The organism is Chryseobacterium subflavum (assembly GCF_055762745.1).
This window is the reverse complement of sequence record NZ_JBVTMR010000001.1, coordinates 1,960,345-2,018,015: the sequence shown is the minus strand read 5'-3', so window position 1 is coordinate 2,018,015 and position 57,671 is coordinate 1,960,345. Positions and strand designations below refer to the sequence as shown.

Sequence of the window (57,671 nt, the reverse complement as noted above, 5' to 3'; positions counted from 1 at the left end):
CCATTATGGATGTTAATATGCCTAATGGTACTGTTCAGGAAGCAATAGATTACATAAAGATTCACCAGCCTGAATTAAAAACTCTGATATTTTCTTCACAGGATGAAGAGCTGTATGGGATGCGCTATCTAAAAATGGGGGCAGGAGGCTATCTAAGCAAGCTGAGCTCCGCTGAAGTAATTGAGACTGCTTTAACGGCGATGATCAGTAAGGGCCGATATATCAGTGATAATATAAAAGAAGCGATTTTTTTTGAATCATTAACCGGTTCAGGAAAAAATTCTCCCCTTGAAGCACTATCAGACCGGGAATTGCAAATTGCCAATAAACTTGCAGAAGGCCTTCCCCTTAAAGAAATTTCTAATCAGTTGAATCTCCATTCATCAACGATCAGTACTTATAAAAACAGGTTGTTTGAGAAGCTGAAGATACGATCCATACCTGAATTGGTGGAAATTCTCAGGCTATATAATCAGTAAATATTCTATCATAAATTGATTTTGATTCAATGAAATGATGCAATATGCTGCTTTTCTTTCTCCTTATCTGCTTCTTCGTGCAAAGCAGCAGTCAGATCGGGAGAATGACGCATCAATTCTCATACAGAACTGAAATTTTTCGGAATTGATAATAAGCATTTTAATATAGAGTTTCTCTCCGGAATATAGACTCATTATGATCTGTACTCATTTCCAATATTTTCCGACAAATTTCTAAATTAATTTGCTACTAATATAAAATGACCTATTTTTATTACAAAATACTATTCCATGCCGAAAAAAATTATAAGAAATCTTAAAATTGGTGTAGTGATTTCTTTGGTACTTCTGATTGCTAGTTCTATAGCATCTTATATCAGCATACATAAGCAGATGGAGAATAGGGAAAACCTCATAAAAAGTAAAGAATCTATAAGCTTAGCAAAAGATATATTAAATACTCTTTTAAATGCTGAAACGGGAAATAGAGGATATCAGCTTACCGGCCGGGAAAATTTTCTTGAACCTTTCAATAAAAGCAAAGATGAATATCCGTTGCTCGTTTCGAATAAAGATAGGCTTAATCTTAAAAATAAAGATCAGATTAAGGTCTTAAATGAACTGCTAGACGCTTCACAAATGATGATGAAGGAATATGCCTTACTTATTAATAATCGTCAACAAGGAATATTAATGAGTCCGGAAGAACTTGTACAAAACAAGGAGGCTATGGACAGATGTCGCAGACTCGTTCAGAAATTTGTAAAACACGAGGAGGTTCAACTTGCTATAAAAAATGAAGATCTGAAAAAATCTTCCCAGTGGACGGTTTTGTTCATCATTTTTTCAGCTATTGCAGCCATTGGTGTAACCGTTTTTGTTTATATACAACTAAAATCTGACCTTATTCGTCGTGGTAAGTTAGAAAAAGATCTGTTTGATACTAAGGAAATGCTTGAGGAAACAAGTTCAGTAGCCCAGGTTGGAGGTTGGGAGGTCAATATGAAGACCGGAAAGATCTTTTGGTCTCAAAGTACAAGAGAAATTCACAAACTGAAAGATGATCTCCAGCCTACTTTTGAAAATGCCTTAGGATTTTATAAAGGAGAAAGTGGAGAAAGAATAAAATATTTGTTTAACAGGGCAATACAACAAGGAATTCCTTTTGATGAAGAGCTTCAGCTTTTACGTAATGATGGAGTTACGACTTGGGTAAGAGTAAAAGGTATTCCTGAATTTGAAGATGATATTTGTAAAAGGGTTTTCGGAATCATTCAGGACATTGATGCATTCAAAAAAATGTTTCTCGAGGTTTCCCGGAAAGAGGCAATAATGCAATCTTTTGCCACTGATGTTCCTGTTCCTTTGGCCATGTTTGATAAAGACCTTAACTATATTGCTGTAAGCAGCAGATGGAGAGAGGAATTCCGTATGAATAATGTAGATCTTATCGGCAATAATCTATTCACGATATCACCTAATATTACCGAAAAAGGAAAAGAGATCTATGAAAATGCACTATTGGGGAAAACGTATATTAACGGTGATTTTACGCTAAAAGTAGAAGGAAAAGAAGAAATCCAGCATTACGACCTTAAAGTTGGACCCTGGTATCTTACAAAAGATGAAATAGGTGGTGTAATTATTTCCATACAGAATATTACAAATGCTGTAAAGATAAATGAAGAATTGAAAAATGCCAAAGAAACAGCAGATATAGCCAGCAAAGCAAAATCCGAATTTCTGGCCAATATGAGTCATGAGATTAGGACTCCTTTAAACGGAGTTATTGGTTTTTCAGACCTTCTCCTTACGACACCGCTGAATGAAACACAGATGCAATATCTGAATTACATCAATGAGTCAGGAGAAAACCTGCTTAGCATCATCAATGATATATTGGATTTTTCTAAGATAGAATCCGGAAAAATGGAGCTTTTGATTGAAAAATGTGATGTTTATGATATGTTAAGCCAGGTAATAAATGTGATCATTTATCAATCCCAGAAAAAAGATATCGAACTACTTCTCAATATTGAGCCGGGCCTTCCAAAAATACTTTTTATGGATGAAGCAAGGTTAAAACAGATCTTGATCAATCTTCTGGGGAATGCTGTGAAGTTTACAGAAAAGGGAGAGATTGAGCTAAAAGTAGAGAAGTTGCACATGAATGATCGTACAATCGCCTTGCGCTTCTCGGTACGAGATACAGGAATTGGCATCCCTGTTGAGAAACAGAAATATATTTTTAATGCCTTTACTCAGGAAAACAGTTCCATCAGTAAACGATATGGTGGCACGGGTCTGGGGCTTACGATTTCTAACACTATCCTGGGATATATGGGAAGTCATTTGTCGCTGAACAGCGTAAGGGAAAAAGGGTCTGTATTTTTCTTTGACATTGAGATTCCTTACGAGATTCCTCAAGTGAGAGAGGAGGAGGAAATAACTATTAAAACGGCCTTAGTGGTTGATGATAATGAAACCAACAGGATTATTCTTGAGCACATGCTTACCTATAAAAATATCAAGTCTACCTTGGCTTCTAATGGGATGAAAGCCTTAGAGATCTTGTTGAAAGGTGAGAGATTTGATGTTATCCTGATGGATTATCATATGCCTATTATGTCCGGATTGGAAACAATAAATAAAATAACAGAGCTGTTCAATCAGCGAAAAGAGACTTCACCATTTATAGTACTTTCTTCTTCTTCTGAAGAACTGAGCATACTTAATTCAGTTAGAAAAATTGATAATGCACATTTACTTTTGAAACCCATCAAATCACATGATTTATACAAAACTTTAAAAAAAGTAGACCAAAGTTATTCAGTAGAAATTACTAAGGATTATTCTGAGAAAGTTACGCATGTATTTACCTCGGAATTAGAAGTGCTTTTGGTTGATGATAACGTAGTAAATATGGTCCTGAATAATAGGATAATGAAATCTTTTGCTCCCAATATACATCTGACGGAAGCAGTCAATGGACTGCAGGCTTTGGAAGAATGCAGGAAAAAACACTTTTCCATTATCATGATGGATGTACAGATGCCAATAATGGACGGTATAGAGGCAACACGCAATATCAGAATGCTGCCGGGATATGAACATATACCTATCATAGGCATTACGGCAGGAAATGTGTTGGGTGAAAAAGAAAAGTGCCTTGAGGCCGGAATGAATGATTTTCTTCCCAAACCTGTAAAGCAGGCAGATCTTCTTGAAGTACTCAAAAAGTATATTAGTGTTTAGAATCTATGAAAAAAGGAATCAATTTTTTGTTAATATTAGGGGACAATATATTTAATATACGAAATGTATAACGGATTAGGATATAAAAAAAACCGACATCCAAGAGTGAAATCTTCAAATGTCGGTCTTGTGACCTTGACGAGCAAATCTTCAAACACTTTTATCGATGATTTAGTTCGTTTGAGCCAAATTAAACAAGAATTGGCTATTGCGAATTAGCATTTGATTTCTTATAGTTATAGAGTTTTTATAATATAATCTTAAGCATATAAAAAAATCGAAGTTGATATAATTTGACTTGGTTTTACTTCGATTGTCTTTCACATTTTGACTGAGATTTTAAAAAATATGATAAATATTTATAATGAATTTCTATAATTGAAATAGGTTATCTGTCTCATGAAACATTACATAAACCATTCTATTTGCAAAATAAAGAAAGTTTGAAAGTGATAGAATGTAAATTTATAGATGAGTAAAGAAATACATCATATTTTATTTTTTATAAATCTTTGAAAGAAAATCAAACCAAATTCACAAAATTGTCGTATCTTATAGAAGAAATTGCAGAATGAAAATTAATTTTCGTGTGAATAGTGGCTAATCAATAAAGCATAATTTTTTCTTTGCCTTCCGTAATACTTCTACGATAATTATTCACTTTAATTTAAAACTTATGGCAATATTCATTTTTATACTCATTCATTGGTATGCATCTCTTTTTTTTCAGTCGGTTTTTCACCATCGTTATGCTGCACACAATCTTTTCACAATGTCAAAATTTTGGGAAAAGATGTTTTACCTGGGCTGTTTTTTTACTCAGGGTTCCTCTTACATCAGCGCTTACACGTATGGTCTAATGCACCGTTTGCATCATGCACATACAGATAAAACCGAAGATCCACATTCACCTCACAACGATCCTAATCCTTTTGTGATGATGTGGACGACACGAAATAACTATTTTAACCTTTATATAGGAAAAACAGATGCCGCAGAAAAATACAAAAAGAATCTTCCGGAATGGGAGAGGTTTGATAAAATAGCACACAATTATATTACAAGATTTTGTTGGATTGCTGCATATATAATTATTTATGCTTTATTGGCAACGGCTTGGTGGCAATGGCTTTTTTTACCAGTGACTGTAATAATGGGTTCTCTACAGGGAATGGCAGTAAATTGGTGGGCACACAAATTTGGTTATGAAAACTATAAGTTAACAAATACTTCAAAGAATATTTTGCCATTTGATTTTATTTTCTGGGGCGAAGCCTATCACAATAATCATCATAAGCATCCGCATAGACCTAATAATGCAACTAAGTGGTTTGAGTGGGACATGGGATTTCAGACAATGGTTTTTTTGCAGAAACTTAAGATAATCAAAATAAAATATCAATAAACAGATTTTATTTAACCATAATATTCGATTAAATTTTTCTCTATCTATTCTTGCTTAAAAGGATATTTAAAAGGAAGTTTAACGATACTGAAAGAAAGATTTTTAATATTAATTATTGGGAAATCTATTGCGGAAGAGGTATACAGGGGTGATAAATTTATAAAGATAGGAATCTATGAAAGGAACGAGTATCCTAATTTATATGCAGGATTTTTTGATAAAATAAGAAAGCTCTTCACAGGTTTCGGAGGAATGATTGAAATTTCTAAAATTCAGTGGAAAAGGTTGGCGGATGCACTATTGGAAATAATAAAAGCTTCTTATTTCAGGTTGTAGATAGAATTTTGTAATTCAGAAATATTATATCAGATCATAGTCATTGTTGTTTTTAATAAAATAATGTTCTATAGTTTGTTTTGCAGAACTGCATAGGTGTATCAATTCTTTGTACGACAGATCTTCATAAATAAAAGCGCTGGAGATATTAATTACATATTCCGTAACAATTTGAATTTCTACCATTGTAATTTGCCTCGGATCATCTAAAATATCCAAATTAGATTCCTTATTCAAAAAAGGTATTTTCCTGGTGATTGAATCTTTAAATTTATATAAGCGTATAGTATTCATAGGTTTATTTTATAATTAGGGATTTGAAGAATAATAATTCTGATGAATCTTTCATTAATGCGGTGGCTAATCACCTTATTTGAAAATTTGAGAAGGATAGAAGTAACGGTATAGAAATAACCTAAAGACTGTTTATCAAGGCAATTTTAGGTGAACAGTTTCATGCTATTAATTTATGAGGTTAAAATTGTTTTTAAATGGTATTAATCTTTCTTCTATCCTTACCATCAATCCATCTACCTAGCATTGTATGTTCTGAGGGAGATTTATCTTTATTCATGGTCAAAGCTTTTAATATGATATTCCAAAAACTATGCTTTTCAATAAATTCTTCTTTATAGTTTTTTAAGGCCTCAATATATATTCGTTCATACCTTTTAAGTTTATCACTATTTTTGATTTTTGGAATATTTATAATAATGTTCTGCATGATCTCTGATAGATTATGAGGAGAATGGGTTTTGATAAAGTTTAGCTCTATTTTGCAAATATTTAAAAGTGAAATCATGATATGAAAAAACTCATCATACATATTACACATGTTTGCTCTCCAATATAGTAATTCTTCGTTGGGGAGAATTTGATGTCCTAATAGCTCCAGTTTTTCGTAATTGTCTTCAATGGTTTTTACGAAAATTTTATTCTGCTGCCAAAACAAAGAAAAATTAAAGTGGTTTGCTTGTACAGTATTTTCCTTTATGAATTCAATTTGGAGTTTGATATACATAAGATTTTGATATATCTCATTGATAATAGTTTCCCAAAGAATATGTTGAGTCAATGTACAGTTGGTCTTAAAAACCAATCGGGATTTTTTATTTATTTTTTGCAGCTCTTTTAGTATACGAAGAATTTCTTCCAAGTCTTTATTTAAGGCGATATTGGTATTTCTGATATAAAGCAATGAGGCAAATTCAACGTGAGAGATTTTATTCAAGCTGTTTTTTTTATTGAGTAGACGGAATTTAGTTTTTCTTTTATTAAGTTTATGTTTCATTGTAATCATTAAAGGAAGTTATTTATTCTATTGAAATTCCAGACTAAGCCTTGCCATCAGATAACTGACGGTAGATTCTGCACCCTGATTGAGATTTACATTTTTTTCCTCAAGCCCATCATAGCAACCTCCTGTTGCAGGGTTATAAACGATCTGATTCAAATGATTTTTTCCCAAAAACCAGTTGAATGAGTTGTTCATCATTTGTAAATATTTTTCATCATTAAAAATTTTGTAAAAGGCAGATAATGTCAAAACAGTATAAGCAACATCAATAGGCTGTTCTCCACCAATTGGAGTGTCCTTTTCAGTGTTTTCTTTTTGCATCCAGCCTTTATTGGAAATCACTTTTATATTATCATCAATCATAATTTTAGATAACAAAAACTGGAAAGATTCTTCCGCAATTTGTTTGTAAAGCGTGTCTTTGGTTGAAATCCACGCACACAGTAAAGCTTCCGGCAATACGCTGTTTCCGTAGGTCAGATAATTCTCAAACCAATGCCAATCGTCTTTTGCTTCATGTTGATACATTTTCACTAGACGATTTGCTAATTCTTTTAATAAGGGAAGATTTTTTTCTGAGTTTTGATAATGCAATCCTTTAATAATAAAAGCCATTGCTCTTGTAGAATGGATTTTTTCTGCCCAGACAAGATTTTTCTGAATGATTTCCTCTGCATTCTCAGACAATTTCTGTGGCAAAATTTCTTTTAATGAAATTAAATAACCTAAAGCCCAGATTGCTCTTCCGTTGGAGTCGTCCAGATTAGTTTCATAGTTTTGATTAGTGAATTGTTTTTGTTCATTTACATAGTTTAGGAAACTCCCGTCATTATGCTGGCAAAATTTAATAAAGTTTAAATAAATTGAAATCAATTGCAGATCTGCTTTGTCTTTACTGATTTGAAAATGCTTGCAAATAGCAATCATCGCCCGTGCGTTATCATCCAGCGTATATCCTGAATTAATATCCGGTCTACTGATCTTTGAAAACTGAATCATACCGAAATCTGTTGTCATATTTTGAATATGCCCAAGATTGATTTCCGGTAGAGTATAATTGAGTTCTGTTCTATTATTTCTGAATTTCTGAAATAATAAAGCGTGTAAAATAGATGAATTTTCCCAAGCTGTCGGAGCCATTTTTTCCAATGCTTTCTGACGTAGCTCCTCTCGTTTGCTTTCATTTTCTAATAATGTATTTACAGCGACAGACAACTGATTTGGAGCTTCAAAATCAATAATAATTCCGGTATCTTCCTTTAGAACTTCCAGAGCGTGTGGAATTGGAGTGGAAACAATAGCGCATCCGCAGCTGATTGCATAGGAAAATGTTCCGCTCACTGCCTGGTTTCTGTCTTTTGACGTGAAAAGATAAACATCGGTAAGCTGAAGATATTCTAGTAATTCCGGGAGTGGCAGATAATCATTGATAAAGCGGATGTTGTTTTCCAAATGAAGTTTACAAGTGAGATCTTCCAAAAAATCACGATATTTTTCGCCTTCGTGCCTTACTATTGCAGGATGTGTTTTGCCAAGAATTAAAAAAATTACATCAGGATTTTTAGCAATTATTTCCGGTAAGGCTTTCAGTGTCGTTTCAATATTTTTTCCGGAACTTAATAATCCGAAAGTTGAAAGAACCTTTTTGTTTTTAAGATTATACTTTTCTTTCAACGCAATTTTATCTGTGAATGGCAAAAGGTGTGTTCCATGGGGTATTACCGTAATTTTATCGAAAGGAATTTCATAATCATTCGAAAGAATTTCCGCAGAAATACTAGTCATTACGACAAGAGATTTTGCAAAATGGGCAATTTCTTTCACCTTTTCCTTTAGCTCTTTATCCGGTTTTGGCAAAACAGTGTGAAAAGTTATGATAACATCTTTTTTTAAGTTCTTGAGAAAAAGATACAAACCATTTCGGGTTTCATTAAAAAAGCCGAATTCGTGCTGAAGCATCACCAACTCAACTGTATCGTTTTTATTGATCTTTGCAGCCAATTCCAAATAAGAAACAGCATCTGAGATATTTAATTTATACTCGGTATATTCATTATATTCATAGTTTTCCTCTTCTGTTTCTATCGGGCAAATTATCGTATTGAAAGATTCTCCGAATTTCGAACGAAGAGATTTTATAAGATCCTGTGTATAAGTAGCAATTCCGCATACTTTTGGAGGAAAAGTGCTTACAAAGACAATGTTGGTTATATTATTGGTTTTGTGCTTTTTGTCATTATAAGATTGTCTAATTGCTTTATCCTCCACGTCTGAATTGATATTTTTATTCATAATTTACTTTAATTTTAATCGGATAATTCTTAATGGATTATCTTTATACCGCGTACATCATCAACTCTTTCAATAATTTTGAAATACTAACTGATGCAACAGCTATCCTTTCGTCGGCAGCTCCATAATAGATATGCAGTCTGTCATTTTCTACAATGGTTCCTGTCGGGAAACATACATTGTTAACTTCACCCTTCAGTTCCCATTCTTCTTCGGGTTTGAAAAGCGGATAAGGAAGTCGGGAAATTTCTTTTTCCGGATTTTCAAGGTCCAATAAAGCTGCACAGGCGTTGTAAACATAACCGTTAACGGTATCATAAACACCGTGATAAATCATCAGCCAGCCATATTCTGTTTCTATTGGTGGACAACCTCCTCCGATATAACTTGATTCGTGATCGTATTTAGGTGATAAAAGAATATGGTCTTTCAAATGTGAAAAGTAATCCTGCCAGAAATCAGAATTCAGATCTTCTATATTTTTTATGCTGACAATCTGAATTTCAGGTCTTATCCTGTGAAGGAAATAAAATTTATCGTTTATTTTTCTGGGGAAGAAAATCAGATTTTTATCCCATAAAAAAATAGGATCACTGTCAGTATGACTAATTTGAAATTCGTTGTATCTTCTATATTTATCAGGTATTAAACCCTCTGATTCTGATAAAAGCTTAAACTCTTCATAAGAAATTTTAGGAACAATGATTCCTTCATTCTTCCAGAATTTAAAGTCTTTTGAAGTCGTTAATGTTCCTAAAGCATTGATGCCGTCATAACTGGTGTAAGTAAGATAAAATAAATCATCTATTTTTACAATTCGAGGATCTTCCACACCGTGTTTTTCGTACTCAAATTCAGGGACAATGATGGGTGAATCTGACCGTTTTTCTACCGTAAGCGGATCTGACAATACACAATGCCCGACAGTTGAAAAATTACCCTTAGCCACGGCACGGTAAAACAAATGTATCTTTCCGTTTACTTTAATAACGGCAGGATTTAGAACGCCTTCGTTCTCAAAATTCAAGTTGGTTTTCCTGAGTATAATTCCTTCTTTTTTTATTTCTACCATTTAGGTTGTTGCGTTGCGACTTTCATTTTCTTTTTCTTTCCTTTTGTTTTGTTTGTCTTCCCGCTTCTCTTTTAATGATTTTGCCGCAGGTGTTTTATCTGTTTTTTTCTTTGTATCTTTTTCTTTTGACATTTTAAAATATTTTTATTATATGTAAAGGTCATCTATTAAAAAAAGAAAGGTTTGTAATAGTCTTTCAATTTGTTGCATAAATCATAGTTATTAAAATTTAAAGGACTAACTTTGAAAGAGTGGTTGTCAATATATAGATTGACAAACTCGAAATACGGTAAGGATTATGAAGTTATATATAAAATATATGGTAAGCCTGCGCTGCAAAATGGTGGTTCATCAGGAGCTTGAAAAACTGAATATCAGAAATGCCGTAGTAGATCTAGGACTTATAGAAATATTGGATGATATTACGGATGAACAACGACAGCTGTTAAAAGAAAATCTCCTTAAAACCGGACTTGAGTTATTAGATGATAAAAAAAGCATTCTGATCGAAAAAATAAAAAATGCAGTCACAGAAATGATCCATTATTCCGAATCTCTTCCTAAAGAAAATTTCTCAGATTATATAAGTGAAAAGCTTGGTTATGATTACACTTACCTTGCCAACACATTTTCTGAAGTGAAAGGTATGACTTTGCAGCACTTTATCATTATCAATAAAGTGGAAAGGGTAAAAGAGCTCCTTTTATATGATGAACTCAATCTTACTGAAATCTCTTATAAACTCAATTACAGCAGTGTTGCGCATCTTTCCAACCAGTTTAAAAAAATAACCGGACTTTCTCCTTCTTTCTATAAGCAACTGAAGCAAAAACGGCTGAAAAATTTAGAAGACTTATAAAATGTATGATATATGCAAATCTACTTTAGAAATGTATAACAGGATAAGATTAAAATAGATCATCTTTGGATTGTAATAATTCTGTTACATATAAATTCGAATTATGAATACAAGTCACAATAAAGCTAATGAGGCTTTTAAAATTACAGGAGATTGGAAAGAACAATCGAAACAATTAAAAGAAAAATTTTCACAGCTTAAAGATTCAGATTTAGTGCTTGAAAAAGGAAAAGAAAATGAATTGCTGGGAAGATTAGAAAATAAACTAAGCAAAAGCCGTGAAGAGGTTATTAAGATTCTTAATAATACTCAACTTTCATAATGAGCATATTAAATCCTGAGAAATAGTACATATGTTTTGATGGATTTAATAGAAAAAGGGGCAGGTGCTTTTAAAGCCCCTGTCCTTTTTTATTTGAAAATATCCTACTATGTTATGCTTCATTTAAATAAAAAAATATGAGACCACCGGATAATTTACAGAATCTTACAAGAAAGATTTTTAAAGTGACGGGTAAAATTCAGTCTTCACATCCAGAATTGTATTTCCTGTTGAATGAAACGCCTCTGTTTATGTCTATAAATAAGTAAGATATTACGGTTCAGGATCTAAAGCAATATCTTTCGTCTATTAGAATGCAGCTTGTTACCTTCGAGAAAGAAAAAATAAAAAAATGAAAACAATTATATTATATAAATTTAAAAACTCTATCACGCGGAAAATGCCTCTTCTGAAAGAAAAAAGTATGCTTAGTTCATTTAATGATCTGATGGCAATCGATCTTCTGGATACAGAAATAATAACGGAATATACAATTGATGTTCCTGACGATTTTAATTTTGAATACCACAATGATGAAGAATTGTTGGAATTGTGCAAGGCTTCACAAAGATTTATTGATTATCATTTTATAACAACTTTGAACGACTATTATGTTATCTGATTTTACCCACCAAAGTTTTCAATCATCGGATAATTAAAATATATGAAAAAAAAGATCTATCTTTTAGGCTGGACGATAATTGTCCCAATATTGGCTTGGATAGCTTATTTGCTGCATTATTCGCTAACGGGACATTTATATTCTTTGATCCTCACTTTCTTTCTTATAGGAGCCGTTTTAGCAGCGGTTTATCATTCGGAAATCATTGCTTATCGGGTAGGTGAACCTTATGGAACCTTACTTTTGGCTTTTGCAATAACCGTGATAGAAGTTTCTCTTATTATTTCGATAATGCTGAGTGCAAAAGGTTTGGAAACAATCAGCCTTGCAAGAGATACGGTCTTTGCTGCTGTGATGATTATTCTTACAGGGATTATTGGTATTTGTATTGTTGTTGGATCAATCCGTTATAAACAACAGGTTTTTACACTGCAGGGTGTGAGTACTGCAATGATTACACTTGTTGTGATTGTTGTATTTATTCTTATTTTACCCAATTACACGACAAGTCACAGTGAAGGAGAATATACATCTTTGCAGCTTATCTTTATATCTGTTATCTGTCTATTACTGTATATAGGTTTTACAATGGTTCAGACGATTAGACACCGTGCTTTTTTCATTGCGCCTATTCCTAAAAATAGTGATGATGAGAATGAAGAGAATGAAATCCTTCCTGAAAAGCCCACTCGAAAGATGATGTTTTACAGTATTATATTTTTGATTTTATGTCTGGGAATTGTCGTTCTATTAGCTAAATATCTTTCAAAAGATGTTGATAATCTTGTATTCAAAGTAGGAGCCCCAAAATCTATCGTTGGAATTATTATAGCCGGAATTGTTTTATTACCGGAAGGAGTTGCCGCAATCCGTGCTGCATATAATAATCGTCTACAAACGAGCCTTAATTTGGCTTTTGGATCTGCATTGGCAAGTATTGGTCTCAGTATTCCGGCTGTAGCTGTGTCTTCAGTGATAGGTGATTTCAGGATGACATTAGGTGTAGATTTAAAATCGATGCTTTTGTTAGGATTATCTTTATTTATCATTACGATTTCGCTGGCAACAGGACGTACAAATATTATGCAGGGATTAGTTTTGATTTCGATTTTTCTCCTTTATCTTTTTACGACACTTGTTCCTTAAAAATTTAGATAACTATATTTTTTGATGTGTCAAATAAAAAAAATGCAAGTGGTTATTATTTTAAAATCAATGCTGTTATCAGCATACAATATATATTTCTATTCTAAAGTAAAAGTGCGATCTGATTATTCATTATATGCCAAACTAAAAAATATCAAAATGGCGCCAACTATCTTTAGTTGGCGCCATTTGGCTGTTTGTGACCAAGACGAGCGTATCTTCAAACACTTTTATCGATGATTTACTTCGTTTGAGCCAAATCAAAAAGGAATTAGTAACCCCGATTTTAATATTTAATCACTTGTAGTTGTAGAGTTTTTGCAAATTAATTTTTTAGTAAATGTAATAATCCAATATAAACAAAGAAGATGTTATTGATATGATTGTTGTATTTAAATATCGTACGGTACTTTTAATCAATTTATTACGTTCCGGCTGCTTGAAAATTCTTTGTAAGTATACACATTGTAAGGATAGATTTTCTTTGCCAGAATTTTAGAAATAACACTACTGATGAACAAAGGAAACAGCAATAGATATCCAGACGGTACTATACTGGAAATAATAAACATGGCAGTAAGAGGGGCGTGAATAGCTGCGGAAAGCATGGCAGCTGCTCCAAATAACGCAAAATTAATAATCACAAGATTGGTACCTAAATAATGGTTGCAGAATTGGGCAAAAAATACCCCTAAAAACGCTCCTGTAACAATACTAGGGGCAAATACACCGCCGTCACCGCCTGCACCGAGAGTGAGGGAAGCCGCCAATGGCTTTATGAAGATAAGCAAAACCAGAGGAATTAAATATGCGAGATTAACGATGTCGTACGAACTACATTCGAGGATTTTACCAAGTCCGTGATAACTATCACCATATAAAGCCGGAAGAAAAAAGATAAATACCCCAACAGTTATAGCACCTAAATTTACACGGATGAAATTGTTGTTAATCCCACCAAAAAATGTTTTTGCGTAGATGACAATTTTCGTAAAATAAAGCGCAAATATACCTCCGATTAAACTTAGTATCATAGCAAAAGGTATGGATTGCCAACGCCAGTCCTGTACCTTAAATGTAAATAGTGGATTTGAGTCATAAAAATGTACAAATAGATGAGCTACAATCATCGAACTAATTCCACTGATCAGTAAGGTTTTATTGTATTTACGTGCAATAACTTCAAATGCAAATAAAAAACCGCCCAGCGCACTTCCAAAGAGTACGGTTACACCCGCTATAATACCTGCACATATCAGTTCCGTCTTGTAGGCCCAAGCACTATGCAAATGTTTGTAGGCCTGATTACCAACTGTTGCGGTGGCAACTACTGTTGACACTTCTACTCCTGTAGATCCTCCGAAAATCACTGTTAAAAAGCCATTAACACAATGAGAAGGTATTTTAAAAAAAGGAAGATGATCTTTTCTTGTTTCCAGGGTAGTATATATTTCTTTAATTCCTTTATTTTTTCTGTTCTGAAAGAAATATTTACGTAGGAAGTAGATTGTTGTAATACCTACACTTGGTAAAAAGATTAACAATTTGTTTTCCGTGGCTATAATTTGTTCAAAGAGGTATTCTTGTACCTGTCCTGTTAAATGTTTTAAAGTATAAGATATAAGACAACAGATAATACTAACGATAATAGATATCCCGGTTAATTTGACATAGCTGGATCTGATTATTTTCTTTCTGTACGCTGTATTGCCTTGCATAACTATTTTAGTTTTAAAGAAGATGTAAAGGTAACAGTTATTTTTTGAAATAGTAAAAGTTGCTTGTTACTTTATACTACCTGTTTTTATTTAAACAATTCAAATGAAGTTTAAATAATTCATTGATTCATAAACTGAAAGTCCAACTGATAAAAGGCAACGATATACTTAATTTTTTTGTTTTACTTATAAATTCTGTCTTTTTGCAACGTTGGAATTTTAGATAACTGTTAAAAATAGATGTTTTTTAATTTTGTGACGGATGAAAAAATTGCAGATTTCGTCAGCTTCTTTAATTTTAGTATTGAATAATATACACTATTAAATAAAGAAAAACTAAATTAGTTGTGCAAAGAAATTGTTATGCCTAAAAACGATTCAATTACATTAAATAGAATGGATTACAGCAGTGGGATTGCTGTTGGTATTTGGAACGGATCTACACCAGGTATTATAAAAGCACTTTCACCCCACAGGCACGACCATTATACTTGCATGCTAATTGAAGCTGATCAGCTTGAAGTTGTATTTGATTTTAAGCATTTAACAATGCCGGTGGGGACACTTTTTATCTCTCCTCCTGGACAAGTTCATCAGATTCTAGAGACTCTTAGCGCAACCGGTTGTTATCTGTCTTTTGAAAGCCGTCATATCGGTAGAACGGCACAAACCAGTTTGGATAATTTGTTAGAGGAAACCTTGATTATCGCTCTCTCTAATAATGAGCGGGATTGGTTTAGAACAATCTTTGATTCAATGATGAAATTACAAGATCTGAACGATATCGCTTACAGGCAAGTTGAAGAACCATTGCTTTCAGCTTTTATTGAACAGGCAGTTTTGTGCTACGAACGTCAATTATTCATTAATCCCGAAAGTATCAGTCTACGTTCTATCAGTCTCACAAAGGAATTCAGGAATCTTGTAAAATCACATTTCCGGAGTATTAAGCGTCCATTTGAATATGCAGAAAAGCTTAATATTACTGTTGGACATCTAAGCGATACAGTAAAAAAAGTGACTGGATCATCAGCTTCGGAACTGATTCAAAAGGAAGTGATGAACGAAGCGTTAAGATTGCTATACTATACGGAGGTAAGTATCAAGGAAATTTCCTATCAGCTGGGATATCAAGACACAAAATATTTCATTAGACTGTTCAGTAAAAAAGCAGGTTGTTCGCCAAGTGAATATCGGAAGAAATACGCTAAAAACTCAGACCAAATCTTAGATCATTAAAATTGTTCCTTATTTTGTCCACCTTTTACCTTAATTTGTGAGTGGCGTTGCATATGCCAATTGCTCAATTTTGTAAGACAAAAAAATTACTTCTAAAGAAAATTTAAGTCTTATGATTGGACAGAATTTTGTTGAAAGCTCAGTATTCTCATTGTCAAAAACTCCCGAGGGAATAGTCGACTCTTTTCTTGCTCATATGAATTCTTTCCATTCGGAGACTATGCTTCGTTTCTATGAGGAGGATGCAATCTTTATTAGTGATAACGGTGAGCCTCGGAGAGGAAGATTGGAGATTGCGCGAGAATTGGACTGCTTCTTTAAATTCGGATTGCCAATCAAAATTACAACAAGGAATGTTTATGTAGATGGCAATCTAGCATCACTAATCTTGGACTGGAGTATAGCGGGTATTGCGAATAATGGTGAAAAAATATGTATGCGAGGAACATCTAATGATTATGCTAAAAGAGGAGCCGATGGATATTGGAGATATTGGTTTGAAAATCCCTTTGGTGTTCAAGTGCGCAGTTTATTTTAAAAAACTTTACAATATTAAATAAATCAGATATGAAAATTTTAGTAGTAGGAGGTACAGGTCTAACAGGGAGGCTTGTAACTAACAAATTGGAAAAACTTGGTCATAAAGTGGTGATTGGCTCGCCATCACAAGGTGTTGATATCCTTACTGGTGAAGGGCTTCAGGAAGCCTTGACCGGAACTGAAATAGTAATAGATCTATCAAATTCATCTTCTCCCGAAGGAGAAAATGCATTTCGATTTTTTGAGACTGCGGGAAAGAATCTTGTCAAAGCAGAATTGAATGCTAGTGTTAAGCATCATATCGTTCTATCAATTGTAGGAACAGATGATGCATTGGAAATCGGTTATCTTAGAGCAAAAAAACTTCAAGAGGATACTATTAAAAACTCAGGTATACCTTACACTATAATTAGGTCAACACAATTTCACGAACATGTGGAAGCCATCATCCAAGTTCAGGGAGAAGGGGATAAAGTTTTTGTTTCGAACTTAGACTATCAACCAATTGCACTTGATGATGTTGCCGAGTTCATAGTACAATTTTCTTTGGAAGAACCTAAAAATAACACCATTGAAATTGCAGGACCAAGACGTGGCAAAATGGAGGCTTTTGTCTCTGAGTATATTCAAATTACCGGTCAGGATAAAAAAGTGATTATAGACAATGAAAATAAGTATATGCATTTTGTTGTTCCTACTTCACTTTTAGTTCCCACTGGGCAATACAATACAGGCAAAATACTTTTTGAGAACTGGGCACTTGAAACACATAAAATTTAATCTTCTAAATTTATCCTTTCGCTTAAAGCAGTTCTAAAATTTGAGTGCAGTTAAGTACTTCTTTATCACTATTTATGTTCTTTTTTTCAACTTATTAAGAAGATGGAAATTAATAATGAATTGATTTTTAATATGGAAAGGGAAAAAATTATTTATTGTGAAAAGCAGTAAAAACGTTTTAATTGAAGATGATAATTTCTTTTAATTTAATTAATTTTCTTATCAAGAATAATAATTTTTCTGTGTTCTCTTCCCCAATTAATCATTTCATTGATAATTTTGCCGAAAGTTGGGCAGCATTCTGTCGGTTCATATTCGATTAAAACAGGTGTTTCGGGACAAACGATGCATTTTACCAATTTATTCAGCTCCATATCTTTTAGTTCTTTGAAAGCATTCTAGTGGTAATTTTACTTTCCGATGTAATCCTACTGCCAAATAGATGGTTTTGTTAATGACCTTGGAGTTTTCACGAACATCGAATACGATTCCGATTAAATACAAATCTTCTAAGGGGCGGTTTTGGCAGCTCACCATTTCGGTAGCAACGGCATTGGTAATTATGGAAATAGCAGAGGAAGATATTTCAAAGTCGTATAGTTCTTTAACCTTCTCATCGATATCGCTCACAATCATACCTTTGGCGTATAATGAGATAATAATATTCTCCAAACATTTAATGATGTTGTGCGTTTTTTGTTCCGGTATTAACATTTTTTATTTCCTCTTCCAAAAATTTCTGATCACTCATACAAGTTAATTTTCGACAATATAGGAAACCTAAAATAGGTAAATAATGAGCTATATTTTGTAATGAATTGCCACATTAAGAATTTTTAAATAGGTCAGTTACAGCTTTAAACAAATATTATTCTGGATTATTCTGAAATTAAGAACAAAAAAATGGCTCAATTTGGATTAAATTAGAGCCATTTGGGCGTTTGTGACCTCGACAGGATTCAAACCTGTAACCTTCTGAGCCGTAATCAGATGCGCTATTCAGTTGCGCCACGAGGCCATTGTTTCCTTATTGTTTAAAGGTTTGCAAATATAGCACTTTTTTCTTTTCTTTGAAACATGAAACTAAGAATTTTACTACTATTTGCGTTTTGTACTCTAATTTCCTGTAAAAGAGAGCAAAAAATTTCATCCGATGATTGGACGGTTATCTCAAAAAAGCTTCAATACAAGGATGAAGCTAATATTTTACACATCAAGTCGGGGAATTATACCTATGATTTCAAAAATACTCAGGTTCCATTTAAAAAAGTGGTTCTTCTCAACGCCAGTTTGATGGGATATGTTTCAGCTTTGGATGCGGAAAATCTGGTCGTAGGGATTTCAAGTCCCGAATATATTTATTCGGAAAAAATTCAGGGATTGCTTAAGGAAGGGAAGATCCAGAATGTAGGAAGTGATCAGAAATACGATGTGGAGAAGATTATTTCCTTACAACCGGATGCCGTTTTCACCAACTATATTGCAAGCTTCGAAAATACCTATCAGTTATTAAAAAATAACGGAATTCAGGTTGTTTTTTTTGATGAGTACCTTGAGCAAAAAGCACTTGAAAAAACAGCATATCTCAAAGTGTTCGGAAAACTTTTTGGAAAAGAAAAAGAAGCAGAAGCCAAATACGCTGAAATTGAAAAGAACTATAACGAATTAAAAAAGCTTGCCTTAACCGCTAAGGATAAGCCGGTAGTCCTTGCCAATGAGATGTACGGGGATGTTTGGTATTTACCCGGAGGAAAAACGTCTGTAGCGAACTTTATTTCAGATGCCAATGCAGAATATATCCTGAAAAATAACAATGAGGAGAAAGCTGTGACCATGAGTTTTGAGGAAGTTTTCTCAAAGTCTGATAAAGTTCAGTACTGGATCAATGCAGGAAACCATACTTCAAAAAAAGAAATGCTGAATATAAATCCTTTTTACAGTAAGCTGGGGGTATTTTCGAAAGGGAAAATATACAGTATTTCGGGAAGGGAAATTAAAAAAGCGAATGACTTTTTTGAAAGTGGTGTGGTAAGATCGGATTGGGTTCTGAAAGACTATATTAAGATTTTCCATCCCGAACTTTTGCCGGGATATCAGCTTGTCTATATGAAAGAATTGCAATAACTCGGAGGATTTGTTTATTTTTGTAGTGCTTTTTTTAAAGGTATGTGGAAAAAAATAAAACAACTGTTGTTTATCATTCTGATTTTGAATGTGGTGTTCATTATATGGGGCAGATTCTTTAATCCACCCATTACAATTACTCAGATCGGAGGCCTGTTCCAGTATGGAAAATTACAAAGGGATTACATTTCCTATGATGAAATGGGTAATAATGTGAAGAAAGCGGTCATTGCTTCTGAGGATCAGAAATTTTTTACACACAACGGCTTCGATTATGTGGCTATTGAAAAAGCGATGAAACATAATGAAAAAGGAAAAAAAGTAAGAGGCGGAAGCACCATTTCCCAGCAGACGGCTAAAAATATTTTCCTCTGGCAGGGAAGAAGCTGGATCAGGAAAGGATTAGAGGCTGTCTACACCTTTATCATTGAAAAAGTATGGGGTAAGGACATTATTCTGGAAAGATACCTTAATTCCATTGAAATGGGACGTGGGGTATTTGGAGTAGAAGCTGCATCCGAATATTATTTCGGGAAGTCGTCTAAAGACCTAACAAGTTCGGAAGCGGCCTGGATAGCGGCTGTTTTGCCAAACCCTAAAGAGTATGACCCTAAAAATCCTTCAGCCTACCTGACAAGGAAACACAACTGGATTTTAAGACAAATGAGAAATGTAAGTTTGAAATAGTATCTTTGTACTAATGAAATTTTTCAATTCCAGCACAAATTTTGAAACCGTTCTTAAAAAATATTTTTCTTTTAAGAACGAAACTCTTTCCTTAGAACCGTTTGCCGAGTTTTTGGAAAGCATTAAGAGAGCTGATTTTACAGATGTCCTCAATTTTTTTAAAAGTAATCCGGATTTTACAGCCAATTTTAAACATTATATCTACAATATTTTTGAGGGGAGGCCTTTTAACCTTTCGCTTACAGAGGCAAATATCCTTTCTGAAAATGCCTTTTTACCGGAACTGAAAAAAAGAATCCTTAATAAAGTCCTTCCTCCTGTAGAAAAGGAGAAAACGGTATGGTATCTTATCGATAATATCAGCCTGAGACCAAAGAAAGATCTTGAATATCTTCACAATCTTCCTGAAAATGAAGTCAATGAGTTCCTCACTATTTTAGGGATTTCTGATTTTATTATAAAAAATAATGTTAAAAGAGAGCTTATTTTCTCTATGAATATCCTTTCCTGGCGTGTTACAGGAATGGCTATGGAGGTGGAAGTGGTGAGAATGGCTCCCGAATACAGGAATTTTGACAATCCTTTTCTAGCTTTACAAAACGAGCTGGAAAGCCTTGCTGCAGAACTGGAAGCCGAGCCCGGATTGCAGCTTCACTCAAAAGACAGCAGCTACAAGCAGATCAAGATCTACATCCAGCAATGTCATGAGTTTGTTAATATAGCTTTTAAAAACTCTTCCAAATATGGAATTTCAGGGAAGATCAATCAGTCACTTCTGAAAATCCGTCAGCAGATTGAAAGAATTAATGAAATCATCAAGCTTCTGGTCATCAATGGTGATGAAGATGTGATTATCAAATCCAAACAGCTGATGTTTAATATTCTCCGGTATAAATCCCATAAGAATAATATCGCAGAGCTTATTAATGACAGTACAAGACTGATTTCCCATCTTATTACAAATCATACGGCAGAAGCCGGATCACATTATATTACCTCCACCAGGAAAGAATATATGAAAATGTTCTATAAAGCCAGTGGTGGTGGAATTATCGTAGGAGCACTCTGTGTGTTGAAAATGTTGTATGGATATATTCCGGGAAGTGACTTTTCCCACGCATTTTTATATTCTATGAATTATGCCATGGGATTCGTTATGATCTACCTGATGGGATTTACTTTAGCAACCAAGCAGCCGGCAATGACTGCTGCAACTATGACTAAAGTACTTGCCGAAGAAGGAAACAGCAAAAGAAATAACACGGAATTTGCACATCTTGTCTCTAAACTATTCAGAAGTCAGTTTATTGCTTTTGTGGGAAATGTAGCGTTATCATTTCCGATAGCTCTGGCTATTATTTATGGGCTGGATGTTTTTTTCTCCCAAAACCTGGCTGTCGACAGATCCGACAAGCTGCTTAAAGACCTGGATCCTTTTCAGTCAAAAGCTATTTTGCATGCAAGTATTGCAGGTTTCTATCTTTTCATCTCAGGAATTATTTCGGGAAATATAGGAAACAACTCCGTATTTTACCAGATCCCTGAAAGGATCGCAAAAAATATATCCATCAGAAAATTATTCGGGGTTAAATTTGCCAAAAACCTTTCTAAATACTATGCTAAGAACTGGCCGGGAATTATATCTAATTTTTGGTTCGGGGTTTTCCTCGGTGCTACTGCTCCGGTAGGTTTATTTTTTGGTTTGGATCTGGATATCCGGCACATTACCTTTGCTGCAGGAAATCTGGCACTTGGATTATATGGAAAAGATTTCTCTGTGGATGCCTACACATTCTGGATTTCCTTCTTTACGGTATTCTTAATCGGATTCTTTAACTTCCTGGTAAGCTTCGGGCTGTCTATGTTTTTAGCGTTCCGTTCCAGAAAGCTGAATTTCGGACAGGTAAGTGAGATTTATAAAGAAATATTCAGGTATTTTTTAAGTCATCCGTTTAAGTTCTTTTTCCCTTTAAGTTCAAGGCTGGATAAACATGCGGATGACCTGATGAACAATACCATATCTACAAAATCTGAAGATCATTAAACTTCTCTTGACCAAATTTATCCTGGAATTTCTTCAGGTAAAAACTTCTCCGCATCTTAAAATCATTTTTTAAAAGAGGGGAATCTATTTTGATCACAATACATTGGTCATGAATCCCTACACTTCTGATTTCCTGAAAAAGACTTTCATCAAGATAATCTTCCAGAAAATCCTTGATTTCAAATGCGATCAATTTATCCTCAAAACCGTGTATTCTGGCAAAGGATTTAACAAGGTCAGATGATTGAAATTCTCTTTTTTTTCGTTTCATTGTTTTAGATCCGAGGTTCGGATTATGTATTAGAAATTGTGGATTAAATTTTTATTTTTTGCAGGTAATGTATGGTATATTTTCGTTTCTGTTTTCTCTAATACGTTCATGCTTGATAAAGAAAAGTGAGTTTTTATGTGTTTTTAAAAGGAGATCAAAAGCAATTTTATTCTAACCCGCATTCTGAACTTCCTACTTTGTTTCCCACATCAGATTTCAAAAATTATACTTTCCTCATTTATTTTCTTAACTACACTTTCCGTTCTTTCTCTATGGGTGTCTGTAATAAAAATCTGCCCGAAATTTTCTTTATTGACCAACTCAATAAGTTGTGCCACGCGATGGTCGTCCAGCTTATCAAAAATATCATCCAGTAAAAGAATAGGCGTTTTACCGGTAAGCTCTTTTACGAGACTCATTTGGGCAAGTTTGAGCGAAATAAGAAAGGATTTTTGCTGGCCCTGGGATCCTATTTTTTTAATCAGTGCGGCATCCATTTCGAAAAGCAGGTCATCTTTATGAATTCCTCTGGAAGTATACGTCAGCATTCTGTCTCTTTCCAGGCTTTCCTTAAGTAAATTTTCGAATGAAGATTCCAATAGATGAGATTCGTAGATTACGGATACCATTTCCTTACCTCCGGAAATAATCTGATAAAAGTTTTGAACAATAGGATTGAGTTGGGAAACGAATTCTTTTCTTTTCTCAAAAATTTTAGTTCCGTGATTATGGATAGGAGCATCATAAATCTCGAGGGAATCTTTATCGAATACTCTGTTCTTGGCAAAATACTTTAATAAGGCATTTCTTTGCTGGATGATTTTCTGATACTGGATGAGGTCAAAAAGATATCCCGAATCAGTCTGGCAGATCATAGAATCTAAAAACTTCCGGCGGCTTTCCCCTGAATCCGAAATCAGATTAGAATCATAGGGAGAGATCATTACACTTGGCAGGTAACCGATATGGTCAGACATCCGGTCATAGCTTTTATCATTTTTTTTAATGATCTTTTTAGCCTCTTTGGGCTGCGATATTTTTAAAGTATCCTCACTATCATCATTCTGAACTTCGGCATCAATGGTGAAAAAGTCTTCCTCCTTTTTTATGTTATTAAGATCGGTGTTCCCTAAGAAACTTTTTCCCACGGATAAATAGTGGAGGGCATCCAGGATGTTGGTTTTTCCCACACCATTGTTACCTACAAAACAGTTGATTTGAGGGGAGAATTCAAATTTTTTCTCAGCATGGTTCTTGAAATTGTACAGAGAAAGTTTCTTAATAATCATTTGTCAAAAATACTTCATTATTCCCAAAAATAAAAAGGGAAGTGCAGAACAGGTTTCTACCCCAAAAGAAAAATAAGCCTCATCTCTTTTGTTTTCAGAATAGTAGATCAGGATATAGGTGATTACACTGGCCAGAAAAAAAGAAACTGCGTAGGGCGGATCCAGATAAAAAGAAGCCAGCAGGCTACTTATAAAAACCAAAAGATACGCTATGTATTTTGTATTCTGGGTACCGATCAGTTTGGGAAAGGTTTGCACCCTGTCACTTTTCATATCCCGGATGTCAAAAGGAAGGACAAGCGCCGTAATAAAAAAGAAGCTGATCAGAAATATGGAAAGGCTGAATTCCGGTAATGTAAGCCAGCAATTTACCAGTGCCCACACCAGTCCCACATAAAAGACCTTCAGTAAGGGGATTTTTCTTATGTAAACGTCCAGAAAAAAGCTATTATATAACAATCCGAGGACGACTATGATAAACCATTTGATTAATCTTATTTCATTGTGATTATGGATGATGAGAAATGCACAAATTACGCCGGCTATAGCATTTAAAATTAATATTTTAAAGAAATGCTTAGTGTATTGATACTTAGTATAAAGATAACCACTGAAATACGTGATAAAAATTAAGAAAACGGAAGGGAAACGGAATGTGTTTTGCTCTTTCATGAAAAATACTGCAAAAAGAGTTCCCATTACGGAGACATAAATTTGACTGTCTATGACATATTTTTTCAGTATTTTTAAGAAATTCATTTATCAAAAATAACATTTATGAAAAGATTTTCCAAGGTTTTTATGCTTTTGCTTTTAATGCTGAATTTCTCAGCAGTTTTTGCACAGAAATACTACGACGATCAGTGGAAAAAAATTGCTGACAACAGCCAGAAAGGAGCGTACAAATCGAATCTTCCCATTGTTTTAGACATACAAAAACAAGCTATGAAAGAAAATAATACACTGCAGCTGATCAGATCCCTCAAAGCAGAATTTAGTATTGTAAATCAAACGACTGACGATGATCAGAATAATTCCGCTTCTAAATTCTTCGGTAAGCTTCAGGATACACAAAAGCAGCTGAAAGGTGATGAAAGGGTGGTGTATGATGTACTCTTAAGTAGTTTTTTTCAGGATTATTATAAACGGCATTCCTGGGAAATTAATGGACGGACGAACCTGAACTCTCAGGACGTTTCTCAGATTGAAACCTGGAGCAAGCTGGATTTTAAAAATTATCTGACGAAAAACTTCAAAGATCTTGACCAACAGAAAGAGCAAATGAAAAAAATCTCTTTGGATAAATATAAAAGTGCATTTTCAAATACTAAGGATATTATCTATTTTCCAACATTGTGGGATTGGTATTCTCTGAGGAAAATCAACTTTCTGGGGGATAACGAAATTTTCACAAAAAATGAGCTTGCCGAAAACAGGGTTCAGATCAATACAATTTTTGATGAATTAATTGCACAGAATAAAGGAAATGCAAAGTTGTATTTTATGCACCAGACGCTTTCTGAAAACTGTGACGCCAATCAGTGCAAAGATAAACTGGTGCAACTTCAGAATCTTTTGAAGACTGATACCGAAGGAGATTATAAGGTATTGATCATGGAAGGGATCATGAATGAATACCTGATAAAAAAGCAAGCAAAAGAAGCTTTAGCAGTTGCTGCCCAGGCAAAAAGCCAGTATCCAAAATCTCCATTTCTTGAGAATATAAAAAATAAAGAAGATCAGATTCTTAATCCGAATCTTACTCTCAAATATGAAGAGCAAACCCAGGCCAATCTTCCTATCCACCTGGTTGCTGAATATAAAAACGTTTCAGAATTTTCATTGAATATTTACGAAGTAAAAGATGATTTTACTTCTTTCATGCAATATATCAGGAACTCATATGGAAATACATTTGGACAGGTGAAAAAAAGCCTGGTAAGAAAAGAAAGCTATCAGCTTCCGGATCCTAAAGATTACCAGATGCATAAAACCTCAGTGGAAATTCAGCCTTTACCTTCCGGTATATACGTTGCTGAGTATCTTGTTGCAGGGGCTGGCGCCAGTGATAATGATGCCAAACAGAATTTTTACTTTCTGGTTTCAAACAACAAGGTGATCTACCAGTCGAAAACAGACAGAAATCAACTTTCAAACGAATTGAAACTGGTAAACAGCGAAAACGGAAAACCTGTAGCTAATGAAAATCTTACATTCTACGAATTTGTAGCCAATAAAACTTTAAATAAAGTTGATGGAAAAACCAATGATAAAGGTGTTTTCAAATTTCCTTCAACATCAAGTAAGGATTACTACAGGACATTTTTGATACAGCAGCCAAAAACCAAAGATTATCAAATCATGCAGGTGTATGGGAATGATGATTATTCCAATTATGATCCTAATAAGCAGGTCCGTTCGAAAGCTCAGATCTTTACAGACCGTGCAATTTATAGACCCGGTCAGACAGTCTATTTTAAAGTGATCAATACAAAGGTTGATAAAGAAACGGAAGGGGTGGTATCAGGCCTGAAACAAAAAATAACGCTTGTGGATACCAATGGTCAAGAAGTCTCTGCACAAAATTTTACAACCAATGAATTCGGATCATATCATGGAAGCTTTATTTTACCGAAAGGACAACTCAATGGGGTGTTCTATTTGAATACCGACGGCAATACGCAGGGATATAAAGATATAAGGGTAGAAGAATATAAGAGACCAAAATTTGAGGTAACCTTCGATCCTGTAAAGGATGAGTATAAATACGGCCAGACTATAGAACTCAAAGGAAAGGCAGCGATGTTTTCCGGTGTTGCTTTAAGCAATACTACGGTGAGTTATGAAATCAAAAAACGCAACATCCGTTGGAGATATTTCTGGTGGTATCCGGAAGGGGATGATAATGAAAATTCAATCCTGGGTGAAGCAAAAACAAATGAAAAAGGAGAGTTTGTTATCCGCCTTGACCTTAAAAAAGATGAAAAACTGGAAGGTATCCAGATCGATAATTATGAGATCAATGCTTCTGTAACGGATATTAACGGAGAAACGCAGACGGCGAATACACAATTGAAGGTAGCTTCCGTATCCCATTATATCAAGGCAGATGAGATTAATAATGCTTTTACGGATGAGAATGTAAAAGTGAAAGTAGAGACAAGAAACTATAACGAGCAGGATCTTAAAAAATCGTATCAGGTAAAGCTTTCTAAACTGGAGTCTCCGGACAGGATCTTCAGGGATAATTTCCTGAGAGAAGTTCAGAATCAGCCCAAATTGAGCAAAGAGGAATTCATTAAGAAATTTCCACATGATTTATTTGACAAAAATGATGAATTAAAGAATTGGAAAGTCGGAAAAGTGGTTCTTACCAAAACACAGGAACCATCTGGAGATCAGAAACAATTGGCAACCAATCTGGAACTGGGTAAACTGGAAACAGGGGATTACCAGCTGGAATTGTATAATATAGAAGGAAAAGATACCATAAAATCCGTACAGAATTTCAGTGTTTGGGATAAAGGAGCGTTAAAGCCCGGTCAGAAAACATTCCTAAAGGTTATCGGACCTAAAAATGAAGGGGGAAGAGGTGAAAAAGCAAAGATCTATGTGTACTCGGCTGTTCCTGATGCCATAGTCAATGTATTTGTTCAGAATGGGTCAGGAAGCACTCTTTCTGAAAGCTATAAGCTGAAAAACGGAATGCTGGAGTATTCAGCAGATATTCCTAAAGATAAAAGTGTATCTGTTTTAAATGTTCAATTTCAGATTGTTGCATTTAATGATGTGCAGACTGAATCTGTCAATTTAAAAATTAAGGACTCTGAAAAGCCTCTTAAAATAGAGACGGTGACTTTCAGAGATAAACTGGAGCCTAATGTAAAGGAGAAATGGTCTGTAAAAGTTTCAGGAAATGATAAGGAGAAGATCAATGCTGAGGTTCTGGCCAATATGTATGATATGTCTCTTGATCAGTTTGCAGCCAACAGCTTCGATTGGGAAAAATTATATATTCCGTATACCATCATAACCTCTTACGATATCAGGGAGAATCTTCTGCAAAAATATTATCAGAAGAGACTGAAATATATGAATGGTAAATATGTGGAAGTACCGGTATTTAACTGGTTTGACAATTCGCTTTATTATGATGGTGCTGTTCTTCAGAGTCTTGAAGGAAGAGCAAGTGGAATAAGAATTAGGGGTAATGCTGCTTACAGTAAAGCGTTACCAGCCCCGGCTGTTGCTGCTAAGGAAGTTGCAGCAGATGCGATGGCTGAAATAAATGAAGTCGTTGTTGTTCGTAAAGGAACAAGTAATCAAGAAGGTGGACAGTCAAAAGAATCTCTGGAAAAAGTTCCGGTTCGACAAAATTTGAATGAAACAGCGTTTTTCTATCCGGATCTGAAAACGGATGCAGAAGGCAATGTGAATTTTGAATTTACTTCTCCGGAAGCGCTTACGAAATGGAAGCTTATGTTCCTGGCTCACACAAAAGATGCCAGGTCGGCGACATTGGAGAAAGAAGTAGTTACACAGAAAGAATTTTCCGTAACTCCAAATTATCCAAGGTTTTTAAGAGAAGGTGATGAATTAAACCTTCAGACAAAACTTTCTAATTTAACGGATAAGCGATTAAATGGTTCTGCTGTTTTACAAATCCTGGATGCATTTACTAATGAAGACATTTCTTCAAAATTCGGATTGAATGCGGGAACCCAGAACTTTGATGTAAGTGAAAACGGAAATTCGGTTGCAACATGGAAAGTAAAGGTTCCGGATAATGTTTCATCTATTATCCTTAAAGTAGTGGCTAAAGCAGGTTCTTTCTCAGACGGGGAGCAGCAGGCAATTGCTGTTTTACCGAACAGAATGCTGGTAACAGATGCAGTCCCTGTTTTTGTAAAAGAAGGAGAGACTAAAACTTTTGTTCTGGATCATCTTAAAGATGCGAATTCAGCAACAATAACGAATGTTTCAAATACACTGGAGCTCACAACCAATCCGATCTGGGAAATTATGTTTGCCCTTCCAAGCCTGAAAAATGATCAGAACAGTTCAGCTGATGTAATCTTTAATAAATGGTTTGCTGATGTTTTGGCATCTGAAATTTTCAAAGCAAACCCAAAGATGAAAACCATTTTTGAAGAATATCAGAACAAAGGATTATTGAATTCTAACCTTGAAAAAAATCAGGAATTAAAGCAGTTACTATTAGAGGAAACTCCATGGGTACTGGAAAGTAAAAATGAGCAGGAGCAGATGCAAAAGCTTGCATTATTGTTTGATGCCAACACAATGAAAAATTCAATCAATCAGGATTGGGATGATTTCAAAAAACTGCAAAATCCGGATGGAGGCTTTTCATGGTATTCAGGGTATCCTAGCTCTTACGGAGTGTCATTGTATATTCTTAAAAATCTGGGTAAAATTAATTTATGGTTAAAAGGTAATGCCAAGGATTATCAAAGTTCAACACAAAATGAAATGGTAACCCAATTGATAAAGTATGTAGATAACGAGATCAATAAATATGTGGATACGAAAGAAAATGTTTGGAACAACTGGATCCTGGATTATCTGGACACTCGTAACTATTGGGAGAAACAATATCCTCTGAAAGGAAAAGGGGCAACTTTAAAATCATTGGTCAAACAAAAAGCAAAAACTGCAAAAATCACTGATTTTACATTCTTCGGACTTCACCGGGCAGCTTTATTGATGAACGATTATGGAATGAAGGAAACTTCTGATAAGCTTATGACCTATCTTAAAGAAACTTCCACAGATACCAAAACCCAGGGAGTGTACTGGAAGCAGAATCTTAATGAGTGGGGCTGGTTCAGTTCAAAAGTTGTGAACCATGCCGGTGCATTAGAAGCTTTTAATACCTTAAAACCGAACGATCAGAAGTTCATTGAAGATATGAAGATCTGGCTGGTAACACAGAAGGAAGTTAATTCATGGGGAAGCTCAAGGGGTACTTCAGAAGTGATTTTCACGATATTAAATTCAGGAAAATCATGGACCGGTGCTGAAAGTGATAAAGCAACCATTATTTGGGGCGGAAAAGAACTGGCACCGCAAACACAGGCAACGGGGTATGTAAAGTCAACCGTGAAAACGGATGCAGTAGACAAAAGCCTGAGTACGGTTACCGTTACCAAGCCGGGTCCCGGAATTGTGCAGGGAGGATTGTTCTGGCAATATTATGAAGATCTGGATAAAATAAAATCATCAGAAAATTATATCTCCGTTACCAAAGAGCTTTATAAAAAAGTGAAAACAGTAAATGGTGAAGAGCTACAGAAAATAGCTGTGGGAACACCACTGAAAGTAGGGGATAAAGTAACAGTAAGAATGATTTTAAATACCGACCGTGCGATGGAGTATATTCATATAAAAGATATGAGAGCAGCCGGATTTGAGCCTCTTAATGTATTATCCGGATATCAGTGGAAAAATAATTTAGGATATTATCAATCTACTAAAGATGCGTCCACAAATTTTTATATTCAATATATGCCCAAAGGGAAATATGTATTTGAGTATGATTATGTTGCCAATGCATCCGGAAAGTTCTCAAATGGTACTACAACGATGCAGAATTACTATGCTCCGCAGATGAATGCTCATACAAAAGGAGACAATGTTCAAATTTTGGAATGATTTTTGGCTTTAGAGAATCAGTAAAAAATAAATACAAAAAATATGAAATTTTCAAAGACGCTAGTTGCGGGATTAGTCATGATGGTTGGAGTAAATGCTTTTGCTCAAAAGAAAGCTGAAAAGTTTGAAAAATTGGAAATTGAAATGTTCCCAAAGGCTAAAGACGGATACAAGCAGGTATACATTCAGCTGCCTGTCGCTAAAAATGAAAAAGATCTGAAAGTTGAATATTTTGTGGGTAAGGAGAAAATGGTTGATTGTAATAACTATTTTATGATGGGGAGCGTAAAATCTCAGGATCTTCAGGGATGGGGCTACAACTATTATGAAGTAGAATCCAATGGAGAGACGGCCGGAACTTTAAAGGGATGTTTAAATAAAAAGGAAACAAAAAAGTTTATTTATATCAAACCGGAAATTGTAGGCTATAACAGTAAATTACCTTTGGTATTTTATGTACCTAAAGACCTGGAAGTACGTTACAGGGTTTTACGTCCGGACGCTGGAATGAAGAAAGCAGTTCAAAAGTAATTTCCAACTTCTAAATATAAAACTCCTCAGTTTTCTGAGGAGTTTTTTTGTGAAGCACTAAAAAGAATGGATTATAGGAAGGATCTTGAGACAGGTTATAGAAAATTATTTTACCCTTAAACTATATTTAAACAATTGTTTAATAAATACTGTTGGAGGCCGATTACCATTGAACATCTTTTAAATTCACTGTACCGGAGAATTATTCTACGGGTTTTAACATTTTTTTGCATTATATTTGTTGTAAACATGAACCATGAAAAACAATTTATTGATTTTTGCCCTTGGTTTTTTTGTACTTCCAGCTTTTGGTTGGGCACAATTGGCGCCGGACTTTAAAGAACTTTTAGATAGTGCAATGGTTCGGGATTCGGATCTTAAAATGCAGATCACCCAAAATAAACTTACCGATCTTGACGGTCATAAACTGAAAGATATCTTCCTTCCGACGTTGGAATTAAGCGGGCAAGCCGGCTATCTGAACGCAACAGCAAGATTAACTTCTCCTGAAATTAATCTACAACCTTTTTTAACAATTCCTGAAGGAAGGTATAATAACAACCTTAATATTTCCGGTTTCTCGGGTATTGCAAAGGCAGATGCCAAAATGTTGGTGTACTCAGGAGGTAAAGTGAAATATCTTAAAAAGGCGATTGAAGAGAAAAAAGCATCGGAGGATATCCTTCTTGAAAAGACCAGGGATGACGTGGTAGCTGCTGTTTCTAAAGCATACGACCAGCTCGCCCTGATTCATCAGTCTAAAAATGTGTTGGATGAAAGTAAAAAGAGGCTGGACATCAACAGGAAAACAGCCGATAAAGCCCTAGGATACGGATTGATCACACCTTACGATCATAAAAAGATAGAGCTTGCCCAAGCAACCCTGGATGCTAAGATTGTAGAGTATGAAGGAAAAAAAGAGCTGCTTCTTACCCAGCTTTACATTTTAACCGGTATCAATAAAGAACGGCTCCGCCTGATAGAACCCGTTTTAACTCCTCTAGAAATGCTTTCCCGGGAAAATGGAATCGAGCAGAGAGCCGAAATCAGAGCATTGGATCACGGAATTGTAGCCGCGGATTACAAAATTAAAGCAGAAAGAACATGGATGATCCCAAAAGTTCAGCTTATGGCTTCTGCATACTATATCGGGCTATATGGAAGCAGAGTCAAAACATCTGAAAATGTAATCCCCGCAATCCCTGCCCTTGGATATGAAGGTGCGCGATTGGACTGGAGGCCCACGAATATTAACATTCTGCCCTTATTTACAGCCGGTATAGGTTTTAAATGGGAAATATTTGATGGAAGAGAGGGAAAGCATGCCGAAGAGACGGCGCGGATAGGTAAAGAAGTTTTACAAAACAAAAAAGAAGATGCCTTGAAAAAACTGACCTTAAATCTCGCGAATAATCAAACCAATTATGATATTGCCACGGCGCAAATAACCCTGAAAAGTAAAGAAAAAGAATTGGCAAAAAATGCCCTTGTACAGGCTGAAAAAGAATTCAGGTATGGGATGAGCAAATCTTCACAACTTATAGAAGCGGAAAGTGACCTTGAAGTTGCGGAACTTGAATATCAGAATGCGGTTTTCAACCAGCGCAGAGCGGGAATTGAACTGATGAGGTCCACGCAGGAGCTGGATATCACGAAATTGTATTAACCCCACTAAAATTAAAATGATGCAAAAAAATATCTCTATACTATTTGGCTTTCTGATTTTATTGGGAAGTTGTGCACAGAAAAAAGAAAACCTCAATGATTCGGAAGGAAAAACCAAAAAGGATGTTGTTTCATTTGCTCCTAAAGTAACCGGGAGGATCCTCAAAATCTATGTTACAGAAGGTCAGACCGTAAAAAAAGGCGATACCCTGGCATTGCTTGATGTTCCTGAAGTTTCAGCAAAAATTGCACAGGCTCAGGGAGCCGTAAGTGCAGCAACGGCACAGGAACAAATGGCTAAGAACGGAGCTACCGCAGATCAGCTTAGACAGCTTCAGGCTAAATATAAAGGATTAAAAGAGCAGTATGATTTCGCACAGAAATCTTTCAAAAGAGCCTCTAATATGTTTAGGGATAGTTTGATGTCTCCGCAGGCTTATGATGAAGTATATGCTAAATTACAGGGTGCCAAAGCGCAATATGACGCTGTAGTCGCGGAACTGGATGATGTAAAAAGAGGAACCCGTTTCGAAAAAGTGGAAATGGCTGCCGGACAGGCTTCGCAAGCCAAAGGAGCTTTACAGGAGGCGAATGTTGCTTATTCTGAACGTTACATTATTGCGACAAACGACATGGAAATAGAAACCATCAGCCTTAATGCCGGAGAGCTTGCGACCGCAGGTTTTGCTCTGTTTAACGGTTACATTCCCGAAAGTACGTATTTCAGGTTTACCGTTCCTGAGAGCGAAATAGCAAAATATAAAAAAGGGCAAACCGTTGCGATGCAGGTCGTTTATAATAAAGAAAACATTGAGGGGACTATTCTGTATATTAAGCAGCTGACAAGATATGCGGATATTACTACTGCCTATCCCGATTATCAGCTGCAGGATGCAATTTATGAGATCAAAGTAAAACCTAAGGATATGAATAAAGCTAAAAATATCCTCGTCAACGCCAATGTGATCCTGAAATAATAATGAAATACAGTCCGATGGCATTTTTGAAATTCCATAAGGCTGTTTAAACAGATATAAACAATGAAAGAATTTTTCCGTCTTTTAAAGCGCGAGTTTAAGATGTTCATTAAAAACTCCACCTTAAGAACCGTATTCTTTGTGGCGCCTTTATTCTATGCCACATTGCTGGGTTTTGTATACAAAAGCGGGAAAGTAGAGCATACGCCGGTTATTGTTATCGACAGAGACAATACTCCGTTGTCGAATCAGCTGGTGGAAATGTTGCAGGACAATAAAGGGATCCGGGTTTTGAAGTATGTTCAGGAACCATTAAGCATAAAAGATGAGGTCATTAAAAATGATGCGGCAGCCGTAGTAATCATTCCTTCCAAATTTGAAGCTGGAATGCTGCAAAAAAAATATCCGGAAGTCAATGTTTACATTAATACGGGAAACGTTCTTACAGCAAATTTTGCCACAAAAGCCCTTCAGCTGACGATTGGAACTTTCTCTGCGGGAGCATCGATAAAGGCCCTTCAGAAAGCCGGAATGCCGGCAACAAGGGCAGCTACCCAGTTTGAACCCTTTAAAACCAATTATATCACCCTTTTCAATACAACCAGCAATTACCTTATTTTCATGTGGCCGGCCATGTTGGCTGTAGTTTTACAACAGGTGATATTGCTGGCTATGGCCGTAAGTTTTGCTGCAGAATTTCAGGGAGGAACCTTCGTGAAAGAATATTATGGAATGAGGAAATGGGCATTTCCTACAATGCTGATCAAAGTGATACCGATCTGGATATTTTCTATACTGATCGTAGGAATGTATTATTTTATGCACATGATTTTTAAAGTACCTATGCCTCAGGGGATTTTTAATTTTATAGTTCTGACCTCTGTTTTTGTGAGTTCAGCATCTTTCTTAGGTGTTTTTATCAGTATCCTGATTCCGGATGCCTTGAAGGCAACTCAAATTCTGATGGTTATTGCTTCACCTGCGTTTATTATCAGCGGATTCACCTGGCCATTGAATGCAATGCCTGCTTTTGTACAGTTTATTGCGAATATTATTCCTTTAACCCCATTCTTACAGGCTTTCAAAATATTATTGATTCAAAAAGGATCGGTAGAACTTACATTTCCCTATTTAAGGCATTTGGGGGTTCTTCTACTTGTCTATGCTTTTTTAGGGTGGATTGCCCTGAAGATCAAATTATGGCTGGTATTCAGGTACGTAAAACCTGAGAATCCAAAAGAAGAAGATTCCTTCGAAGAAATCGGATAAATTTTTAAGCAAAATAAAAATTGACCAGATAAGTGCATCGCATCAGTTGCATCCCAAACTTAATCCATACCACGTACTTTGTAACCCCGTAACTTATACCTCAGACCCGGTATCCATATATCATCGCCCGGGTTTTTACGGTTTTTAAAAAAGGATATAAAATCATCAGAAAAAACTGATATATTTGTTTTCCGAACAATTAACAAACAATGGAAAACGTATTTGATGCAAAAGTTGCTCAGAATTACATCAATAGGATCAATAATCTTATTGAAGATACTCACGGTATTTGGGGAAAAATGATGGTGGATCAGATGCTGGCTCACTGTTGCGTTTCCTATGAGATGGTGTATGAACCGGAGAAGCATAAGAAGCCCGGAGCTATAGCAAAATTTATCCTGAAAAATTTTGTGAAACCTAAAGTCGTTAGTGAAAAAGCCTATCCCAGAGATTCTCCTACTGCACCCCAGTTTATGATTGTGGGAAGAAGGGATTTTGAAGAAGAAAAAAAGAGGCTGATAGGATTTATCCAAAAAACGCAACAACTGGGAGCTGAAGCCTTCGATGGAAAAGAATCATTCTCATTTGGTAAACTAAAATCCCATGAGTGGAGCAATATGTTTGCGAAACATTTAAATCACCACCTGGCTCAGTTCGGAGTATAACTTCGGATGAGTTAGAACCTGTAATGATAGGTTAAAATTACTCAAGGAAATATTGGCCTTCCCTACGCTGTCACAGAATTTCCTTTTATTGATATTGCTTACGTAATACTCAATTAAAAACAAAAAACAATATGAAAAAACTTGTACTACTCCTCATTCTTATTTCCGGTTTTGCTTTTGCTCAGATGCCTAATATTTCAAATGTATGGCTCAACAACAGTAAAGCATACTCCGGAACCATCGGAAATGATAAACAGGCCATAAAGCTCAAGATTAATATTTCAGAACAAAACAGAAAAAATGATCAGGAATATTTTGTTTCCGGATATTCTTTAGTGGATAAAACCTATTCTAAATTTGAAGGAAATCTGACGATTACAAAATATAAGGATACGAAAAGAAAAGGAACTGTGTATGGTGAATACGAATTGGCAGAGGAGAATAAAGGCAAACATTCCGGTATTTTCAAAGGTAAATTTGTTTATACTTTTAAGTGGAATAAAGTTACTGAGAAAATTGAGTCCCCTTATATCGAATTCATTGGTGACTGGAAAAGCTATGATGGAACAATGGACTTCAAAACCCATATAACCAATCAGTAAAACTGAAGATAAAACTTGTTAATAAAATAAATAAGAAATATGAAGCTAGGAGTATTCTCGCTCAGTTTAAGTGTAAAAGATCTTCAAAAGTCTAAAGACTTTTATGAAAAGCTGGGATTCAGTGCTATGGGAGGAAACATGGACCAGAACTATCTGATCATGAAAAACGGAAGTACATTGATCGGATTATTTCAGGCTATGTTTGACGGGAATATGCTTACCTTCAATCCGGGGTGGGATGAAAATGCAGAGAATCTGGAATCTTTCGATGACGTGCGTGAGATTCAGAAACATTTAAAAGAAAATAATATTCATCTGGAAAAAGAGGCTGATGAAACCACCTCAGGACCGGAGCATATCTTCCTAAAAGATCCCGATGGGAATATGATTTTAATAGACCAGCACAGATAGAAATACCTATGAAGATTTTAAAATGGGCCATGATCGTTTTGGCCGCAATACTGATAGTTTGGTTGGTAATAGCCGCCTTGATTTCCGGGGATTTCAAATATGAAAAAACCATAACAATTAATGCTCCTGTAGAAAAAGTATGGCAGAATACCAACACTTTAAAAGCAATGGATCTCTGGAGTCCATGGAACAGGCTGGATGCAGGAATGAAAAAGGAATGGACCGGAACCGAAGGACAACCGGGTGAAAAAATGTGCTGGAGCAGTAAAAATGATAAAGCGGGAAAAGGGTGCCAGGAAATAAAAAAAGTAGATCCTTCCCTAAAAAGAATAGATACTTCAATTAAATTCATGACTCCTTACGAAAGTGAAGCAGATACTTATGTTATAGTGGCTCATGAAGGAAACGCAAGCAAGGTGACCTGGGGGTTCAACTCCCAAATTCCATACCCTTTTACCATAATGAAGCTGTTTATGAATATGGATGGTGCCATTGGAAAAGACTATGAGCAAGGGCTTTCCATGTTGAAAAGAATTTCCGAAAAGCCTTCAAACATCAGACAAACTCAATTTTAAAAAATACTTTATGGCAACAGTAAACGTTTATCTTACATTCAATGGGAACTGCAGGGAAGCATTTGATTTCTATAAATCTGTTTTTGGCGGCGAATATCCTTATATCGGAACTTTTGGAGAAATGCCGCCAATGGAAGGAAAAGAAACTCCGGAAGAAGATAAAGATAAGATCATGCATGTTTCTTTACCCATTTCTAAAGAAACAGTCTTAATGGGAAGTGACACCGGCGGAGAATGGGCATCTCATTTTGTGGCAGGAAATAATATTTCTGTTTCCATTAATGCAGAGTCAAAAGAAGAAGCTACAAAATTATTCAACGGACTTTCAGAAGGAGGACAGGTGACAATGGCACTTGCAGATACTTTCTGGGGTGCTTATTTTGGTATGTTTACAGATAAATTCGGAATCAACTGGATGGTAAATTATGATGATCCGGCTAAAGCTCAGGTACATCCGTAACATTCATTTTTTGTATACGAAATATAGTTAAAAAGAACCGGCAGGAATTCCTGTCGGTTTTCATTTTATTATACATTTGCATTCCTGTTTTTTTAATTTTACAAAGAGCACTTTTTCGGAAGATTAAATAAGGAATTCATAACTTTAAACCCATTAAACAAAAGATGATGAATTTAACAATTATGATATATTGGCGGTAAAATAAGTGCCATCCGGATAAATCAGGTTCCTTCTCAACAAACTTTAACAATTAAAAACACAACATATGATTTTAAAAATACTCACCATTGCATTGATTGTTTTTGCAGTGTATATGGGCTTTAAACAAGGTATAGCAATGGTTTCCGGGAAACCTGAAATGCTACAGATGCTTGGCAGAATAGGAATGAACAATACCGCTGTCATGGTTTTGGGGATAATTACCATAATCAGTGCAGTGTTGATCGTAATTCCACAGACTTTTTTCTGGGGGAATTTTTTAATGGCGGGAACGATCTTGCTTATTATGGGACTAGAGCTTTTTCACGGGGATATAAAAGGTGCTTTGATAGAGCTTCCATTCATGGGTTTGAATCTTCTTATTATTTTCTTAAATTATCCCTTTAAATTCTCATGAAAAAAATTATTTATTTACTGACGGTATTTTCCATGTATTGCGCATGTGCCCAGAAAAATGATGTTAAAATTAAAATAACCCCTACTCAACAACAGACAAAAAATGATATGGATACAACAAAATTAAATGAAACGGTAAAAAAGGCTTTTGATGCATGGCAAAAAGGTGATGCGGAAACTTTTACTTCTTTTTTTACTGCAGATGCTAAATTGTATGACGATGGTAATCCAAGGGATTTTAAGAAATTCGTAAAAGATGCTTGTGGACACGAGAAATTTACTTCGATTGATACTATTGAAAATGAAGGTAAAACCATCTATGGACGGTTTCACACAGAAAGCTGGGGGGATTTCAGAACTTTTTTTAAATTTAATATCAACAGTGATGGAAAGTTTGACAAGTTGGAAATAGGTCAGGCTAATTAATTAATAAAATATAAACATAGAAGATTAGTATGGAGATTATAAGGTCGGTATCCCTCGTCATTTTTATTTTAGCAACAACACTTTCATTTGCTCAGAAAAATGATTTGGGGGCCTGGTATATGTATTTCGGGAATAATAAAATCAATAAAAAATGGAACTGGCACAATGAAATTCAGTATCGTAACTTTGATGCGGTTGGAGATCTTGAGCAGCTTTTAATCCGTACAGGGATCGGATACGATCTGTCGGAAAATAACAATAATGTTTTATTAGGTTACGGATTTATTTTAAGTCAGCCCTATGTAAACGGCGAGAAAAAAGAAAATATTGAACACAGGATTTTTCAGCAGTTTATCACCAAACAACAATTTGGAAGATTTTATCTTCAGCATCGTTACCGTTTGGAAGAACGCTTTCTTGAAGAGGATTTCAGAATGAGGTTTCGTTATTTCCTGGGGCTAAATATTCCGATCAATAATAAAGAAATGCTTCCGAAAACTTTTTATGCTTCTCTCTATAATGAAGTTTTTCTTCACTTTGATAGCCCGGTATTTGACAGGAACAGGGTGTACGGAGCGTTGGGATATGTGATCAGTAAGAATTTAAGAATCGAAGCAGGATATATGAATCAGCTCCAGGAGAATAGAAACAGGGGGCAGATTCAGATCGGATTTTATAACAACATACCATTTAACAAAAAGTAAAAACACATTTATGCACTCAGGAAAAAGATTTGGAGCCCGTGAATTTGCTATGTGGACAAGGAGAAGTATCTATGTCCTTGCCGTTTTAGCAGCAATTCCTACGGTACTTTATCATTTCGGTTTAACATTCGTTTCATTTCCCTGGCAGCCCATTGCAATCATGGGAACAGCGGTAGCTTTTATTGTAGGTTTTAAAAATAATGCAAGTTACAGCAGGCTGTGGGAAGCAAGGCAGATTTATGGTTCTATTATTAACAACAGCCGGAGTTTTGGATATATTCTCAGGGATTCGCTCTTTGCTAAAGATCCTGCTAAAGTAAAAGAAATGTTCTCACGGCATTATGCATGGTTAACGGCATTACGTTTTCAACTAAGGGAGCCAAGGGCATGGGAGAATATGAATACGGTACAGTTTGACGAATACTCAAAAAAATATGACATTCCGGAAAGGCTTTCCAAGCTGGATGAAGAACTGAAACTTTATCTTTCTGAAAGTGAACTTCATTATATTCTCAGTAAAAAGAACAGGGCTACACAATTGATGGCTGCCCAAAGCAAAGAACTGTCGGAGGCTTATGCAAAAGGAGAGATTAATGATTTTCAATGGACACAAATCAACCAGCAACTGGTAAAATTCACCGATGATCAGGGAAAAGCTGAAAGAATAAAAAACTTCCCATATCCCAGGAATTTTTCATCGATTACTACTTACCTGTTGCTGCTGTTTATTGTTTTTGTTCCTTTCGGATTGTTGAAAGAATTTGATAAACTAGGAGAGGGAACTTTATTAGAAGGGTTTACCATATGGTTTAATATTCCGTTTTCACTTTTGGTAACCTGGTGCTTTCATACACTGGATAGTGTGGGAGAGGCTTCTGTAAATCCTTTTGAAGGAAGTCCTAATGATGTTCCTATCACACAGATCAGCCGGACAATTGAGATCGATATGAGAGATATGCTGGATGAACATAACCTTCCTTTACCAATAAGTCCGAAGAATAATATTGTTCTTTAGGAAATAAAAAACACAATGACAAAAGAATTTATTTAGATTTCTAACCTAATATTAATTAAATAAAATCATAAATAAATGATTCACAATTACGTAATAATATCAATCGCAGTATTGCTGTCTGTGATGATATTAGTAATGATCGGGCAAAAGCTGAAAGTAGCGTATCCTATTTTCCTTGTTATAGCAGGGTTATTGATAAGCTTTATTCCGGGTATGCCTCACATTGAAATAGAACCGGATCTGGTTTTTCTTATTTTTCTTCCTCCTATTTTATTTGAAGCCGCCTGGTTTACCTCATGGCAGGACTTCCATAAATGGAGAAAGCAGATTTTTTCGATGGCTTTTGGGCTGGTATTCCTTACTTCAATAGTAGTGGCGTATCTATCATCATCAATCATTCCGGGACTTACTGTTGCGATGGGATTCCTGTTGGGAGGAGTAAATTCTCCACCAGATGCTGTGGCAGCTACATCGGTACTCAGAAATATGAAGATCCCGAAGAAGATTACGAGTATTCTTGAGGGAGAAAGCCTGATTAATGACGCATCGAGTTTGATCGTATTTAAGTTTGCTTTAGCGGCCGTTATTTCGGGGCAGTTTATCTTTAGAGATGCTGTCCAGGATTTCTTCATTATGGCTATTGGAGGGATTGCGATAGGAATTGCGGTAGGTTTCCTCTTCGGAGCTCTACTTCGTATCATTCCTTCCAATTCCAATATAGACACTATTATCACGCTTATTGTCCCATACATCATGTATGTTGGTGCTGAACATTTTCATTTTTCAGGAGTATTATCTGTGGTAGCTGGAGGTTTACTGATGTCTTATAACTCTCATTGTTATCTGAGCCATACTTCGAGAATTCAATCGGGTAACGTATGGAGTGTTCTTATCTTTTTGATGAATACCATCATTTTCATCCTCATTGGTCTTGAATTACCCATAGTAGTTGCTGCAATGCAAGATTATACCATCTCTGAAGGAATCTTCTATAGTGTGGTGATCGGTGGTGCCATTATTCTCACAAGAATTATCTACAGTTACGCATTAATGTATTTTCCAAGACTTTGTTCAAAAGAACTGAGGCTGAAGGTCCCCAAACCGGATTGGAGAGAGCCCTTTATCATCAGCTTTGCAGCAATGAGGGGAGTTGTTTCCTTAGCTGCAGCATTGTCAATCCCTGCATTTTTACCTAACGGAGATGCGTTCCCACATCGTAATATTATTTTATTCGTAACTTTCGTTATTATTTTAATTACTTTAGTGGGGCAGGGGCTTTTGTTGTCTCCTATTTTAAAGTTGTTGAAAATAAGTGATGCAGGAAGTGAAATACCTGAAGAAAAGCAGGAGGTTATTTTAATGAGAAAATTAAAAGAAACCGCTTTGCAAAAACTGGATACTGATTTCTCAGATCTTGCAGAAAGAAACAGTCTTGTACGTCATCAGAAACATAAATTGGAAAATGAAATGATGATGATGGCAGATAAAGCCCAATGTATGGCTTCTACAGGAGATTACGTTTCTGCCATGAACGAGAATAAGGATGTTTTAAGACAGGTAATACAGGCGCAGCGAAATGAATTGCATCGTATGAAACGTGAAAAGATATTTGATGATCATGTGATGCGGACGATTGAAATGCAGCTGGATTTTGATGAAGCTAAAATTACTGGGTTTACCCACGGATAGATTTGAGAAATAAAAAAATAACATGAGTATACCTATTATTGTTCAACAGAAAGTGGATGCTTCACCTGATAAGGTCTGGATGGCATTGACAGATAGAGATCAGATGAAATCCTGGTATTTTGATATCTCTGATTTTGAATTGGAAATAGGAAAACAGTTTAATTTCTATGAACCCGGAAATGAAAAAAAATACCACCATCAGGGAAGTATTTTGGATTTTGCCATCAATGAACGACTCAAACATACATGGTCATATCCCGAATTTTCCGATGCTGAAACTACAGTGATCTGGGAACTTCAGCCGGAAGATGGAGGAACAGTGATAACGCTGACTCATGAAAACACGGATCTCTTTAAAAACCTGGGAGAGGGATTTTCAAAAGAAAACTTTACAAAGGGATGGAATGTGATCGTTGGAGAAAGTCTGAAATCCTATCTGGAAAATAAATAACAAAAACGCAAAGACGCAGATTGAGTGTCTTTGCGTTTTGCTTTATAAATTAAAAATATGATAAAATATACTTCTCTTCGTCCCATACTCTGGACACAAAATCTTGATGAAACCCTTGGCTTTTATCTTCATATCCTTGGGTTTAACCTGGTAGAAAGGAATGATGAATGGGAATGGGCAACGATCCGTAAAGATGACGTTGAGGTAATGCTCTCGAAGCCTAACGATCATGAAAAATTCAATGGAATAGGATTTACCGGCTCATTTTACTTTAACGTCGACAGTGTAGATGATTTATGGGAAGAATTAAAAGACAAGGCTGAAATTTGCTATGAAATAGAAACCTTTGAATGGGACATGCGGGAATTCGCTATTTATGATAACAATGGGTACATATTACAATTTGGTCAACCCGCTAAACAAATTGGCAGAACGGAATAAAATTTGCTATTTTTGGGGAAATATTTAGAAATTCAATGAAAAAAAATATAATAGTTGGTTTTGCGGCGATTTTGATGTTGGCGTCTTGTAACAATGATAAAAAAATATTGAATAGTTTAAGTGATTATAACAATTCAATGGAAAGCAAAGGATATCACTTCGGAGATAAACTTGAACTTCCGAAAGATGTTGCAGATAATGCGGAAAGCGTAACCATCAGTTTTGGAGATAAGGAGACCTCAAACCTTGTGATTGATCCTAAATTTTTCACATTAGGAGATAATGCCGTTACTTTTAATATTAAAACAAAAGGAGGAGAAACATTAAATCAGGATGCTACGATCAATGTTTTTGCAAAAAATCCTGAAAAAAAGATCTCTTATGAAATCGTTGCGGAATACCCGCATAATCCAGCCAACTTTGTGCAAGGATTTCAGATCGAAGGAAACACGATCTATGAAAGTGATGGGCAAAACGGGTCTTCACAAATCCTGAAGTATACTCTGGGCACAACAACTCCTTTAGCTTCAACAAAGCAGGCTCAGGAAGACTTCTCCGAAGGAAGTACGATTGTAGGAGATAAAGTATATCAATTGACATGGCAAAGCAAAAAAGGATATATCTACGATAAAAGTTCATTGAAGCTTTTATCTGAATTTGCATATCCGAACGTATTAGGAGAAGGGTGGGGACTGACATATGACGGACAAAACCTGATTGCTTCCGATGGAAGTAAATTGTTGTATTTCCTTGATCCGAAAGATCCTTCAAAATTGGTTAAATATATTGCTGTAGCAGGAAGCTCACAGGCTTATGATCAGTTAAATGAATTAGAATACCACAATGGGTTTATTTATGCTAACGTGTGGCAGAAACCTATTATTCTTAAAATAAACCCGGCAAACGGAGAAGTGGTGGGAACATTTGATTTTACAGATATTGCCAAGCAGAATACCAAGGGAAGTGATGATGTATTGAACGGGATCGCTTTCAAAGGAGAAAATATGCTGGTAACAGGAAAGAACTGGCCAAAAATATATGAAGTTGCCATTAAGTAATACAGACAACTCATTTAAAATTATATTTGAATAGCGCTCCTTAAGAGCGCTATTTTAATGGAAAGCAGAGAAGGAACTTACCGATAAATCTCATAGAGATTAATTCGTGTTCTGGGTATTGTGTCAAAAATGAAATTAGTAGAAAGCAATAAATTTTGCTACTTTTGAGAATTATTTGGAAAGTCAATGAAAGTAAATCGGATAGCAGGTCTTATGGCGTTAGTATTATTAACGTCTTGTAATAAAGATAAAGAGATTTTAAATACTTTAAATGACTATAACGTTTCCATGGAGCAAAAAGGTTATCATTATAATGATAAACTGAAAATTCCTGCGGAGGTTTTAGAAAATGCAGAAACCGTTACCATTAGTTTTGGAGATAAAGAAACCTCAGATTTAACTATTGATCCCCGTTTTTTTAGTCTTGGAGATAATGACGTTACATATGTTGTTAAAACAAAAGGAGGAAAAACACTCTATCAGGATGCTACGATCAATGTCTTTGCAAAAAATCCTGAAAAACAGATGTCCTACCAGATTGTAGCAGAATATCCGCATGATCCGGATAACTTTATTGAAGGATTTACCTTAGAAGGAAATACGGTGTACGAGAGTGTCGGGTTGGAGAAATCTTCAAAGCTTTTAAAATATAACTTGGGTGGAACCGTACCCGTTAGTGTAACAAAACAACCAGCGGATATTTTTTCCGAAGGCTGTGCCACTGCAGGAGATAAGATATTTCAGTTAACCTACCGAAATAGAAAAGTTTTTGTATATGATAAAAGTTCTCTGAAACTGATTTCTGAATTTCCTTTGGCATCAGCGATGAAAGAAGGATGGGGACTAACCTATGATGGTAAGAATCTGATAGCGACAGATGGCTCAAAAAACCTGTATTTTCTGAATGTAAATGATCCTTCTATAATATTAAAAACAATGCCTGTGGCAGGAAGCGCTGAAGTGTATGATCAGCTTAATGAACTGGAATACCACAATGGATTTATTTATTCAAACATCTGGCATAAACCGATCATTTTAAAAATTAATCCTGTGAACGGAGAGGTTGTGGGTACATTTGACTTTACGCAACTGACAGCAGAAAATTCCGGAGATAACACTGAGCATGTTTTAAATGGAATTGCCTTTAAAGGTGATAATATGTTGGTAACAGGAAAAAACTGGCCCAAAATTTATGAGGTTGCTATTAAATAATTTAAAATAATAACAATTGAATCACGATTAAAATAAAGTGTGTAAATTGGTCATATTCCTTCGGGAAATCATATTAGTAAAAGAACATTGAAATTATTACCCCTGATATTTGCTTTTGTTTTCTGCTCAATTTCTGCGCAGAAGGCTTTGCCACTGGATACCTTGAAATTAAAAGAAGCAAAAGACCTTTTTGCAGACGATTACGGAAATTTGTATATCTATAAGAATAAAGATTTCAGTTTAACCAAATATGATTCTTTAGGAAAGCAGATTGGGAAAATGATGCTTACGGTACCATTTAAAATCCAGGGGGTTCAAAATCCACTTTCAGTTCCCTTGTTTTCAGAAAATGCCCAGGAATTAAAGTTTGTAGATCAGAATCTCAATGAGATCCAGAGAATAGATTTCAAACAGAAGTTTGCATTTATAAAAATAGCATATGCAGAAGATCTTCAGCAGATATGGCTTTTGGATGAGAGCTCAAAACGTCTCATTCAGTACAATTTCAGAAATGATACCACAATAAATTCCTATCCTTTTGATGCAAGCTTTGATGATCTGATGGATCTTCTGGTTTATGAAAATAAAGTATATATCCTGACAAGAAAGCATTTCAGGATCTATAGCCTGAAATTTGAAAAACTTACAGAGATTCCCATAGAAAACGGGAAACGATTCAGAAGGGAGAATGAGTCTGTTCTGATCATAACTAATAATTCAATTCTTAAATATATTCCGGAAAAAGGGTTGGTGAAAATTTTTGAAGATCCTGATGCACAAATTGTGGATAAAAACACGCTTGCTTATTTTGAAATCAAAGCGAACAACCTTTATCTTTACAACCTTGAAAAAATTAAACAGGCAAAACAGGAGTCTGAGCCTGAACCTGGAAATACAGAAAAACCTGTTCAGAAGACACCAGAGCAAACTGGAGAATCAGCAGACAAATCATTAGAAAAGGTTCAGGACAAGTTTATTAAAGACCAGTCTGTGGAAAAACCTGCAGATACTACGTTGAAAAAGCTTCTTGAAGAGACTGCAGAAGTTCAGACTGTTGGTATTTAATAATTTTTTCATGGACATCAATAAATAAGGGAAAATAGAATATGCACATTGCAGTTACAGGAAATATCGGAGCTGGAAAAACGACATTAACGACAATGCTCTCCAAGCATTATGGATGGGATGCACAATTTGAAGATGTAGACCATAATCCTTACCTGGAAGACTTTTATGCAGATATGAGCAAATGGAGCTTTGCTTTGCAGATTTACTTTTTGGGAAGCAGGTTCCGCCAGGTAAAAGAAATAAGAGAAAGTGGAAAGAATATCATTCAGGATCGTACCATTTATGAGGACGCCCATATTTTTGCGGAAAATTTAAATGATATGCACTTGCTTTCGGACAGGGATTTTAAAAATTATCAGGATGTTTTTAATTTAATGAAATCTTTTGTTTCAGCCCCCGATTTGTTGATCTACTTAAAATCTGATGTACCCAATCTGGTTAAAAAGATCTATAAAAGAGGAAGAGAATATGAAGCCTCGATCAGTATTGAATATCTTTCAAAATTAAATCAGAAATACGAAAAATGGATTTCCAATTATACCGAAGGTAGATTGTTGGTCATTGAGGTAGATGATCTTGATTTCGTTGAAAAACCTGAAGATTTTGGGTTTATTCTGGAAAAAATTGAAGCTGAACTTAATGGATTGTTTTAATTAACAATACTTTAGGATCTTTTAGGATTGATGTAACTTGGTTTTTATCTAAATTTGTTACATACAAGTTTAATTCTTTATATTATTAAATATGTTAGTTAAGGTTTTACATAATGGAAGTTGTTCAAAATCAAATGCTGTTTTAGAGTATCTTGATGAGAATGGAGTGCCGTTTGAGATCATCAATATTGTGGAGGACCCATTAAGTATTTTAGAGTTAAAAACAGTTTTAAAAAAACTCAACCAGAGTGTTTTTCATCTGATCAGAAAGACGGAAAAATTATATCTTGAAAAATTTGCAGGGAAGAATTACTCAGAAGAGGAATGGTTGGAAATATTGTCTAAAAATCCTTCTTTAATTCAAAGGCCAATCTTAATAAAAGGCTCAGTCGCTATGCTGGGAAGGCCTATAGAAAATGTAAAATATTTTATTGAGAAATAAACCAGAATGAAATAATAAGAAAAGTCAGCTTTCGGCTGACTTTTTATTTTTATAAAAGGATCACTCCTTCTATTTTTCCAACTTCTTTATAAATATTTACGACCTGATCAGCGTCTAAGACAAAAGCATTGATATTGCAGGCTGTATATTTTCCATTTTTACTTTCTCTGTTTCCAAGCGTAAATTTAATGCCGTCAAAAACCTTATATATTTCTGTAAGTTTTGCCTGATCTGTAGGAATTATAAATTTAAATAAATAATCTTCCGGAAAGTCGTGGTGACCTTCCAGTTTTTCCTTTAAAGAATTATAAAATTCTTCAGGATTCGCGTGTTGATTTCCTTGAATGATATCCATCTAACAATTTAATTTATATATAAATTTAACGAAATTTTTTCTATTTTCCAAGTGGACCTAACAGGGCTTTGGAGTTCTTTATTTCGTAATCTTCAATGATATTAAACAGTCCGTTAACCAATTGTTCAGAGGCCAGCTTACTTAATCCTCCCGAATTTACAGTATTGCTGTTTCCACCCAGTAGGTTACCCAGGAAATTACTTCCTGCCAACGCTGTATTAATCGTTTTTACGATACCATACCGGTTAAGCTGTTCATCAACCTTTGGAGTAATAGCAGCTACAAGCTGATCCGAAGTTTTTTCCTTCAGAATTAAAGTAGCTGTACCTTTTTCTCCCTGAATGATTCTCGTTACATCCTGCGCATTCAAACTGTTAACTGCATTCTGAAGGATTGGTTTCGAAATATTTACAGTGTACGAAGCTGCTTCTGCAACATATTCCCTTTCCTTAGCAACTAGTGAAGGGGAAATTTTTTCCAGCATCGAATTGATATCTCTTAATTCTTTTGGTAACGCTTTATCCACCAGATTATTTTGTAGAAATGCATCTTTATTGCCATAAATATTCATTCCTTTATCGATTCCGTTCAATAAAAACTTTTTAATGATGGATAATCCCAGATCAGTCGTCGCAAGACTTGTGCAGGATTGTACAGAAGTTGTGATTACAGTAGCAGTTCCTGCAACTAATGCTATTGCCAGAATATATTTTTTCATTGATTTTTATTAATGGTTGAATTTTTCAAATACCGGGCCAAAGGTAAACAGGAAAATCTGTTTAACAAAATATTAATTTAATGTTAGTGATTTGGGGAGTTATTCTAGAAAAACCCTTTAATATTCATTGTAAATTAAATGTTAAATTAAATTTATTTTTAGTGATAATACGTTAAAAAATTGACTTTTCACACATGATGTGTGATGTATCATGTTAATTTTAGAATTATTACGATATATTAACAATGTTTCATATATTTTTATAATTTTGGATTAATGTCTTTTTTTGAGAAATACAATATTTATTTAATTAAAGACAGCTTTGCAGTTTAAAAATCTGCTAAGAAATTTGATTGTACGAAATAAAATTGAACTATATGAAGCAAAGTGATTTAAAGTATTCATCGCTCATTGCTGTTTTATACTTTGGTATGAATGTCAATGCGCAGGTGACACCGAAAGATACTGTTCCGAAAGAGCATAAGATCGAAGAGGTGGTGATGATTGGATATGGCTCCCAGAAGAAAGAAAATATTACTGGAAGTATAGGTCTAGTGACAGCAAAAGATCTTGCAGATAAACCGAACGCTAATCCTATAAGCTCTATTCAGGGAAAATTAGCTGGGGTTCAGATTTTAAATTCTGGAACACCAGGAGGATCTCCCAGGGTAGACATCCGGGGAATTAGCTCTCTCACCGGTAAAACAGTTTTTATTGTTGATGGAATGATTACTGATGATATTTCATTTTTGAGCCCACAGGATATTGAATCCATGAGTGTATTGAAAGATCCCTCTAGTTTAGCAATCTACGGAGCAAGAGCATCAAATGGAGCAGTTATAATTAAAACAAAAAGTGGAAGAGGCAAAAAGCCTGTCTTTAACTTTAATTCTTATTTGGGAATCAAAACTGTCACGAACATTCCTAAAATGGTAAATTCTGACCAATACATCGAATTATTTAACGAAAAGTTACGTAATGAAGGGGTAACTGATCCTACAAAGTTTCTAAACAGGTCTAGCTATCCCGCGGACACGGATTGGTTTAAGGAAATTTTCAGACCAAGCATTATCAATTCTAATGATATATCCGCTTCAGGAAATGCTGGAAAATTAAATTATTATTTAAGTGCAGGATATTTACAGGACGAAGGAAATCTGGCTGCCGGACAAGGTATTAATTCTGGAAGTGGCTTTAATAGATTTAATTCAAAAGTTAACCTTATATACAAGATTACGGATAATATAACGATCGGAAATAATTTTACATTTTCTAAAATGCGTACCGATCAGGCACAGAATCCTTTGCAGGATGCTTATTCAGCGCCACCTGTGTATGCCCCGATTAATCCTGGTACAGGAGGATATCAGTATTTTTCACTTGTCAATATTTCAAATCCCCGAGCTAAACTTGACTTGTTCAGATCTCAAACTAGAGAAGAAAGGTTATTGAATAATATCTGGGGGGAATATAAATTTTTAAAAGATTTTACTTTAAGAATCAGTTATACCTCTGATAATATTAATTCGAATAAATATGAATTTACACCATCATTTACATATGCTCCTGATCCTAAACCAACGAAACTCATAACAAGAGATTCCAGAACTAGAAACTATGTGTGGGATAACACATTAAGCTGGAAAAAAAGCCTTGGAAAACATAATGTAGAAGTACTTGCTGGTTTTTCAAGAACAAGAAACTCTTATGCTCAGGAATATGCTGATGCTCTGAATATAAATTATAACGGAACAAACGCTTCACTAGATATTGCCAACGGAACTGATATCGTTAGAACTACTTTTGATGAAAAACGTACTGTTGTTCCATATCAGGACAGAATAGAATCGTTTTTTGGACGACTTAATTATGATTATGGAGGAAAATATTTGGTAAATGCCTCGATCCGTAGGGATGGAACTTCCAAATATTCCAGTAATGACAGATACCGTGTATTTCCAGCTGTAAGTGCTGGATGGGTAATTTCCAAGGAAAATTTTATGAGTGAACAAAATGTTTTTAATCTTTTAAAATTAAGAGCAAGTTGGGGGAAACTGGGAAACCCAGATGTACAAAGAGCTTATACCCTAAACACGACTATTATTAATGGAGGGGCTTACTATGGTAATACAGGCTCTCCGGCACAGACCATAGATCAGATTATAGACCCGAATATTGGTTGGGAAACGACAACGGGTAGGGACCTGGGATTAGAAATGGCATTGTTCAATAATAAATTGAAAATTGATGCTACTTATTTTGATAAAGATACCAAAGATGTCGTTTATGGTATTGTTCAGGGAACTGTATCAGGTGCTGGAAACTGGAATAATTATATTACCAATGCTTATTCTTTTAATAACAAGGGATTTGAAGCATCTGTAAACTATGATACAAAGATTAATGACAATATAAAGTTGGGAGTATATGGTAATATTACCACATTGAAAAATAAAATTACTTCTGTTGCTAATGGATCATATTTACAGACAGGGGCTAATTTGTATGGTAATGCAATCATACGATTACAAGAAGGACAACCTGTTGGTTCGTATTATGGTTATCAGGTAGAAGGAATTTTCCAGACTCAAGCGGAAGCGGATGCATGGGCTACTCAAAATGGTGCTAAAGCCGGTGGATTTAAATTTAAAGATATCGATGGAAATGGCGTAATTGATGCAAGAGATAAAACTTTTCTGGGAAGCCCTATCCCGAAAGGAACCTATGGTTTCGGTATAAACTTAAATGTTTATGATTTTGATTTTGCCATTGATTTCCAGGGAGTGTTTGGTAATAAAATATACAATTTTAATAGGGAACAACGCTTTGGAAATGAAAGCTGGGACCTAGATTTTTATAATAACAGATGGCATGGTGCTGGGACATCTACTGAATATCCTATGGCTACAAATGATCAGTCTATTATTTTACCTAACAGTTTTTATGTAGAAGATGGAAGCTACATTAGAATTAGAAATATCCAGGTTGGGTATAATTTACCAAAAGCATTTACGAATTCAATGTCTATAACTAAATTAAGACTATATGTAAGTGCACAAAACCCTTGGACAAGTTTCAAATACCATGGATTTTCTCCTGAGATTTTGAACACCGATAAAGTACAAATGGGTATAGATAATAATATCTATCCGATTTCAGCAATTTATACTATCGGTATGAACCTAACATTTTAATAAGAAACCATTATGAAAAAGATATTTTTAACGGTCGCTTTATTTTCACTTGTAGTAAGTTGTAAAGACGATTATTTAGATATAAAACAAGAAGGGCAGACAGAAGCATCTTCTTTTTTTAAGACACAAGATGATGCAATGCAGGCAACCAGTGCTATTTATAGTTTCCTAAGAAGTTGGGAGAACTCTGCTTTTCCCTATCAATTCGTTTTTGGAGTGCCGGCTGATGACGTAGTGAAAGGTTCCAATCCAGGAGATTCTGCTTTTATTAATGTATATGATAATTTTACCTATACTGTAAGTGATGAAGGAGTAAGAGGTTACTGGATAGGACAATGGCAGGCAGTGAATAGAACAAATCAGGTAATTACTCATGTCCCGGCAATTCAAATGGATACAACCTTAAAGAATCGCCTGATTGCAGAAGCAAAGATGCTAAGAGCCTATTTCTATTTTAATTTAGTAAGAATTTATGGTGGAGTTCCTATTTATGACAAAGTAGAAACTGTATATGAAAAGCCAAGAAATTCTGTAGAGGAGGTTTATAATTTTATCATTTCTGATCTCACTGCGGCTGCTGAGGTACTTCCGCAAACGTATCCTTCCTCAGATCTTGGAAGAGTAACAAAAGGAGCAGCTTTAGGATTACTTTCAAAAGTTTACCTTTATAAAAAAGACTGGCAGAAGGCATATGAAACCTCTAATCAGGTAATTGCTATGGGATATAATCTAGATCCAGACTTTAATCATTTGTTCAGGCCTGCGGGTGAATTTGGTAGTGAATCTGTATTTGAAGTGAACTGTCAGTGTTCATCTCAATATGGAGGAAGTCAATATGCCCAGGTTCAAGGTGTTCGAAATCAGTTTGGATGGGGTTTTTTTACTCCTTCTAATGCGCTTGAAAATGCGTTTGAAGCTGGTGACATTAGAAAAGAACTTACCATACTTAGGAATGGGGAAACTACTCCTGAAGGTGATTTGATTGCTATGGGAGATCCCTTATCTGTAACAACATTTAATCAAAAAGTATATGTTCCGAAAGCATTGAATAATAATGCTTGTGACTACGGTTCTATTCAGAATATCAGAATATTAAGATTTGCGGAAATTTTATTAATCAATGCAGAAGCAGCCAACGAATTAGGAAATATATCAGCTGCTACTATAAATCTGAATAAAGTAAGAACAAGAGCTGGTTTAGCTGGAACTACAGCGTCAAATCAAGCAGCTTTAAGAACGGCAATCTGGCATGAGAGAAGAGTGGAACTGGCATTAGAAGGTGACCGTTTTGTTGATCTAGTAAGAACGGGACAGGCAGCAACAGTTCTGGCGCCATATGGATTTAAGGCAGGGAAAAACGAGGTGTTTCCTATTCCTTTGGATGCGATGGACCAAAGCCATGGTGCTTTCATTCAAAATCCAGGTTATTAATCTATAATCACATAAAAATAGCCAAAGTTTAGCTTTGGCTATTTTTTTAATTAACTCTATGCAAACGTATATTTTATGAAGTTAGGAATCATTTCTATTCTGGCAGTGGCTTCATTATTTTCCTGTAAAAATGTCCAGATGGGAAAACAGGAAATAGTAAAAAAAGAAGCTGTAAAAAGTACTATGAGTGATGAACAGCTGATGGACAAGGTTCAACGGGATGCCTTGAAATATTTCTGGGATTATGCACAACCGAATTCTATGTTGGGAAGAGAGCGTTACCATGAAGATGATATTTATCCACATAATGATAAACATGTAATAACTACAGGTGGATCAGGATTTGGCTTAGCTACAATATTGGTCGGAGTGGAAAGAGGTTTTGTTCCCAGGAAAGAAGCGGTGAAAAGATTGACGCATATGATGGATTTTCTTGCTAAAGCAGATCGCCATAAAGGAGCATGGTCTCACTGGATCAATGGAGAAACGGGCAAAACAGTTCCTTTTGGAAAAAAAGATAATGGAGGAGATTTGGTGGAAACCGCATTTTTAACTTCTGGAATTTTAATGGTCCGTGAATATTTTAAAAATGGAAATGATGAAGAAAAAGCTCTGGCAAAGAAATGTGACGAACTATGGAAAGGAATTCAATGGAACTGGTATACCAAAGGCGGAGAGAAGGTTTTGTATTGGCATTGGTCTCCGGAATATCAGTGGGAAATGAATTTTCCATTGGAAGGATATAATGAATGTATGATTACTTATATTCTGGCGGCATCTTCTCCAACCTATTCAATTGATGCAGAAACTTATTATAAAGGATGGACCAGAAACGGAACTTTTCTTTCAGATAAAACGAAATACGGTCTTCCGATGTATGTGAAGCATAACTCTGCTGAGGGTTATGGCGGACCTTTATTCTGGGCACATTATTCATATATCGGGTTAGATCCCACCGGCCTTTCAGATAAACTGATTAAAAATTATTTTGATTTAAATAAAAACCAGGTCCTTATTGATTATAAATATTGTCTGGAAAACCCAAAACAATGGAAAGGATATGGTCCGGATTATTGGGGGCTTACAGCAAGCTATTCCAGAAATGACGATGGAACTACCGGATATAACGCTCATTTTCCTCAGAATGACCATGGGGTTATTTCTCCAACTGCAGCTTTAAGCAGTTTTCCTTATTCACCGAAAGAATCAATGGACTTTTTAAAATTTATTTATATTAAAAAACCTGAATTTGTGGGTTCAGCAGGACCTTATGACGCGACATCTATCCATTATAACAATTGGTTTACCCCACGGTATCTTGCCATCGACCAGGGAACAATTGCTCCGATGATTGAAAACTACAGGACAGGATTTTTATGGAAGCTGTTTATGAATGCTCCTGAAATTCAACAGGGTTTGAAAAAATTAAGTTTTAAATCTGAAAAATATGGAATCAAATAAAAGATAAAAAATGGACTTTGTTCCCATTTATAATAAGTCAAAATCTCACTAACAATATGAAATTAAAACTTAGACATGCTTTGTTTCTGCTTCCGCTTTTTTCTTTACAGATCAATGGTCAGGAGATCAAGGCAGAACTCAACAAGGAAATCAAAAGAACAGAAAAGATATCTTATATTTTGGACTATCCCCAAAAAGTAAAAGGAAATCTCCCGTTAATTGTTTTTCTCCATGGATCGGGAGAAAGGGGAACTGACCTTGAAATGGTAAAAGCCCATAGTCCCTTTACCTATAAAAATCTGATCAAGGAACCTGTCGCTATTTTAGCTCCTCAGTGTCCTGCAGATAGCTGGTGGGATACGATTACCGTTTATAACCTGATTAAAGAAATCCAGAAAAAATATAAAATCGATGCTTCCAGGATTTACCTTACGGGGCTTTCACTGGGAGGTTGGGGAACCTTAAAACTGGCAATGGAGCATCCTGAAATGTTTGCTGCTGTAGTCCCGGTATGTGCTCCTACAGATCAGATTATGACAGCAAATGTCAATCGATATAAAGATCTGAATATGAAAATTTTTCACGGTGGAATGGATGACATTGTTTTGCCTGAAAATGCGTTCAGATTATACCAGAAGTTACATCCGGTAAACCCTGGTGCGGAATTAATCATATTCCCGAATGATAATCATAACTCCTGGGACTCAGCTTATTCAGACCCCGGATTATACGAATGGATGTTGTCCAAGAAGAAGTAAGATAAATAATAACGAAAAGTAAGAATCCGGATTAAGAATCTGATGTTCACAATTACTATTAAAAAATGAAGATAAAATGAGTAAAAAGTTAGTTTTAATAGCTGCGTTAGCACTTTCGCCATTGTTTTCGGCTCAGGAAATGGTTACAAGACCTGTTCAATCCTATCAGACGGCCCAGTATCAAGCAAAGAAAAAGGCCTTTGTAGATCAGCTTTTGTCAAAAATGACCTTAGATGAAAAAATAGGACAGTTGAATTTACCAAGTTCGGGAGATTTTACCACAGGATTGGCTCAAAGTTCCGACATAGGTAAAAAAGTAGAACAAGGTTTGGTCGGTGGACTATTCAATATAAAAGGAGCGGACAAAATAAAAGCAGTTCAGAAAGTTGCGGTAGAAAAGAGTCGATTGAAGATTCCGTTGATCTTTGGGATGGATGTTATTCATGGTTATGAAACAACTTTTCCTATTCCTTTGGGCTTGGCAGCTTCATGGGATATGAACATTATTCAGCAATCTGCGAGAGTTGCCGCAAGAGAAGCATCTTCTGATGGAATTAACTGGACATTTTCCCCAATGGTGGATATTTCTCGTGAACCAAGATGGGGGAGAGTCTCTGAAGGTTCGGGAGAAGATCCTTTTTTAGGCAGTGAAATAGCCAAAAATATGGTATATGGCTATCAGGGGAAAGACCTTTCTGTGGGCAATACCATTTTAGCGTGTGTAAAACATTTCGCATTATATGGAGCCGGTGAATCAGGGAGAGACTATAATACCGTAGATATGAGCCATGTGAGAATGTTCAATGAATATTTCCCTCCTTACAAAGCTGCTGTGGATGCCGGAGTTGCATCAGTAATGGCATCATTTAATGAAGTGGACGGAGTTCCTGCAACCGGAAACAGATGGCTTCAGACAGAGGTTTTGAGAAATAAATGGAATTTCAAAGGCTTTGTGGTAACGGATTATACCGGAATTAATGAAATGGTAGATCATGGAATGGGAGACCTTCAGCAGGTTTCGGCTTTAGCTTTAAAGGCCGGGGTTGATATGGATATGGTGGGAGAAGGTTTTTTGACAACCCTTAAAAAATCCTTGTCAGAAGGAAAAGTTACGCAGGCTGAAATTGATATGGCAGCTAAAAGGATTCTTGAAGCCAAATATGATTTAGGATTGTTTGATGATCCCTATCGTTATGGCAATGCTAAATTAGCAGCAAAAGAGGTTTATAACCTCGAAAATCGTACGATTGCCCGAAATGCCGCTGCTCAATCAATGGTTTTAATGAAAAATGATAATCAGGTTCTTCCATTGAAAAAAACGGGGACCGTAGCAGTCATTGGTCCCTTGGTAAACAATTCTTTGAATATGGCAGGAACCTGGAGTGTCGCAGCAAAGCATGATCAATCTGTTGCTTTGATGAAAGGTCTTCAGGACAATTTTGGAAAAGAAGTAAAATTTATTTCAGCAAAAGGAGCTAACATTGATTACAGCGCTAAATTAGAAGAGATCTATGCAGCTCATGGAAAGAAAACAGATAGAGATAACCGCTCAAAAGAGGTGCTTTTAAAAGAAGCTGTGGATGTTGCCAATAAAGCGGATGTCATTGTTTTAGCCATCGGGGAATCGGCAGAAATGAGTGGTGAATCTTCTTCGAGAACGGAAATCACCATTCCACAGTCTCAGGTTGATCTATTAAATGAGCTGAAGAAAACAGGAAAACCTATTGCAATGGTGCTTTTCACGGGTAGGCCATTAGCTCTTACGAATGTAAAAGATGTTCCTGATGCCATTCTGAACGTCTGGTTTTCTGGTTCTGAAGCAGGAAATGCTATTTCTGATGTATTATTTGGAAAAGTGAATCCTTCCGGTAAATTACCTATGACATTCCCAAGAAGTCTTGGACAGGTGCCTATTTATTATAATGCTAAAAATACAGGACGTCCGTTAAGTCAGGATCTTGTTGATAAATGTGAGTATCAGAGATTCCGTTCCAATTATATGGATGAGTGTAATACGCCTCTTTATCCGTTCGGTTTTGGTTTGAGCTATACCCAATTCAACTACTCTGATATTACAGTATCTGATCCTAATCCGAAAGGAAACCAAACGGTTCAGGCCTCTGTTACGATAACCAACTCAGGGAATTATGACGGAGCAGAAGTCGTACAATTGTACATCCGCGATATGGTAGGAAGCATTACAAGACCAGTAAAAGAATTAAAAGGATTCCAGAAGGTTTTCCTTAAAAAAGGAGAATCTAAAAAAATTACTTTTGATATAACACCGGAAAGCTTAAAATTCTACAATGGGGATTTAAAATTTGACTGGGAACCGGGAGAATTTGATATTATGATCGGAACCAATTCAGAGGATGT

52 protein-coding genes, 1 tRNA gene and 1 pseudogene (2 of these 54 only partly in view) are annotated in these 57,671 nt (G+C 35.4%); 40 read left to right on the top strand and 14 right to left on the bottom strand.

Annotated elements, in window-relative coordinates; translation table 11 throughout:
• The 3 genes from AC0INN_RS08970 to AC0INN_RS08960 all read left to right on the top strand — a co-directional run.
• Positions 1-479: the 3' portion of a response regulator gene (locus AC0INN_RS08970; RefSeq protein ID WP_306612787.1), read on the top strand. Its footprint begins 166 nt before the window's first position; only the last 479 of its 645 coding nucleotides appear in the window; its start codon lies beyond the left edge, outside the window; the stop codon is at positions 477-479.
• Between the two features lie 291 nt (positions 480-770).
• A complete protein-coding gene (locus tag AC0INN_RS08965; protein ID WP_306612785.1) occupies positions 771-3,734 on the top strand; it encodes a response regulator in 2,964 nt (987 codons plus the stop codon).
• A 676-nt stretch (positions 3,735-4,410) separates the two neighbouring features.
• Positions 4,411-5,139 carry a fatty acid desaturase gene (locus AC0INN_RS08960; protein WP_273648384.1) on the top strand — a complete coding sequence of 243 codons (729 nt, stop codon included), beginning with the start codon at positions 4,411-4,413 and terminating at the stop codon, positions 5,137-5,139.
• A gap of 360 nt (positions 5,140-5,499) precedes the next feature.
• Here the strand turns inward: AC0INN_RS08960 and AC0INN_RS08955 are convergent, their stop codons facing one another.
• From AC0INN_RS08955 to AC0INN_RS08935, 5 genes are all read right to left on the bottom strand, one after another.
• Entirely contained in the window at positions 5,500-5,769 is a 270-nt protein-coding gene (locus tag AC0INN_RS08955) for a heme oxygenase (protein WP_306612782.1), read from the bottom strand.
• Between the two features lie 193 nt (positions 5,770-5,962).
• Positions 5,963-6,766: a hypothetical protein gene (locus tag AC0INN_RS08950; RefSeq protein ID WP_172279016.1), complete on the bottom strand. Its 804-nt coding sequence runs from the start codon at positions 6,764-6,766 to the stop codon at positions 5,963-5,965.
• 27 nt (positions 6,767-6,793) lie between these two features.
• The gene (locus tag AC0INN_RS08945) at positions 6,794-9,064 is read right to left on the bottom strand and encodes a glycosyltransferase (RefSeq protein WP_172279014.1); all 2,271 of its coding nucleotides are present in this window, start codon (positions 9,062-9,064) and stop codon (positions 6,794-6,796) included.
• A gap of 43 nt (positions 9,065-9,107) precedes the next feature.
• Complete coding sequence (locus AC0INN_RS08940; protein ID WP_172279012.1) at positions 9,108-10,136, bottom strand: glycoside hydrolase family 130 protein; 1,029 nt, start codon at positions 10,134-10,136, stop codon at positions 9,108-9,110.
• On the bottom strand, positions 10,137-10,268 hold the full coding sequence (locus AC0INN_RS08935) for a hypothetical protein (RefSeq protein ID WP_262484053.1): 132 nt from the start codon (positions 10,266-10,268) through the stop codon (positions 10,137-10,139).
• A 166-nt stretch (positions 10,269-10,434) separates the two neighbouring features.
• On the opposite strand from AC0INN_RS08935, the gene AC0INN_RS08930 reads away from it, so the two are divergent.
• From AC0INN_RS08930 to AC0INN_RS08915, 4 genes are all read left to right on the top strand, one after another.
• Entirely contained in the window at positions 10,435-10,995 is a 561-nt protein-coding gene (locus AC0INN_RS08930) for a helix-turn-helix domain-containing protein (protein WP_228456958.1), read from the top strand.
• A gap of 103 nt (positions 10,996-11,098) precedes the next feature.
• Positions 11,099-11,317 carry a CsbD family protein gene (locus tag AC0INN_RS08925; protein ID WP_105700755.1) on the top strand — a complete coding sequence of 73 codons (219 nt, stop codon included), beginning with the start codon at positions 11,099-11,101 and terminating at the stop codon, positions 11,315-11,317.
• Positions 11,318-11,669: 352 nt separating this feature from the next.
• The gene (locus tag AC0INN_RS08920; RefSeq protein ID WP_172279010.1) at positions 11,670-11,939 is read left to right on the top strand and encodes a heme oxygenase; all 270 of its coding nucleotides are present in this window, start codon (positions 11,670-11,672) and stop codon (positions 11,937-11,939) included.
• A gap of 42 nt (positions 11,940-11,981) precedes the next feature.
• Entirely contained in the window at positions 11,982-13,085 is a 1,104-nt protein-coding gene (locus AC0INN_RS08915; protein WP_172279008.1) for a calcium:cation antiporter, read from the top strand.
• Between the two features lie 416 nt (positions 13,086-13,501).
• Here AC0INN_RS08915 and AC0INN_RS08910 read toward each other — a convergent pair whose 3' ends face one another.
• Entirely contained in the window at positions 13,502-14,803 is a 1,302-nt protein-coding gene (locus AC0INN_RS08910; RefSeq protein ID WP_062672582.1) for a chloride channel protein, read from the bottom strand.
• Between the two features lie 363 nt (positions 14,804-15,166).
• On the opposite strand from AC0INN_RS08910, the gene AC0INN_RS08905 reads away from it, so the two are divergent.
• The 3 genes from AC0INN_RS08905 (at position 15,167) to AC0INN_RS08895 (ending at position 17,362) form a co-directional block, all read left to right on the top strand.
• Positions 15,167-16,042 carry an AraC family transcriptional regulator gene (locus tag AC0INN_RS08905; protein WP_056015211.1) on the top strand — a complete coding sequence of 292 codons (876 nt, stop codon included), beginning with the start codon at positions 15,167-15,169 and terminating at the stop codon, positions 16,040-16,042.
• Between the two features lie 112 nt (positions 16,043-16,154).
• On the top strand, positions 16,155-16,580 hold the full coding sequence (locus AC0INN_RS08900) for a YybH family protein (protein ID WP_273648380.1): 426 nt from the start codon (positions 16,155-16,157) through the stop codon (positions 16,578-16,580).
• A gap of 29 nt (positions 16,581-16,609) precedes the next feature.
• Positions 16,610-17,362 carry an SDR family oxidoreductase gene (locus AC0INN_RS08895; protein WP_056015209.1) on the top strand — a complete coding sequence of 251 codons (753 nt, stop codon included), beginning with the start codon at positions 16,610-16,612 and terminating at the stop codon, positions 17,360-17,362.
• A 206-nt stretch (positions 17,363-17,568) separates the two neighbouring features.
• On the opposite strand, the gene AC0INN_RS08890 is transcribed toward AC0INN_RS08895, so the two are convergent.
• The 3 genes and pseudogenes from AC0INN_RS08890 to AC0INN_RS08880 form a co-directional block, all read right to left on the bottom strand.
• A complete protein-coding gene (locus tag AC0INN_RS08890; protein ID WP_249413646.1) occupies positions 17,569-17,736 on the bottom strand; it encodes a winged helix-turn-helix transcriptional regulator in 168 nt (55 codons plus the stop codon).
• Between the two features lie 34 nt (positions 17,737-17,770).
• Positions 17,771-18,076 (bottom strand): annotated as a pseudogene (locus AC0INN_RS08885) (transposase); the annotation flags it as partial.
• 230 nt (positions 18,077-18,306) lie between these two features.
• Positions 18,307-18,380: transfer RNA gene (locus AC0INN_RS08880), tRNA-Arg, on the bottom strand.
• 59 nt (positions 18,381-18,439) lie between these two features.
• Here AC0INN_RS08880 and AC0INN_RS08875 point away from each other — a divergent pair.
• The 3 genes from AC0INN_RS08875 to AC0INN_RS08865 are packed head-to-tail and all read left to right on the top strand — an operon-like array spanning position 18,440 to position 22,217.
• Positions 18,440-19,486, top strand: coding sequence for an ABC transporter substrate-binding protein (locus AC0INN_RS08875; protein WP_172279007.1), 1,047 nt, complete (start codon positions 18,440-18,442; stop codon positions 19,484-19,486).
• 42 nt (positions 19,487-19,528) lie between these two features.
• Positions 19,529-20,173, top strand: a complete 645-nt coding sequence (gene mtgA, locus AC0INN_RS08870; protein ID WP_172279005.1) for a monofunctional biosynthetic peptidoglycan transglycosylase — start codon at positions 19,529-19,531, stop codon at positions 20,171-20,173.
• A gap of 13 nt (positions 20,174-20,186) precedes the next feature.
• Positions 20,187-22,217, top strand: a complete 2,031-nt coding sequence (locus AC0INN_RS08865; protein ID WP_273648379.1) for a recombinase — start codon at positions 20,187-20,189, stop codon at positions 22,215-22,217.
• Here the strand turns inward: AC0INN_RS08865 and AC0INN_RS08860 are convergent.
• From AC0INN_RS08860 to AC0INN_RS08850, 3 genes are all read right to left on the bottom strand, one after another.
• Entirely contained in the window at positions 22,195-22,488 is a 294-nt protein-coding gene (locus AC0INN_RS08860) for a hypothetical protein (protein WP_172279002.1), read from the bottom strand. The two genes, AC0INN_RS08865 and AC0INN_RS08860, sit on opposite strands and share 23 nt — an antisense overlap.
• 209 nt (positions 22,489-22,697) lie before the next feature.
• A complete protein-coding gene (gene recF / locus AC0INN_RS08855; RefSeq protein WP_172279000.1) occupies positions 22,698-23,777 on the bottom strand; it encodes a DNA replication/repair protein RecF in 1,080 nt (359 codons plus the stop codon).
• Positions 23,778-23,780: 3 nt separating this feature from the next.
• The gene (locus tag AC0INN_RS08850; RefSeq protein ID WP_172278998.1) at positions 23,781-24,536 is read right to left on the bottom strand and encodes a UbiA prenyltransferase family protein; all 756 of its coding nucleotides are present in this window, start codon (positions 24,534-24,536) and stop codon (positions 23,781-23,783) included.
• 18 nt (positions 24,537-24,554) lie between these two features.
• Between AC0INN_RS08850 and AC0INN_RS08845 the strand changes: the two genes are divergently transcribed.
• From AC0INN_RS08845 to AC0INN_RS08740, 22 genes are all read left to right on the top strand, one after another.
• Positions 24,555-30,449: an alpha-2-macroglobulin family protein gene (locus AC0INN_RS08845; protein WP_306612763.1), complete on the top strand. Its 5,895-nt coding sequence runs from the start codon at positions 24,555-24,557 to the stop codon at positions 30,447-30,449.
• Positions 30,450-30,491: 42 nt separating this feature from the next.
• Complete coding sequence (locus AC0INN_RS08840; RefSeq protein ID WP_306612761.1) at positions 30,492-30,980, top strand: ecotin family protein; 489 nt, start codon at positions 30,492-30,494, stop codon at positions 30,978-30,980.
• A 256-nt stretch (positions 30,981-31,236) separates the two neighbouring features.
• Positions 31,237-32,646 carry a TolC family protein gene (locus AC0INN_RS08835; RefSeq protein ID WP_306612759.1) on the top strand — a complete coding sequence of 470 codons (1,410 nt, stop codon included), beginning with the start codon at positions 31,237-31,239 and terminating at the stop codon, positions 32,644-32,646.
• 19 nt (positions 32,647-32,665) lie between these two features.
• Positions 32,666-33,622 (top strand): HlyD family secretion protein, encoded by a 957-nt coding sequence (locus tag AC0INN_RS08830; protein ID WP_172278991.1) that lies wholly within the window; start codon positions 32,666-32,668, stop codon positions 33,620-33,622.
• 63 nt (positions 33,623-33,685) lie between these two features.
• Positions 33,686-34,891: an ABC transporter permease gene (locus AC0INN_RS08825; RefSeq protein ID WP_273648376.1), complete on the top strand. Its 1,206-nt coding sequence runs from the start codon at positions 33,686-33,688 to the stop codon at positions 34,889-34,891.
• 209 nt (positions 34,892-35,100) lie between these two features.
• Positions 35,101-35,556, top strand: a complete 456-nt coding sequence (locus AC0INN_RS08820) for a DUF1569 domain-containing protein (RefSeq protein WP_172278987.1) — start codon at positions 35,101-35,103, stop codon at positions 35,554-35,556.
• Positions 35,557-35,687: 131 nt separating this feature from the next.
• Complete coding sequence (locus AC0INN_RS08815) at positions 35,688-36,158, top strand: hypothetical protein (RefSeq protein WP_273648374.1); 471 nt, start codon at positions 35,688-35,690, stop codon at positions 36,156-36,158.
• A gap of 39 nt (positions 36,159-36,197) precedes the next feature.
• Positions 36,198-36,569: a VOC family protein gene (locus AC0INN_RS08810; RefSeq protein WP_273648373.1), complete on the top strand. Its 372-nt coding sequence runs from the start codon at positions 36,198-36,200 to the stop codon at positions 36,567-36,569.
• A gap of 8 nt (positions 36,570-36,577) precedes the next feature.
• On the top strand, positions 36,578-37,144 hold the full coding sequence (locus AC0INN_RS08805; RefSeq protein WP_273648372.1) for an SRPBCC family protein: 567 nt from the start codon (positions 36,578-36,580) through the stop codon (positions 37,142-37,144).
• Between the two features lie 10 nt (positions 37,145-37,154).
• Positions 37,155-37,604, top strand: a complete 450-nt coding sequence (locus AC0INN_RS08800; protein ID WP_172278979.1) for a VOC family protein — start codon at positions 37,155-37,157, stop codon at positions 37,602-37,604.
• Positions 37,605-37,869: 265 nt separating this feature from the next.
• On the top strand, positions 37,870-38,220 hold the full coding sequence (locus AC0INN_RS08795) for a DoxX family protein (protein WP_273648371.1): 351 nt from the start codon (positions 37,870-37,872) through the stop codon (positions 38,218-38,220).
• Complete coding sequence (locus AC0INN_RS08790) at positions 38,217-38,645, top strand: nuclear transport factor 2 family protein (RefSeq protein ID WP_273648370.1); 429 nt, start codon at positions 38,217-38,219, stop codon at positions 38,643-38,645. The genes AC0INN_RS08795 and AC0INN_RS08790 overlap by 4 nt, the downstream gene beginning before the upstream one ends.
• A gap of 29 nt (positions 38,646-38,674) precedes the next feature.
• Positions 38,675-39,349 (top strand): DUF2490 domain-containing protein, encoded by a 675-nt coding sequence (locus AC0INN_RS08785; protein WP_172278975.1) that lies wholly within the window; start codon positions 38,675-38,677, stop codon positions 39,347-39,349.
• 10 nt (positions 39,350-39,359) lie between these two features.
• Positions 39,360-40,364: a bestrophin family protein gene (locus tag AC0INN_RS08780; RefSeq protein ID WP_273648369.1), complete on the top strand. Its 1,005-nt coding sequence runs from the start codon at positions 39,360-39,362 to the stop codon at positions 40,362-40,364.
• 75 nt (positions 40,365-40,439) lie between these two features.
• Complete coding sequence (locus AC0INN_RS08775) at positions 40,440-42,053, top strand: Na+/H+ antiporter (RefSeq protein WP_172278971.1); 1,614 nt, start codon at positions 40,440-40,442, stop codon at positions 42,051-42,053.
• A gap of 22 nt (positions 42,054-42,075) precedes the next feature.
• The gene (locus AC0INN_RS08770; RefSeq protein WP_273648368.1) at positions 42,076-42,504 is read left to right on the top strand and encodes an SRPBCC family protein; all 429 of its coding nucleotides are present in this window, start codon (positions 42,076-42,078) and stop codon (positions 42,502-42,504) included.
• Positions 42,505-42,561: 57 nt separating this feature from the next.
• Positions 42,562-42,945: a VOC family protein gene (locus AC0INN_RS08765; RefSeq protein ID WP_273648367.1), complete on the top strand. Its 384-nt coding sequence runs from the start codon at positions 42,562-42,564 to the stop codon at positions 42,943-42,945.
• Between the two features lie 35 nt (positions 42,946-42,980).
• Positions 42,981-44,003, top strand: coding sequence for a glutaminyl-peptide cyclotransferase (locus AC0INN_RS08760; protein ID WP_172278965.1), 1,023 nt, complete (start codon positions 42,981-42,983; stop codon positions 44,001-44,003).
• Between the two features lie 186 nt (positions 44,004-44,189).
• The gene (locus AC0INN_RS08755; protein WP_273648366.1) at positions 44,190-45,215 is read left to right on the top strand and encodes a glutaminyl-peptide cyclotransferase; all 1,026 of its coding nucleotides are present in this window, start codon (positions 44,190-44,192) and stop codon (positions 45,213-45,215) included.
• An 87-nt stretch (positions 45,216-45,302) separates the two neighbouring features.
• Complete coding sequence (locus tag AC0INN_RS08750) at positions 45,303-46,280, top strand: hypothetical protein (protein ID WP_273648365.1); 978 nt, start codon at positions 45,303-45,305, stop codon at positions 46,278-46,280.
• A 41-nt stretch (positions 46,281-46,321) separates the two neighbouring features.
• Positions 46,322-46,936, top strand: coding sequence for a deoxynucleoside kinase (locus AC0INN_RS08745; RefSeq protein WP_172278961.1), 615 nt, complete (start codon positions 46,322-46,324; stop codon positions 46,934-46,936).
• A gap of 91 nt (positions 46,937-47,027) precedes the next feature.
• The gene (locus AC0INN_RS08740; protein ID WP_273648364.1) at positions 47,028-47,378 is read left to right on the top strand and encodes an ArsC/Spx/MgsR family protein; all 351 of its coding nucleotides are present in this window, start codon (positions 47,028-47,030) and stop codon (positions 47,376-47,378) included.
• A gap of 49 nt (positions 47,379-47,427) precedes the next feature.
• Here AC0INN_RS08740 and AC0INN_RS08735 read toward each other — a convergent pair whose 3' ends face one another.
• A complete protein-coding gene (locus AC0INN_RS08735; protein WP_172278957.1) occupies positions 47,428-47,733 on the bottom strand; it encodes a DUF493 family protein in 306 nt (101 codons plus the stop codon).
• 40 nt (positions 47,734-47,773) lie between these two features.
• Positions 47,774-48,451, bottom strand: a complete 678-nt coding sequence (locus AC0INN_RS08730) for a DUF4197 family protein (protein WP_273648363.1) — start codon at positions 48,449-48,451, stop codon at positions 47,774-47,776.
• Between the two features lie 377 nt (positions 48,452-48,828).
• On the opposite strand from AC0INN_RS08730, the gene AC0INN_RS08725 reads away from it, so the two are divergent.
• The 5 genes from AC0INN_RS08725 to bglX all read left to right on the top strand — a co-directional run.
• The gene (locus AC0INN_RS08725; RefSeq protein ID WP_273648362.1) at positions 48,829-51,645 is read left to right on the top strand and encodes a SusC/RagA family TonB-linked outer membrane protein; all 2,817 of its coding nucleotides are present in this window, start codon (positions 48,829-48,831) and stop codon (positions 51,643-51,645) included.
• A 12-nt stretch (positions 51,646-51,657) separates the two neighbouring features.
• On the top strand, positions 51,658-53,076 hold the full coding sequence (locus AC0INN_RS08720; protein ID WP_273648361.1) for a RagB/SusD family nutrient uptake outer membrane protein: 1,419 nt from the start codon (positions 51,658-51,660) through the stop codon (positions 53,074-53,076).
• Positions 53,077-53,151: 75 nt separating this feature from the next.
• A complete protein-coding gene (locus AC0INN_RS08715) occupies positions 53,152-54,537 on the top strand; it encodes a glucoamylase family protein (RefSeq protein WP_273648360.1) in 1,386 nt (461 codons plus the stop codon).
• 56 nt (positions 54,538-54,593) lie between these two features.
• Positions 54,594-55,295 carry a carboxylesterase family protein gene (locus AC0INN_RS08710; protein WP_273648359.1) on the top strand — a complete coding sequence of 234 codons (702 nt, stop codon included), beginning with the start codon at positions 54,594-54,596 and terminating at the stop codon, positions 55,293-55,295.
• Positions 55,296-55,371: 76 nt separating this feature from the next.
• Positions 55,372-57,671: the 5' portion of a beta-glucosidase BglX gene (gene bglX / locus AC0INN_RS08705; protein ID WP_273648358.1), read on the top strand. The gene runs 31 nt beyond the window's last position; the window shows 2,300 of its 2,331 coding nt (coding positions 1-2,300); the start codon lies at positions 55,372-55,374; its stop codon lies beyond the right edge, outside the window.

Coding starts and splice junctions, on each gene's coding strand:
- AC0INN_RS08725 (WP_273648362.1), top strand. CDS start 48,829: ATGAAGCAAAGTGATTTAAAGTATTCATCGCTCATTGCTGTTTTATAC.
- AC0INN_RS08780 (WP_273648369.1), top strand. CDS start 39,360: ATGCACTCAGGAAAAAGATTTGGAGCCCGTGAATTTGCTATGTGGACA.
- AC0INN_RS08710 (WP_273648359.1), top strand. CDS start 54,594: ATGAAATTAAAACTTAGACATGCTTTGTTTCTGCTTCCGCTTTTTTCT.
- AC0INN_RS08715 (WP_273648360.1), top strand. CDS start 53,152: ATGAAGTTAGGAATCATTTCTATTCTGGCAGTGGCTTCATTATTTTCC.
- AC0INN_RS08910 (WP_062672582.1), bottom strand. CDS start 14,803: ATGCAAGGCAATACAGCGTACAGAAAGAAAATAATCAGATCCAGCTAT.
- AC0INN_RS08925 (WP_105700755.1), top strand. CDS start 11,099: ATGAATACAAGTCACAATAAAGCTAATGAGGCTTTTAAAATTACAGGA.
- AC0INN_RS08930 (WP_228456958.1), top strand. CDS start 10,435: ATGAAGTTATATATAAAATATATGGTAAGCCTGCGCTGCAAAATGGTG.
- AC0INN_RS08920 (WP_172279010.1), top strand. CDS start 11,670: ATGAAAACAATTATATTATATAAATTTAAAAACTCTATCACGCGGAAA.
- AC0INN_RS08830 (WP_172278991.1), top strand. CDS start 32,666: ATGCAAAAAAATATCTCTATACTATTTGGCTTTCTGATTTTATTGGGA.
- AC0INN_RS08955 (WP_306612782.1), bottom strand. CDS start 5,769: ATGAATACTATACGCTTATATAAATTTAAAGATTCAATCACCAGGAAA.
- AC0INN_RS08875 (WP_172279007.1), top strand. CDS start 18,440: ATGAAACTAAGAATTTTACTACTATTTGCGTTTTGTACTCTAATTTCC.
- AC0INN_RS08905 (WP_056015211.1), top strand. CDS start 15,167: ATGCCTAAAAACGATTCAATTACATTAAATAGAATGGATTACAGCAGT.
- AC0INN_RS08865 (WP_273648379.1), top strand. CDS start 20,187: ATGAAATTTTTCAATTCCAGCACAAATTTTGAAACCGTTCTTAAAAAA.
- AC0INN_RS08800 (WP_172278979.1), top strand. CDS start 37,155: ATGGCAACAGTAAACGTTTATCTTACATTCAATGGGAACTGCAGGGAA.
- AC0INN_RS08845 (WP_306612763.1), top strand. CDS start 24,555: ATGAAAAGATTTTCCAAGGTTTTTATGCTTTTGCTTTTAATGCTGAAT.
- AC0INN_RS08960 (WP_273648384.1), top strand. CDS start 4,411: ATGGCAATATTCATTTTTATACTCATTCATTGGTATGCATCTCTTTTT.
- AC0INN_RS08795 (WP_273648371.1), top strand. CDS start 37,870: ATGATTTTAAAAATACTCACCATTGCATTGATTGTTTTTGCAGTGTAT.
- AC0INN_RS08730 (WP_273648363.1), bottom strand. CDS start 48,451: ATGAAAAAATATATTCTGGCAATAGCATTAGTTGCAGGAACTGCTACT.
- AC0INN_RS08835 (WP_306612759.1), top strand. CDS start 31,237: ATGAAAAACAATTTATTGATTTTTGCCCTTGGTTTTTTTGTACTTCCA.
- AC0INN_RS08765 (WP_273648367.1), top strand. CDS start 42,562: ATGATAAAATATACTTCTCTTCGTCCCATACTCTGGACACAAAATCTT.
- AC0INN_RS08735 (WP_172278957.1), bottom strand. CDS start 47,733: ATGGATATCATTCAAGGAAATCAACACGCGAATCCTGAAGAATTTTAT.
- AC0INN_RS08815 (WP_273648374.1), top strand. CDS start 35,688: ATGAAAAAACTTGTACTACTCCTCATTCTTATTTCCGGTTTTGCTTTT.
- AC0INN_RS08840 (WP_306612761.1), top strand. CDS start 30,492: ATGAAATTTTCAAAGACGCTAGTTGCGGGATTAGTCATGATGGTTGGA.
- AC0INN_RS08940 (WP_172279012.1), bottom strand. CDS start 10,136: ATGGTAGAAATAAAAAAAGAAGGAATTATACTCAGGAAAACCAACTTG.
- AC0INN_RS08915 (WP_172279008.1), top strand. CDS start 11,982: ATGAAAAAAAAGATCTATCTTTTAGGCTGGACGATAATTGTCCCAATA.
- AC0INN_RS08790 (WP_273648370.1), top strand. CDS start 38,217: ATGAAAAAAATTATTTATTTACTGACGGTATTTTCCATGTATTGCGCA.
- AC0INN_RS08770 (WP_273648368.1), top strand. CDS start 42,076: ATGAGTATACCTATTATTGTTCAACAGAAAGTGGATGCTTCACCTGAT.
- AC0INN_RS08810 (WP_273648373.1), top strand. CDS start 36,198: ATGAAGCTAGGAGTATTCTCGCTCAGTTTAAGTGTAAAAGATCTTCAA.
- mtgA (WP_172279005.1), top strand. CDS start 19,529: ATGTGGAAAAAAATAAAACAACTGTTGTTTATCATTCTGATTTTGAAT.
- AC0INN_RS08895 (WP_056015209.1), top strand. CDS start 16,610: ATGAAAATTTTAGTAGTAGGAGGTACAGGTCTAACAGGGAGGCTTGTA.
- AC0INN_RS08860 (WP_172279002.1), bottom strand. CDS start 22,488: ATGAAACGAAAAAAAAGAGAATTTCAATCATCTGACCTTGTTAAATCC.
- AC0INN_RS08755 (WP_273648366.1), top strand. CDS start 44,190: ATGAAAGTAAATCGGATAGCAGGTCTTATGGCGTTAGTATTATTAACG.
- AC0INN_RS08775 (WP_172278971.1), top strand. CDS start 40,440: ATGATTCACAATTACGTAATAATATCAATCGCAGTATTGCTGTCTGTG.
- AC0INN_RS08805 (WP_273648372.1), top strand. CDS start 36,578: ATGAAGATTTTAAAATGGGCCATGATCGTTTTGGCCGCAATACTGATA.
- AC0INN_RS08890 (WP_249413646.1), bottom strand. CDS start 17,736: ATGGAGCTGAATAAATTGGTAAAATGCATCGTTTGTCCCGAAACACCT.
- AC0INN_RS08950 (WP_172279016.1), bottom strand. CDS start 6,766: ATGAAACATAAACTTAATAAAAGAAAAACTAAATTCCGTCTACTCAAT.
- AC0INN_RS08945 (WP_172279014.1), bottom strand. CDS start 9,064: ATGAATAAAAATATCAATTCAGACGTGGAGGATAAAGCAATTAGACAA.
- recF (WP_172279000.1), bottom strand. CDS start 23,777: ATGATTATTAAGAAACTTTCTCTGTACAATTTCAAGAACCATGCTGAG.
- AC0INN_RS08965 (WP_306612785.1), top strand. CDS start 771: ATGCCGAAAAAAATTATAAGAAATCTTAAAATTGGTGTAGTGATTTCT.
- AC0INN_RS08900 (WP_273648380.1), top strand. CDS start 16,155: ATGATTGGACAGAATTTTGTTGAAAGCTCAGTATTCTCATTGTCAAAA.
- AC0INN_RS08720 (WP_273648361.1), top strand. CDS start 51,658: ATGAAAAAGATATTTTTAACGGTCGCTTTATTTTCACTTGTAGTAAGT.
- AC0INN_RS08850 (WP_172278998.1), bottom strand. CDS start 24,536: ATGAATTTCTTAAAAATACTGAAAAAATATGTCATAGACAGTCAAATT.
- AC0INN_RS08785 (WP_172278975.1), top strand. CDS start 38,675: ATGGAGATTATAAGGTCGGTATCCCTCGTCATTTTTATTTTAGCAACA.
- AC0INN_RS08820 (WP_172278987.1), top strand. CDS start 35,101: ATGGAAAACGTATTTGATGCAAAAGTTGCTCAGAATTACATCAATAGG.
- AC0INN_RS08745 (WP_172278961.1), top strand. CDS start 46,322: ATGCACATTGCAGTTACAGGAAATATCGGAGCTGGAAAAACGACATTA.
- AC0INN_RS08825 (WP_273648376.1), top strand. CDS start 33,686: ATGAAAGAATTTTTCCGTCTTTTAAAGCGCGAGTTTAAGATGTTCATT.
- AC0INN_RS08760 (WP_172278965.1), top strand. CDS start 42,981: ATGAAAAAAAATATAATAGTTGGTTTTGCGGCGATTTTGATGTTGGCG.
- AC0INN_RS08935 (WP_262484053.1), bottom strand. CDS start 10,268: ATGTCAAAAGAAAAAGATACAAAGAAAAAAACAGATAAAACACCTGCG.
- AC0INN_RS08740 (WP_273648364.1), top strand. CDS start 47,028: ATGTTAGTTAAGGTTTTACATAATGGAAGTTGTTCAAAATCAAATGCT.